This is a genomic window from Paenibacillus sp. CAU 1782, from assembly GCF_054551715.1.
In genome coordinates this window covers 1-57671 of record NZ_JBTOLL010000012.1, presented here as the reverse complement: position 1 = coordinate 57671, position 57671 = coordinate 1, and the positions used below count along the sequence as shown (strand labels likewise).

Genomic DNA, 57671 nt, shown 5'->3' with positions numbered 1-57671 from the left:
AACTATTTGCGTATCTGATTCATCAGCAGGGCAAGCCGGTCTCAGCGGAGCATATTATGGATGCGCTGTGGGGAGATCGGGACGCCGAAAGGGCCCAATCGATTCTCTATACGACCATATACCAGCTTCGCAAGGGACTGGAGAGCATCGGTTTGTTCGATGTCATCGAGCATTTCCGATCCGGTGGCGGACGCTACCGTCTGTCATGGACGCCGTATCAATGGGATTGCGACGAGTTTGAGCGGGTGCATGCCCGGCTGAGCGCCTCTGTTCCTCTGGATGAAGCCAGAAGCGCGGTGAAACTGTACAGGGATGGTTACCTGACGGAGAACGGCTATGATTGGGCGGAGTCCAGAAGGGCTGAATTGGAATTAAAGTATATCGAGCTGCTGGATTATGTCATTGCGGCGGAAGTCCGGATACAGCGCTTTGAGTTTGCTTTGTCCTATTTGCATCAATGGGAAGCGCATCAACCGTTCGCTGAGCGGCTGCACGCCAAAATTATCGCGCTGCATCTGCTGATGGGCAACAAGGAAGCGGCAGTCATGCACGAGCGAGTGGTGAGAGAGCTGTTCATGAGAGAACTGGGCATGCCGGTTAATCTGGACACTGAAGTCCTTGCTTTGAGTCCGATGTCAGTGTTCTGAATACAAAAAATTAACAAAACGGCCCCCCGTAGAACGGTGGGGCTTATTTGCGTTTGCGTCCAGCAGAGCATCATTAACGGGGGCGTTTTATGCGTGACCTGTTCAAATCCTGTTCAGATTCTATCCTTTATAATGTCGAATTAAGCCGTATTTTGGAAAGATTCGGCAATACATTCATACAGACGAAAGAAAGGAAGACGATGCGAGTGAATGTAAGGGAGATGAAAAAATCGCTGTCGCTATGGACAGCAGGGCTGCTCATTTTGTCCAATCTGTTCGCTACAGTAGCCCATGCCGCGCCGGTCACAATCAACAACCAGAGCGCGAGCGGCTACAGTGGAGTAATGGGAGCATCGCCGATTGTTGGCGAAGTGGAAATGACGGGCTACGGAGACTGGCCTGACGGATTTTCGACAGGAACTCCTGGCAATGGAGGAAATCCCCGATTTAACGGCAGTGTGTTTGACGGTGAGAATATCTGGCTGATTCCTTCGATGGCGTCTCAGTTGGTCAAAGTCAATAAGACGACAGGTACGATGGAAGAATACAGCCAGTGGCCGCAAGGCTTTACGAGAAGCGCGACGTATCCTGATTTTGCAGGCGCTGTCTTTGATGGAGAAAATATCTGGCTTATCCCGCTATATGCCGAAAAGGTGATCAAGGTAAATAAGGATAGCGGCGAGATGACAGCGTACAGCAATTGGCCAAGCAGCTTTTTATTGCCAAGCGCGGCTCCTCCCAACCCTAATCCTATATTTTCAAGAAAGTCGAGCAATTTTGCTGGCGGCGTTTTTGACGGTCAACGTATTTGGCTGATCCCGAGTTATGCCAATGCGCTCATCGCGGTAGACAAGGATACCGGGACGATGACCCATTATAATCAGTGGCCGGGGGATGTGAAATTGCCGGGCAGCGGCGTTCAGATCGAGAATGGCGGATTTCTTATTAACAGCAATTTTTCCGGCGGCGTTTTTGACGGGCAGAGCATTTGGCTTATTCCTGTGGGGGTCGACCGTTTGGTTAAAGTGGACAAAGATACGGGCGAGATGGAAAGCTACAATGACTGGCCGAGCGGGTTTGAGAAGGACTACTTCTCGACTACAGGATTTTCCGGCGGTGTTTTTGACGGAGAGAGCATTTGGATGGCACCGAGCGGTATTAATACGGTGATGGACAATACTGTTGATCCTATTCAATTCAGCTTTAATTTGGGGGCTCCGGTCGTCAAGGTCAATACGGCTACCGGAGTGATGACGGATTATCGCAATTGGCCGGGCGGAGAGGCAAAGAGCAATTTTTCCGGTGTTGCGTTTGACGGCCAGAGCATCTGGCTTTACCCTGCAACTACATTGGATCCCAATGACGCCGTGAGCGAGCTTGTCAAAGTGGATATCGCTACCGGGACGATGACGGGGTACAGTAATTGGCCTGTCAGCACAACAATGGGGTCATTTCCATTTGCCGGCGGCGTTTTTGACGGAGAGAGTCTCTGGCTGGCGCCTGCGGGGGCCAATGAGGTCGTCAAAATTGGCGGTACAAAAGTGGACGTAAGCAGCGTAACGCTAAGCCCTGCAACCCTGGCGTTGATCGCAGGCGGGGAGACAGGCGCTGTAACGGCAGATGTAGCGCCGAGCAATGCGACAAATAAAAAGGTGACGTTCACAAGCAGCGATCCGGACGTGGCGACGGTGGATGAAGAAGGAACAGTCACGCCGCTGAAAGCGGGCGAGGCCATCATTACGGCGACAACGGAGGATGGCGGCAAGACGGCGACAAGCACGATCACGGTGAAGGAAGCGGCTGTAGCTGTGACGGGAGTAACGATAAGCCCAGCTTCGCTGACGCTGGTCGCAGGCGGAGATAAGGGTACCGTAACTTCGGAGATAGCGCCGGGCAATGCGACGAACAAAAAGGTGACGTTCACAAGCAGTGATCCGGACGTGGCGACGGTGGATGAAGAAGGAACAGTCACGCCGCTGAAAGCGGGCGAGGCCATCATTACGGCGACAACGGAGGATGGCGGCAAGACGGCGACAAGCACGATCACGGTGAAGGAAGCGGCTGTAGCTGTGACGGGAGTAACGATAAGCCCAGCTTCGCTGACGCTGGTCGCAGGCGGAGATAATAGTACCGTAACTTCGGAGATAGCGCCGGGCAATGCGACGAACAAAAAGGTGACGTTCACAAGCAGCGATCCAAGCGTTGCAACGGTGGATGAAGAAGGAACAGTCACGCCGTTGAAAGCGGGCGAGGCCATCATCACGGCGACAACGGAGGATGGCGGCAAGACGGCAACCGTCTCGGTCACGGTAAAGGAATCTGTGCCTGTGACGGGAGTGACGGTTAGCCCGGCTGCACTGAAGCTGACAGCCGGCGGCAGCAAGGAAAAACTGACGGCAACCGTAGCGCCAAGCAACGCAACGAACAAGAAAGTAACATTTACGAGCAGCGATCCGGCAGTGGCAAGCGTGGATGAAGAAGGAACGGTCACGCCATTGAAAGCCGGGACTGCTACCATTACAGCAACAACGGAGGATGGGAATAAGACAGTCGTTATCGTTGTGACGGTAGATGGATCTGAAGGCCCGACGCCGACTAATCTGGCAGCGGCAGCCGGAAACGGCTCTGTCAATCTGACCTGGACAGTAGTGGATGGAACGGTGTCTTACAGTGTCTATCAGCGGACCGCTTCCGGCGGTTATGGAACAGAACCGGTCGCAACGGTAAGTGGCTCCAGCTACACGGCAACCGGACTTGTGAACGGAACCGAATATTATTTTATCATCAAAGCAAATGGTGCTGAAGGAGCAGGCAATTATTCCAATGAAGCCAAGGCAACGCCGATTTCCGGTTCTCAGAACTCCGGCGGCAATCCCTCCACTGGCAATCCGTCCGGACCAAACTCTGGAACAGGCGCTGGAACTGATGGGCAGGGAGCAGGGCAGCTAGACTTCCGAATCATCGTAAATGGCAAGCAGTATGATCAGATTGCGACAGGCAATACCACGAAGGAAGAAGGCAAATCTGTGCTGACCGCGGCAGTGGATACGGCAAAATTGTTGGCACAGCTTGGCAAGGAAGGAGACAAGTCCACCATTGTTATCCCGGTTTCGACAGTTAATGTAGACAAAGTATCAACTGTGCTGACCGGCGAGGCAGTGAAAGCGATGGAGGGCAACCAAGCTACATTGGAAGTACTGACGTCTAATGGCAACTACAGGCTGCCTGCCGGAGAAATTGCCATTGACAGCTTATCCGCACAGCTTGGCGTACAGGTCAAGCTAAGCGATATAGTTGTACGCATAGACATTGCCAAAAGCAATGATGCCAAGGCGCAGCTTGCTGCAAGCACGGCAGAGAAAGGAATGTTCAGCGTTGTTGTACCGCCGGTGGATTTCACTGTGACCGCTGAATACAATGGCAAAACAGTTGAAGTGGATAAATTCAGCGCTTATGTACAACGTGATATTCCTCTGCCGGACGATGTGGACCCTAACAGGATTACAACGGCAACTGTGCTGATGGAGGATGGAACAGTATATCATGTGCCGACCTATGTGACTGTCCGCGACGGAAAATATTATGCGGTTGTCAGCAGTCTGACAAATAGCACATATACGTTGATTTGGCATCCAATCACATTCTCGGATGTAGACAAGCACTGGTCCAGGAACGCTGTAAATGATATGGGATCGCGCCTGATCGTGAAGGGTGTCGACGAGACGAGATATAACCCGGATGACGATATCTCTCGCGCCGAGTTCGCAGCCATTATTGTGCGCGCACTGGGCTTGGCCGAGAATGGAAAAACAGCTTCCTTCCAGGATGTGAAGCCCGGCGACTGGTACATGGGCGCTGTTGCAAAGGCTGCGGAATACGGACTGGTAGAAGGTTACGAGGATGGCCTGTTCCGTCCGGAGAAGACGATTACCCGCGAAGAAGCTCTGGTCATTGTTGCGAGAGCAATGAAGCTGACGAGTCTGGGTACTGATGTGAGCGATGAGGAAATCGCATCTGTGCTGGCTGAGTTTGCGGACGGATTGGAAGTGGACGGTTGGGCAAAGCAGGCCGTCGCTGCGGCGATCAAAAATGGAGTTATTCAAGGCAGAGATAACGGATTGAAGCCATTAAGCAACATTACAAGAGCAGAAGCTGCAGTTATTGCTCAGCGGCTGCTGATGCAATCCGAATTGATTGATGTAAGAAATTCCAAATAGCAGTAAACAAGGCCGTACACAAGCAACTTGGTTGCTGATGTACGGCCTTGTTATTTTGCATCAGGGTTAATCTCTGGAAGCTGCGGTAGAGGTCCCCTCGTAACGGGCCAATGCCCAGGCGGCTGTTTGGCGCATGCGTTCGATTAGACGATCCCCTGATATGACCCTTACGCGCTTGCCCAGAAATCGCAGCTTGGAGAGCACGTATTCACTTTCGTTTAGCGAAAAATGCAGCTTGATGACGTATTCGTCCTTTTCGGCATCATAACGCACATCGCGCTCAAAACAGGAAAAAGCATAAAGGATGCGCGACAGCTCGCCGTTATAGGCGGGCATGACCGCAACTTCGGCGCTGGTTAAAGCCGCCGCCAATCCGGCTTCCGCTTCGGAGGCGCGAGCGGCGACCGTATCGGGACTCAGCGGCTGCGCATGCAGCTTGACCTCACTTATTTTATTCAAACGGGTGCTCATTACTTTGCGTTTGTTCCGGCTTAGCCAGAGGAGATACCATTCCCGCTTGACCATGGAATACTCCAGCTTGTAGGGAAACGCATGATGCTCTACCCGGGTTTCGCCATTTTTGAGCGCGAAGCTAATCGTGAGCGCGTACCCGCCTCCAATCGCGCGTCTCAACTGGCGGATCAGCGGATGGTAAACCATGACCTCGCGGCTTGCGGCTTTATGAATGAGATGAGGCTCGAAGTGTACCTCGGCTTCGTTTTGCAGAATGGCTTGCAGCTTGGCAAGCGTTCCCGGCAGAAAAGCTTCGCTGGCGGAGGGATGATTCAACATGCTCTTTAGCCAGGCGCGCTCATGGGCGGAAATCAGATAGGTGCCGCGATTCTCAAGACGCGAAAGCAGCTGATAGTTGAATATTTTTTCAAAAGGATTCATAGTAACCAGCCAGCTCCTTCCACTCCTGAATCAGCTCATCACGCAGCTGTTTGGGCTGAAGCACCTCGCAGCTGGAACCAAAGCTGCGCAGCCATGGCTTGATTTCCAGTATGCCGTTTACTTCTATCTCGTAAATAAAGTCCTCGCTGCTTTCCTCGGTAATGACGCCCCACCCGCCCTGATGCTGAACACGCTCCTTCACAAAATCGGGAATACCCGGGCCGGGCTTATAAAATCTTGCGCGCACAAGCATCTTTCTGCCTGTATCCAGCAGCCAGCTGTCCCGAATGCGAAGCTCCAGCAATTGCAGCTTCTCCTCCATAAAAGCAGGGCTTACGGCTTCCTCGTCCTGAAGTCCCGTCACGCCTTCCAGGCGAAATTTTTTGATGCCCTGCCTGCTGCACCAGCACAGCAAGTACCATCTTCCATATTGATGATCGTACACCACTTTAAGAGGAAGCATGGTCTGGCGCTTGACCGCGGCTTCTTTTTCATAGAGCGGATTCGTATTTTGAGAGGCATAGCTGGTATCCCTCTTAGGGGAGAAATAGAGAAAAGATACTCTCTTGCGTTCCTCGATCGCCCGAAAAAGATTAAAGAGATGGGCTTCGTCCAAAATGCGAGAATAATAGTGATATTTGTAGAGCAGCGCACCGTCCGCACCGATTCCGCCAGCAAGATTGCCAGTTGCATTCTTGTCATCGTTTGAGGTATCACCGTCACTGCTTGCGTAATAATCAGTGGTATTGTCGTCATCGCTCGTACCATTGATTGAGGCGTCAATGCCCGTGGCCCCTTGAAGAAGCCTGCCGAGATTGTCTCTGAGCAGATAACCTTGAACGGAGGGAAGCTGCGTATTGGCCATCATATCGGTAAAATCGTATAAATCCAGCAATTCATCATGATCCAGCGTCTCCGAAAAGCCTCTCCAGAGCTTGTAACGGTAGGGACGCGGCCCCGGCTCCTTGACGATGGCGCCAACGTTCTCCAAATATTTCAGATCGCCGCGAATTGTTTTTTCATCGGGCAGGGCAAGCTCCGGCGGCATGCCGGCACTGACGGCATCCAGCAGCTCCATCGCTGTCAGCGGTTTGTCGCCCATGGCCGCAATCAGAACGGAAAGCCTCTCGCTTTCGGTCTCCTTCAACGATTTGGCCCGAAACAGAAACAGCAGCAGAGGATCGGAGGAGTCCAGATAGCTGTAGCGGACCATCTCCGCCATTTCGCGTCCGGTTTCGGAGGTTCGCGAGCTGCGAGGGCCAGCCGTACCGGCAATATCTTTGAGTCTTTTCATCATTTTATCGAAAGTGTGCACTGAAATGCCGAGACGCTGCGCGTATTGCTGCCGGTTATAAGCGGATCCCGTCAAAGCCAGCATGCGCAGAAACTGAATTTCCTTATCAAAGCTCTCTTGAGCCATCGTTGTCCGCCCTCCTTTTAGAGGTTCTTCTAAACTCCTAATTAAACAAACATGTTGAATAGATTCTTTACATTGCTTTCATTGTAGCAGGATTTGCAGAGTAGTAATACTTTTGCCATGTTCACGAGCATTTGGGAGAGTTACCATATGAAGCAAGAAGTGCGCCGGTTCAATAGGCGGCCGGGAAGCTGTCGGCATTGACGCCGAGGCTGAGACGAACCCAACCGCAACAGAGCGGCCGGATCAGGCGCACGCACAAACGGAGGAATAGCAAATGAACAAGAGCAGCAACGTGAATGACCGCGGAATGGTAACAGAAAACCTGCCGTTTAGAGGGAACTATGTGAATCACGGGAAGAACCATCATGAAGCCGGGCTGGAGCATGGAAAGGTGCATGTGTTTGCCAATGATAAGGTATTTGCCTCATTGGAAGCCGGCGTGTATGCAATGGCGGACAATAACTTGACAATCCCGCGCAATCAATATTTCAGCTATACGCCGGACGCTCATATCGGGGTCGGGACTTGCATCGGCACAACGGCGGTATGGCGGATGAGCGACGGCTTCGTGTCGCCCTCCATTGTAGGGTCCGATATCGGCTGCGGAATGCGCGTCCATCTGACGCCGCTTCATAGCAGCGACCTGTCTAACAAAGATACGCTGAGAAAACTTGTTGATGCTATCGAGAGATATGTTCCAACAAATGAGAGAACCAATACAAACTATAGCGATATCGATATTATGGAGGTTGTCCGCCACGGGCTGAAGGGATTGCCGGAAAAATATATGCCGGATGAACAATGGTTAAGCCATGTCGAGACGGCAAACTTCCCATACGATCAATCCTATCTGGAGAAGCTGCCTCCAAAAATCCGCAAGCATGCCCATGGACAATTAGGCTCTCTTGGCGGCGGGAATCATTTTATCGAGCTGCAAAGTCTGGAAATCCCGCTGGACAAAAGGGAGCTGGCGGAGTCATGGGGGATGTTCCACGGTCAAGTGATCGTGATGATCCATTCCGGCTCCAGAGCGTGGGGAGCGATGGTAGGCAGAGAGCATAACAAAGTCATCAAAGCCGCCATGGATTCATGGGGAATCGTCAACCCGGATCCCAATTTGATCTACGCGCCGATTGCCAGCGAGGAAGGGAAGGCGTACCTGAACCTGATGTATTCCGCACTTAATTTTGCGGTTGCTAATCGGCATATGATTGCGTTTGGCGTGCAGGAGGCATTTCGCGAAGTGTTGGGCGAAGAGATTCGGCTTCTGGTTTTGTACGATCTGATGCACAACTATGCGTTAAAAGAATTCCATCGCGGCCAGCCCATGCTGGTGCACCGCAAAGGAACAACCCGCGCGTTGCCGCCGGGGCATTTCCTTAACGTTCCAGCTTACAAGGAGACGGGACATCCCGCTTTGATTCCGGGTTCTATGGGAACGGCCTCCTACATTATGGTCGGAAGAGGGGAAGGGGCAAAAAACTTCCATTCCATCTGTCACGGAGCGGGGCGTCTTCGTTCCCGCAAAGCGACCAAAGCGCTTGTCAACGTCGAGGAGTTTCAGCGTTCCATGAAGGTTGGGCTGGCGGATGAAATTTTGGTCAACCATGACTCTCTGGAAAGTATTCTCGACGAGTGCCCGCAGGCGTACAAGGATGTGGACTCGATTATCGATAGCGTGGTTGGCGCGGAGCTGGCGGATGTTGTAGCCAAATGTTTGCCGCTTGCCGTTGTGAAGGGGCGTTGAGACGCGTTGCGAACGCTAATGAATGTTGGATATGAATTTGAGTAAGAGTAAGAGTATGAGCATTGCTCATCCACTGTTGGCAGTGGATGCTTTTCACAAGCAATACAAGGAAGGGAAAAAAGCGCTCGACGGCGTAAGCTTCGAGCTGGCGGCAGGAGAATGCCTGGGGCTGGTTGGCGAAAGCGGCTGCGGAAAAAGCACGCTTGCGCGAAGCGTGCTTCGGCTTGAGTCCGTAAGCAGTGGCCGTATTTGCTTTAGGGGCGAGGAGATTCAAGGGATGAAGGAGCGGCAATTGTTTCCCTTCCGAAAGAATATGCAAATCGTGTTTCAACATCCTTCGGCCGCCCTGAATCCAAAATTAAAAATCAGGGATTCCTTGCTGGACCCCTACGAGCAATACCACAGGATGGCGGAGCATGTCCATTTTCGCTGCCGGTCCAAAGAAAACTTTGTCCGCGAGCTGCTCGACGCGGTTGAGCTGCCTCAGCGGCTGGCGGAGAGTTATCCCCATGAGCTGAGCGGCGGACAGAAGCAGCGCGCCACGATTGCCCGCACGATCAGCCTGGAGCCCGCCTTCATCGTGCTGGACGAACCAACGGCAAGTCTGGATGTATTGTCGCAAGGCGCTGTGTTGTCCCTATTGAAGCAGCTGCAGTCACGCCTGGGGATGGCCTATCTCTTTATTTCCCATGATCTTGCAGCCGTCAAACAAATGAGCGACAACATAATCGTCATGCGTGAAGGAAAGCTGGTTGACCGCTTCCCAAGCGATCAGATTTATGCCGATGAGCGGCATGAGTATTCGAAGCAGCTGATCTCTCTTTTTTGATCTTGTAGGCGATAAAAGCTGCTGTTAATCGCTTCTGCTAAACGCTGCTACCAAACGCGGTTGCATAACCTTGCGAGTCCTCTAATTCAATAGAGGTTTTCTCTTTAGCTAAGCCGGTAAAAGCCGAAGGGCTCGCCTTTGGCGAACGGTGCGCTTATTTCGTCCAGACGTTCAAGCGCGAAGGACGTCAATTGGACATCCAGGCTTTGCAAGTTAAGACGAAGCTGCTCCGGAGAAGTCGCTCCCGCAATAACCGTGGAGACGGCTGGCCGCGTCATGAGCCAGGCCAGTGACAGCGCGCTTGGCGTACAGTCCAGTTCGCTAGCCAATTCGGACACCTGCTCTGCCAGCTGCAATTGCGCCTCTCCCAGATACCGCTGGAAGCCAGGGTCGGAATCGCCGCGCGAACCGGTTGGCGGCTGTGTACCTTTGCTGTATTTGCCGCTCAGAATCCCGCCCGCCAGCGGAAAATAAGGAATAATGCCGACGCCTTGGTCGAGGCATAGAGGCACCATCTCGCGCTCCGGCGTCCGGTCTGCAAGGGAATAGCTTGTCTGCATGGAGACAAAGCGGTTCAGGCCCAGCCTGTCGCTAATACCGAGCGCCTTCATTAACTCCCAAGCGTAATAGTTGGATGCCCCGACATACCGCACCTTCCCGGAGGTTACCATGTCTTCCAGAGCGCGAAGCGTTTCCTCCAGCGGCGTTTCGGGATCGAAGGTATGGATTTGGTACAAATCCACAAACTCGGTGCGCAGCCGCTTCAAGCTTCCCTCCAGCTCCAGGGTGAGATGTCTGCGGGACGAACCGCGCTCGTAGGGCCCCTGGCCTCGTGGCAAGCCAGCTTTTGTTGTCAGAACCGCTTCATGCCGTCTTCCGGCAAGCGCTTCGCCAATAATGCTTTCCGAAGCCGTGCTGGCGTAGATATTTGCTGTATCGATAAAAGTAACCCCATTATCCAACGCTTCCCCGATGATGCGTTTTGATGTGCCGGCATCGGAACGTTTGCCAAAAGCATTGGTTCCGAGCCCTAATACGGAAACCTTGAGTCCGCTATTGCCCAATCTCCGATATTCCATCATTAATCCCCTCCCGCAAGAATACAAACTATCCCACTATTTTAGCCGCTTTTTCCCGCAATCGCTACACGGCTGGCTCAACGGCTCAACGGCTCAACGGCTCAACGGCTCAACAGCTCAACACCTTTGCCCATCCAGCACTTGCACTGGTTATTTTTTAAAAATTCAACTCATTGAGCCAGCTTATCTCATTTTGGAGGTCATGGACTCATTGAGCCAGATTATCTCATTTTGGAGGTCATGGACTCATTGAGCTAGATTATCTCATTTTGGAGGTCATGGACTCATTGAGCTAGCCTCCCTCGTTTTGAAGGTCGTGGACTCATAGAACGAGCTCCCCTCGATTTAAAGGTCATCCATGACCGTCAGAGCGTAAAATTGCGGGTTTTGCCAATGTAACGGTCACCGATGTCCATTAGCGTGAAAATAAAGCCAAAAAAAGGGGGATAGCGAGCGCTAGTGGCCATCGATGTCCGTTAAAAACGGTTTTTTCTAAAAAAACGCCTCTTACGGTCATGGATGACCGCTACATTCTCATGTCCATAAGACGACCTTCACACGACACTAGAAAGATGCCTAGTTTTGACGCTGTTTCTTGCGTTATGTTAAAATGTGGGGATTAGGGCGGGGCGGGTTTGCATACACGCCCTGTAGGAGAGGGATGAGCATGATGCGTTTTGCGGACAACAAGGGGATTACGGATCCAACGCTGAATCTGGCGCTTGAGGAATACATTTTGAGAACACTGCCGGAAGGCGAGAACTGCCTGCTGTTTTACATAAACGAACCTTCGATTATCATCGGCAAAAACCAAAACACGCTTGAAGAAATCAATGCGGAATATGTAGAAGCGAACAAGCTGCATGTTGTGCGCAGGCTTTCCGGCGGCGGCGCCGTGTACCATGATCTTGGCAATTTGAATTTCAGCTTTATTATGCGGGATGACGGAAGCTCGTTCCACAACTTCCGCAAATTTACGGAGCCGGTAGTTAAGGCGCTGCAAAAGCTGGGCGTAGAAGCGGAATTGACGGGGCGCAACGATCTGCAGGTCGGCGAACGGAAAATTTCCGGCAACGCGCAATTCCATACAAAAGGCAAAATGTTCAGCCATGGCACGCTGCTGTTCGATTCCGAAATCGAAAACGTAGTGTCGGCGCTTAAAGTGAATGCCGAAAAATACGTATCAAAAGCGACCAAATCGATCCGCAGCCGGGTCGCCAATATATCGGAATTTTTGAAGGAGCCGCTAACGATCCAGCAGTTCCGCGAATCGTTGCTGGAATCCATTTTTGAACAGGAAGACGGCGTGCAAAACTACGAGCTGACTGAAGAAGACTGGGCAGCGGTGCGCAAGCTGGCCGACGAGCGCTACCGGAGCTGGGAATGGAATTACGGTCGTTCGCCGAAATTCAACATGCAGCAGCGCAAACGGATTGAGGGCGCGGGAACCTTTGATGTCCGCTTGAACGTGGAGGACGGCCTCATTAAGGAAGCAGCCATTTACGGCGACTTTTTCGGACGCGGAGATAGCAGCGAGGTAGCTGCGAAGCTGGTTGGCGCTCGTTATGACGCGGCAGCGCTGGACGCGATCAGCAGCGAGCTGGACTTGGCGTATTATTTTGGACCGATTACAAAAGAACAATGGCTGGAGCTTTTGCTGTAGAATACTGCGAAAGGAGTATTTATCTTGAAAAAGATTGCTTCTATATTCATGCTGTTGATTATAGGTTTGCTTGCGGCATGTTCGCCAACCCAATCAGACGCTATTAAATCCATGGCTTCCAGCGAAGAGGGCGCTTATAGCATTTATGTCTTTTGGGATGGAGAACAGACGGACCTTCAAACCATGCTGGGAGAAGCGCTGACTGTTATCAGTTCCGACAAAGTGATGAATTCGCTAAAAATCAGCAATATTTCGATAGTGAGCTTAAGCGATGAGTCGCAGCCCTATCCCTATAAAAAGCTATTTGATATAGAGGAATCGCCTACTTTGCTTCTGCTGGATACGGAAAAAGTGCTCTTGCAAACCACCAATGTGGAGGATTTGTACGATTTCTCCGACAATGCAGCTAAATAGCGTTAACTAAAATGAGAACGAGGATGCCCCGCCGCCAATACGGTTTAGGAGCACCCTCGTTTTTTTGCTGCAAATGTAAGGAGCTTTTTTATTACTAGGAAGCATTTTTGTTGTAGGAAACAGGTTTAATGATTTTTTACCATGACGCTTGCAGCTTTAAAACCTATAATCGGGTTATCGCATTAAGGAATAACAGCCGACTAAGGGGGGGATTGCAGGATGACTTCGACTTACATAATGGAAGACAATTATGAACTGACAAGAGTTGATCACAAAACCTTTTCGATTCACTTCAACACATACAGAGAAAATATATTTTTCAGACAGAGCTGGGAGAAGCGGCTGCCCATTTTTGGAGAAGAGGATCGCTGTTACTGGATTACCTATCAACAAAAGAGAATTGGCGGCGTATGCATAGAGCCTAACGCCATGTCCGCGCTGTTCCTTGAGCCGCCGTTTACCGATTTGCACGAGGTTGTGTCCAGATTGAAGAAATTGCTGCTAAAAATCTCTGATTCCAGCAAGCCCATTAATGTCTATGCGATTTTGCCGGACCAGAGAGAGTACTTATTGCGCTTTGGATTCCTCCCCACGGAGGCAAGGAAAGTGATGATCCGGCCAACCGAGAGGTTCGACAGACAGGAGTGGGGCGAAAGATTTGATGTAACCCCGCCTGAGCCGAAGCAAAGCGCAAAGCTTGCTGAACTGTTTTACGATGCCTATTCAGGCAGCGATAGCATCGGAATGCCGGGCGAACATACCATGCAGCAGGTGGAGTCGGACATTCAGTATTATTTTGAACATAACCAATCGGATATTGTAAAAGCGGCGTCCACCGTTGTTTTCGACCGTTCGACCGGCGCGATTGCGGCGGCATGCCTGATTTCCATCTGGGAGGAGCTGCCTTTGATCTATGATATTGCGGTGTCTCCCGCCTATCGGGACGAGGGTATGGCAACCAAGCTGCTGAAGGCGGCTTTAAGCGAGCTTTATGATAAGTTCCATACCCTGCGTTTGTTTGTGACCGTAGGAAACCCCGCCGAGGCGGTTTATTACAATCTTGGCTTTTATTCCGGACTGGCCCAAGAGAACTTTTATTTGCCGCATCGAAAAGCTTAAGTGAATCAGTATGGATAAGCCTAAAAGAATGAGCGTCCGATTGCTTTTAAGCGCGAATTCAAAAGCTCTAGGATGAAACGGGAGCAATCGTTTTTTTCGATCCAAGCGAGCCTTTGAGCCATAGCTTGCGCCATTTGGACTGCATGACCACAACGAGCAGCATGGAAGCGGCGGTAATGAGCGAAAGAATGATAAAGCCGGGCGTGTAAGACTGGTACGAGCTGTAGAGCTGGCCCAGAATCAATGGAAGAGCGTAGCCGCCAAGTCCGCCGGCTGCGCCGACGATACCCGTCATCAGACCAAGCTCGTTGCCGAAGCGCTGCGGCACAAGCTGGAACACGGCGCCGTTTCCTGCGCCAAGACACATCATGCCAAGGAACAGCATGGTGATGACGATAGGCAGCGGAGGCAGGAAGGATACGCCAACAAGCATGAGGGCGGCTCCTGTATAAAGGCAGGTCAACATGCGGGTGCCGCCGATTTTGTCGGCCAGAAATCCGCCTACCGGACGGAAGAAGCTTCCCGCAATGACGCAAAAGGTTGTAAAGTCCGCAGCCCGGATCGCTGACAAACCATATTGGGTGTTAAAAAAGATCGTCAGGTAGTTGGCGAGGCCAACAAAACCGCCAAAGGTTACGCAATAAAACGCGCAGAACACCCAGGCATCGCGCTGTTTCAGCAGGTTGCCGTATTGCGAAAGCTTTTTGGGCGCTGGACGGTTGGGGCTGTTGCGGGCAAACAAGGTGAAAAAGATAAATACGATCACGATCGGAATAAGCGCGAGCGCAAATACCATCTCCCAGCTTCCGAAGTGAGTGGCAAGCCGGTTGGCAAAAAGGGTGGCGAGCACGGTTCCGCTATTGCCGGCGCCGGCAATGCCCATGGCGAGGCCTTGATGCTCCTTGGGATACCATTGTCCGGCAAGCGGCAGCGCGGCGGCGAAGGAAGCGCCCGCTACGCCAAGCAGCAAAGCGACAACGTATAATTGGCCCAGCGAATCTACCCACAGCCAGCCGAGCAGCAGAGGGATGACGGTGATGCCCATCCCGATTTGCGCGGTAAGCTTAGGACCGATGTAATCGGACATAAACCCAAGCACAAGTCTCAGAATGGAGCCGCCGAGAATCGGGAGGGCGACCAAATTGGCTTTTTCCAGGGGAGTCATGGGATAATCCATTGCAATGAGGACCGCAAGCGGGCCAAGCATTCCCCAAATCATAAAGCTGATGTCAAAATACAGGAATGCACCAAACAGAGTCGGCTTATGTCCGCTCTTCCAGAAGCTTTTTTTGTCCAGCATACAACATCTCTCCCCATCACCATAATTTTCTTTTTTTAGCGGTTGTTCAAAATTGTTCAGACAGAAAAGGCCGCAGAAACATTCTCGAATGGAAAAGAGAACGTTCCGCGGCCTCATTGCCGAATCGGAAGCCACGCCATTGTGACTCCCTGTAGTCAATCAAAGTATATGAGACCGTCACACTTATGTCAATATATCTTACACAAAAATTCAAAATTAATTTATGAATCATGATCCTTTAAATGTGCGTCATATATATTGACATACATATGATTTTCGACTACGCTTATTGTAGACATTCGGCACAATGGCGTGCCGTCTTGCGTAGGCAATGCAGCCCATTTTCTTCCTTGCTGGAACCAAGGGAGGAGTGGGCTTTTCGGCGTTTTAAATGAAATATAAGGAGCTGGGGAGCCATGCCGGAGTTGAAAAAAGGCGCAGATCATAACGGGACGGTTCGTGAAGTGAAGGAACCGCTTGTTTCGCATACATCCAGCAAGAATTCCCCAAAGCTGAAGCTCGTCGTTGTAGGCAACGGCATGGCCGGGATTCGTTGCGTGGAGGAAATCCTGAAGCTGGATCGTCATCGTTTTGAGATTACCGTTATTGGCGACGAGCCGCATCCCAACTATAACCGGATTTTGTTGTCCAAAGTGCTGCAAGGCGGAACCACCATGGATGAAATCGTGCTAAACCCGCTGAGCTGGTACGGAGAGAATGGGATAACCCTGATTACAGGTGATCGTGTAACGCGAATTGAACCAACATCCCGATTTGTCGAAACGGCAAGCGGCGGCGTTTATCATTGGGACCGGCTGGTTCTTGCGACAGGCTCCTCCGCTTTTGTGCCGCCGATTATCGGCGTTGATAAAAAAGGCGTCATCGTCTTCCGCAAGCTGGAGGATTGTGAAGCCATGATGCAAGCATCGGAGCAATACCGCAAAGCTGCCGTCATCGGCGGGGGGCTGCTTGGCCTTGAGGCGGCGCGGGGATTGCTGAATCTGGGAATGGAGACAGAGGTGATTCACAACGCATCCTATCTGATGAACCGGCAGCTTGATGCCACATCGGCGGCTATGCTGCGGATTCGCTTGGAGGAGCAGGGCATGCGATTCCGGATGAACGCGCAGACCGCGCGAATTTTGGGCATGGGCAGGGCAAAAGGGCTCCAATTTAGCGATGGCACAAAACTTGACGCGGACTTGATTGTGCTTGCCGTCGGGATTAAGCCCAATCTGGCGCTTGCCGCGGCATGCGGCATCAAGACGAATCGCGCCATTTGCGTGGATGATTATATGCGCACAAGCGCCGCTCATATTTATGCGGTCGGTGAATGCGCGGAGCATCGGGGTATTGCATACGGCCTGGTCGCGCCTCTTTTTGAGCAAGCAACCGTATTGGCGGCGGAATTATGCGGCATCGGCACCGAGCCTTACCGGGGAACAGTGCCTTATGCGCAGCTTAAAGTAGCGGGCGTCGAGGTGTTCTCCGCCGGTTTAATCAACGAAGGCGAAGCGCAGACCGCTATACGCGTCGAGGACGGAATCAATGGCGTATATCGCAAAATAACGATGGATGAAGGCAAGGTTGCCGGCGCTATTTTGTTCGGCGACTCTACGGACGCTCCGGCTCTGCTGAAATTGATAAAGTCGAGCAGTCCCGTTGCGGAGCTTGCAGTTTTCCACGGTTCGGGGAGCGGAGAGGGAGAAGGCGGTTTAAGCGCGGCGGAAAAAGCGGCGGTGGCTATGCCGGGTGGCGAAAACGTGTGCGCGTGCAACGCCGTCAATAAAGCCGCCATCGTTAAAGCGATTCAGGATGGCGGCCTGGAAACGGTGGAGCAGGTCAAGCAGGCGACTCGCGCATCCGGCTCCTGCGGCGGCTGTCAACCGGTTGTGTCCGCCATTTTGTCGGTTGTCCGTTCCGGCAAGGCCGATAATCCAGCTGGCGGGGCGGAAGCGCCGGCAGCAGCGGTCGCGGCTGATGCCGACTTCGCAGTTTGCGGTTGTACGACAATGAACCACGAGACTTTAAAGGCCAAGGTGCAGGAACAAGCCGCGTTTCCATTGGGGGAGCTGCTGGCAAGCCTGGAATGGCGCACGGATGATGGCTGCGACACCTGCTTGCCGGCGATACGGTATTACCGGGAATTAGGCTGCGAAATGGCGGGCAGAGAGAGTAACGCGAGTGTGAAGAGTGACGTGAGTGTAAAGAGTGGCGTGATCGGCAAGAGCGGAGAAAGTGAAGTAAATGAAAAAATTGAAGAAAACGAAAAGAACGAAAAGAACGAAAAGAACGAAGAGTCGCTGCTCGGCGGGGGTTTCTGGAGCAGAGGAGACGAGGATTGCCCTGTTTTGGGCCCGATTCAGCTTGCAGGTCCTTCGCCGCGAATGCCGGGAGGAGCAGAGCTGCGGCAGCTTTTTGACCATTGGACATCGACATGGCAGGGCCGCTTGCTTCCGGCTTCGCTAGCGCCAGCTTTGTCCGCCGGCGCTGGGTATCCGGTTGGCTTGCCGGTGCGGGATATCGCTTTGTCCCAGTGCCCTGCGGGATGGGAGCTTTTTGCCGGCGGTCATGCTGAGCTGCCAGTCAGGCAAAGTGACCTGATCGGCCTGGCGGAGAATCTCGAAGAGGCGCTGGACCTGGCGGATGCCTGTCTCCAGCTTTACCGCGAAGATGCCTATTACGGAGAAATGATGGGAGAATGGATGGAAAGAACCGGGTTAAACGCAGTGCGCCTGCGGCTGCTTGATCCCATCAGCAGAGGGATGTTGGCGGAGCGGCTGAGGAACGGAACAAAGCTGAACGAAATAAAGTTGAACGATATAAAGCTGAACGAAATAAAGCTGGACCAAACCAATGGGACGGCTGTTGGGCAAGCAGGCAGCAAGGACATTTTGGCTGTGCCGCAAGTTTAATCGACCACTCAAGGGGGAATCGCCATGACGGATACATTAACGATCGCAGGCACAGCGGAAAATGGGGCAGTGGCAACGCAATGTCCGTTCTGCAGCGTGCAGTGCAAAATTAGCTTGACCGAGCTCGAAGCTTTGTCGGAAGCCGTGCAAAGCGGCTCCAACACGCCAGGCGCCTCCGTTTTCAAAGCGGAAGGCATGTTCAATCACGCCTCCGAGGGACGCGCATGCGTGAAGGGGCTTAACGCTCATCAGCACATCAACAGCAGGGAGAGAATCCTGTTTCCGATGGTGCGCAAAAATGGCGTTTTGAAGCAGGTTGGCTGGGAGGAGGCCATGAGCGAGGTTGAGCGGCGACTTCGCGAGACGCGGACGCAATACGGCGATGATGCGGTCGGCGTATACGGCGGCGGTTCCTTGACTAATGAAACCGCCTATCTGCTGGGCAAATTCGCCCGCTTGGCGCTTGGCACGCGCTACATTGATTACAACGGCAGGTTCTGCATGTCGGCCGCCGCCTCCGCCGGGGTCAAAAGCTTCGGGCTGGACCGTGGCCTCACGTTTAGGCTGGAGGATATTGCGGCTGCCGAATGTATCATTTTGGCGGGAACTAATGTTGCGGAATGCCAGCCGACGTTAATGCCTTATTTTAACCGGGCTAGAGATAACGGGGCCAAAATAATCGTCATTGATCCTCGCGTCACTCAGACAGCGGCGGCAGCGGCCCTTCATATCCAGAACCGTCCGGGTACCGATGCGGCGCTTGCGGCGGCCATGCTGACTGTATTATTGGAGGAAGAGCTGATCGACAAGGCGTTTATCTCTGCGCGAACAAACGGATTTGAAGAGCTTGCAGCCAGAGTGAAGGAGCAGGCAAGCGTTAGAGAAACTGCGCTGTATTGCGGCGTCGAGGAGTCGTCGATTCGGGAGGCTGCGCTGCTTCTCGGAAGGGCTAAGACGGCCATGATTATGACCGCTCGCGGCGTCGAGCAGCAGACGGACGGGCATTTGGCGGTCAGGGAGTTTATCAACCTGCTGCTTGTTACCGGCAATATCGGGCGGGAAGGCTGCGGCTACGGAGCTATCACCGGTCAAGGCAATGGCCAGGGCGGACGCGAGCACGGGCAAAAGGCGGATCAGCTTCCTGGCTACCGGCTCATCGAAAATGAAGCGGACCGCGCTTACATCGCCTCGGTATGGGATGTAGAGGAGACGCGAATACCGCGTGCGGGCGTGTCGGCTTATGAGATGATGGAGCGGGTTGCAAACGGAGAAATCCGCAATTTGTTTGTTATGGGCTCCAACCCCGTCGTCTCCAATCCCAACGCCGTGCTGGTTGAAGAGGGCATTGCCGGACTTGACCATTTGATTGTGGCAGATATGTTTCTGTCGGAGACGGCGCGGTATGCGGATGTTGTGCTGCCCGTAACCTCCTATATGGAAAACGAGGGTACGCTCACCAACCTTGAAGGCAGAGTGCTCTTGCGGGAAGCGGGGCGTCCTGCTCCCGGCGAGGCGCGCCATGATTGGCGGATATTATGCGATATCGCGGCATTTTTTGGAGAGGATCGGCGGTTCCGCTTTGATAGCGCGGAGCAAATATTCCAGGAGCTGCGTATAGCCAGCCGTGGCGGCCGTGCCGATTATTACGGCATCACGTATGATCGAATTCGCCGCGAGGGTGGCGTGTATTGGCCTTGTCCCGATCCGGAGGGAGACTCGGAAGCATTGATGTTCCGTCAGCGGTTTGCCCATCCCGACGGCAAGGCGATGTTCAGCTCGGCTCCGTTAAGCCGTCCCGCACCAACTGTACCGGTTGCAGCGCAGGAGCGCTCGGCGCAATCCCCATCAGCAGAGCTGTTGATGAGCGGGGGAGGATCGGCGCAATCCCCATCAGCAGAGCTTCGACTGAGCGGGGGAGGATCGGCGCAATCCCCATCAGCAGAGCTGTTGATGAGCGGGGGAGGATCGGCGCAATCCTCATCGGCAGATCTGCGGCTGAGCGGGGGAGGATCGGCGCAATCCCCATCAGCAGAGCTTCGACTGAGCGGGGGAGGAATTGCGCGATCCTCATCGGCAGATCTGCTGGATAGCCTTGAGGTAGCTTCTTCAGCCGGAACTTTGAAGGGTCGGAGCGAGGTTGATTTGGGCCCTCGAGGGGAGCGGGCAAAAGAGTTTCCGCTGATTCTGACGAACGGCAGGATTTTGGCCCATTATTTGACCGGCGTCCAAACCCGGCGAAGCCCTTCGCTGTCGGCCCGCGAAGTCGGCAATTTTCTGGAAATCCATCCTGCGACCGCCCGCCGCCTGCGGATTGCCGAAGGTGAATGGGTCGAAGTGGAGACCGAGACTGGCATGTTCTCTGTCCGCAGCCGTCTGACAGACAAAATCCGCGAGGATACTATCTTTTCGTCCATGCATTGGGGAGGCATTCAAAATGTAAACCGGGCAACCCTGCCAGAGCTCGACCCATTCTGCAAAATGCCCGGCTTCAAATACGCGTTAGCGAATGTCCGACCTCTGAAGGGCAAAAAATCCACCTAGAAAAGCTGCTTTTTGAAAAGGTACCTTTAGAAAAGATGCTTTTAGAAATGCTATCTTTAGAAAAGATGCCTTTAGAAATGCTATCTTCACTCGGGGAACTAATCTGGGAACCAAAGAACCCAGGTTTCGACCGACAACGTTTCTTGGAAGCAAACGTCCGGAAGAACGTCTCACATGGAGGCTCCATCGCTGACGGTCATGTATGACCGTTACAGCCTCAAATTGCTGAATTTCCTTCAGGTAACGGTCACCAATGTCCTTTAGACGCTAAAAAGTGGGGGATAAGGGGCAAAAATGAGCGCTAACGGCCGTTTGTGTCCATTAGAAACGGATTTTCGGTAAAATGAAGGCTCTAACGGTCATAGGTGACCGTAAGCGCGCAGGACCCTTGGGAGATATCCAGACGCCCGCTTCGATTGACTGATTGGAGCAATCGAAGCAGGCGTTTTCTCCAAGCGACTAATATGAGTGAGTGGTCCAACCAAGCTGCTGCTCCGATGGACTGCTTGGTGCAAACTCACCAAGCGACCGCTAAGCTTGACCGCCCGGAGCAAACTCACCAAGCGACCGCTTCGCTTGACCGCCCGGAGCAAACTCACCAAGCGACCGCTTAGCTTGACCGCCCGGAGCAATCTCGCCAGGCGACCGCTCCGCTTGACCGCTACAAGCAATTGCCCCGAGCGATCACTCCAAAAGCAAGCCTCATTTCTTTTTGAAAAGTAATTATTGAATATTTTTTTATAACAAATTATTGTGATTTTGACGGAGAAAGGGGGGCGAGATGGATAAAGGGGACATAGCTAAATTGGAAAAATCCAAAGAACTCAATAAGCTCTCGAAGCACCAAGAGCACCAAGAGCACCAAGAGCACCAAGAGCACCAAGAGTACCAAGAACACCAAAAACACCAAAAACACCAAGAAACCAAAGAACTCAAAAAGCTCACAGAACTAATACAAAACCAATATTCGAATATCGCAGGTATTGTGGTTGTAAAAGACGATGCCATTTCTTATGAATACTATTTTAATGGCCGCGGCGTCGATGATGCGATCCACATTGCTTCGGTAACAAAAAGCATTGCCTCTGCGCTGATCGGCATTGCGATAGATCAGGGCTATATCAAGGACGTGCACCAAAATGTATTGGCCTTTTTTCCCGACTACATTCCAAAACGCGGAGAAAAAACAATACAATGCATAACGATAGGCAATCTGCTGACAATGACCGCGCCTTACAAATATCGCTCTGAGCCGTTTGCGAAGGTTTATTCAAGCTCCGATTGGACAAAGGCTGCATTGGACTTGTTGGGGGGCAAAAGAGGCATTGGCGAAGGGATTGGCGAGTTTAACTATTCCACGGTTGGAACCCAAATTTTATCGGGAATTCTTGCAAACGCAACGGGGCAGCCGGTGCTTGATTTTGCCGTAGAAAATCTGTTTGCGCCGCTTGGAATCAAAGTCCCCCGCAACGTGGGAATTAGGAGCAAAGAAGATTATCTAGCTTTTCTCAAAGGAGAAAATGTTAGCGGCTGGGTAGCTGATCCTGGAGGGGCAAACACGGCAGGATGGGGACTTGCCCTAACACCGCGTGATATGGCCAAAATCGGTCAGCTATACGGGCATAACGGCATGTGGAATGGCGAGCAGCTATTATCCTCAAAATGGGTTCAGGACAGCACGAGGGAGCATAGCCGATGGGGAGAACGGCCGTATGGCTACATGTGGTGGATCGTTGATAACAATAGCGATAGCGATACGGATTCTCGTTGTTACGCGGCTATAGGCGATGGCGGGAATATCATTTACGTAAACTCCGAAAAGAACATAGTCGTTGCTATAGCCTCAAGCTTTATGCCCCGTGCCAAGGACAGAGTCGAGCTCATCAGAGAGCATATCGAACCGCTGTATGTAGAATACGGGTGAAACACAGCTGCCCGTATTCTTCACGTATCCAACTCGTATTCATTCCGTATGCATCCCGTATTCTTCACGTATCCAACTCGTATTCATTCCGTAAACATTCCGCATTCTTCACGTATCCAACCCGTATTCATTCCGTATTCTTCCCATGGTTTTCGCGTACTCTTCCTGAATTGCTTACCTGAAAGAGCACCTGCAGCCTTTATCCAATCAGACTGGCTGCGGCTTGGGAAGCGGCGCAGTGCAATTGCTCCCGCACCTTCACGACCTCTCCGATAATAATCAAGGCGGGATTGTCCAGGCGGGACATCGCTGCGGCGTTATGCATGTCGCCTAGCGTTGTTACGATGGTTCGTTGCTTGGAGGTTGTGCCATTTTCGATCAGGGCAACAGGTGTAGAAGGCGATTTGCCGTGGCCCAGCAGCTCTTCCCGAATATCCGGCAGCTGGCTTACGCCCATGTAGATGGCCAACGTGTCAACGCCATGCGCCAACAGATCCCAGCGGATCGGGGAACGGGCGTTGTGGCAACGGCTGCCCGTGACGCAGGCGAAGGAAGCGGCGCTCCCGCGATGCGTCAATGGAATGCCGGAGGCTGCGGCGGCGCCAACGGCGGAGGTGATCCCGGGAATGATCTCGAAGGGAATATCCTCTTGTGCCAATGCGATGGCTTCTTCGCTGCCTCTGCCGAAGACGAATGGATCTCCGCCTTTTAGACGAATTACGCTTTTGCCTTGCTTGGCATACTGAACCAAAGCCTCGTTAATATGCTCCTGCTGCATGGCATGGGCGCCTGGCACCTTGCCGCAATAAATTCTGACAGCGCTGGAAGGCGCGTAAGATAGCAGTTCTTTGTTCGCGAGCCGATCATACAGAATGATCTCCGATTGCTGCAGCGCCTTCATCGCTTTGACGGTAATCAGGTCCGGATCTCCCGGTCCGGCTCCTACAATAAAGACCTTTCCGTATGTGTTCATTCAGCTCATCTCCTTCCGCTTGCTGTCGCGGTATGATTAGTATTCTCGGTACGAAAGACCGAACTTTTTGAACTTGCGTTCAACTGGGTTTTCCCGGCAGACGCGTTGTCCTGCGCCGTGGCTTTCCTTCGATGCGTCCAATATAACATAAGGCCTGTAAACAGAGCCCCTCCGATAAAATTACCAATCAATACGGGAATCTGGTTCCATAACCACCAGTCGCCCATCGTGACATCCGCCCCCAACAGCATGCCCGCCGGAATGACGAACATATTAACAACCGCATGTTCAAAGCCTTGGGCAAAAAACGTGAGGATGGGCAGCCACATGGCAAGTATTTTGCCGGCGGTTGATTTGGACGTAAAGGCCATGACAACGCCCAAGGTGACCATCCAGTTGCATAAAATCGCTTTGGCGATAACGATGATCAGGCCGTCGAAGCCAAGTGCTTTGTAACCCAGCGTTTTGGTTTCGCTTATGCTAATCAGCGTGGATACAAGCGGGTTGGAGAGATCATGTCCCATTTTGGTAACGGAAATGAGATACAAACCCGCGTAGAGCATGCAGCCGATCAGATGGCCGATAATCGCCCACCCGAAGGTCGAAAGCATGGAACTCAGTTTGATTCTGCGTTCCAGCAGCGCCAGCGGAATTAAGGCAAAACTGCCGGTGACCAGTTCAAGACCAAGCAGGACGATAATGACGAAGCCAACCGGGAAAATCAGCGCGCCGGCCAGTCCGATCGAGGTCTGCTGTACGGCGGTAAAGGCAAGGGTTGTGGCAAAGGCCAGAATGGCCCCGCCCAATATGCCCCTCAGTATCGTTTGAACTGGGGATAAGGAGGCCTTGGCTGTCCCTGTATCCACCATGGCTTGCACCACTTCTTGCGGTTTTACATAGGTCATGTTGTTGGATTCCTTTAATTAGATGTTTAAATAAACGGCGCCGCTTGCGGGATCGATTTCGACTTCGTAGGTGGTAACGCAGCCGTCATCCGGCTCCTCCGCTTTGCCTGTGCGCAAGTTGATTTTCATATCATGCAACGGGCAATGAATATGGGATCCGCATACCATGCCTTCCGAGAGCACGCCACCTTTGTGCGGACATTTGTTGTCTATGGCATGAACGCTGCCGTCCGTTAAACGGAATACGGCAATTTCGTTGCCATCGATTTGAACGGTGCGCGAGCTGCGGATATCGATATCGGATAAATGGGCGACAAGCAGTTTGGTTGTTTTTGTTGTAGTCATGAATGAGGACCTCCTTGATTGTTGGACCGGCCTTCCGCCGGAGCGGTCGGCAAGTCCGTCACAGGGTAAAAATGATAGTAAAAGCGCATTGTAACCATTAGAATGCTTGGCAGTTTAAAAGCTTGTTAGCTGTTTACAGGCTGAGGTTTGGCGAGTGGTTGGAAGTTTTTGCGCAAATCATCGGATTCCACAATTTCTTTCCAAGGATCGGTTGTCAGGCTGAGCGTTTTTTGCAGTCTCTCGACCAAGGCGAGGCGATCCTTCTGTTTCTCCAGCGCTTTTTTGACGTAATCCAGGCCAACCCGTTCCATCCAATGAGCCGTCCGTTCATTCCATGCGGCTTGCTCGCGGTACAGTTGGAGATAAGCCGTGGACCATTCCATCACTTCGTCCTCCGTTTTGACCACGGTCAATACTTCGGTTGCCCGAACCTTGATGCCGCCGTTGCCGCCAACGTGGATTTCCCATCCGCCGTCGATTGCGATAACGCCAACGTCCTTGATGGAAGCCTCCGCGCAGTTCCGGGGACATCCCGAAACGGCCAGCTTGACTTTGGCAGGAGCATTCATTCGTTCAAAAGCTTTCTCCAGCTTCACGCCCATGCCCATGGAGTCCTGCGTTCCGAAACGGCAGAACGTATTGCCGACGCAGGTTTTTACGGTGCGGAGCGTTTTGCCATAGGCATGCCCGGACGGCATATCCAGATCGCTCCATATTTTTGGCAAGTCTTCTTTTTTGATGCCCATTAAGTCCAATCGCTGACCGCCGGTGAATTTCACGAGCGGAACCTCGTATTTTTCCGCGACCTCGGCGATTTTCTTCAGCTCGGTCGGCGATGTGATGCCGCCATAGATCCTTGGTACGACCGTAAAAGTGCCATCCTTCTGGATGTTGGCATGGAAGCGCTCGTTGGTTACGCGGGATTCTTTTTCGTCCACATATTCCTCGGGGAACAGCATGCCCAGGTAGTAGTTGAGCGCCGGACGGCATTTGGAGCAGCCTTCGGCATTATTCCACTCCAGCACGTTCATCACTTCATTTACGCTCATGAGACGCATTTCGGTGATGCTTGCGACGATTTCGTCGCGGCTTAGCGTCGTACAGCCGCAAATGCCTTCTTTGACCGGTTCGCCGATGGAATCGCCGGAATAGATCTGCAGCAATCCTTCCACCAGCGGTTTACAGCCTCCGCAAGAAGCAGATGCTTTGGTGCAGGTTTTGATGGAGCCAACCGTATTGCAGCCTTTATTCAAAATAGCGTCAGCGATGGTGCCTTTGGATACGCCGTTGCAGCCGCAAATAATTTCATCGTCTGCCATTGCTTGCAGTCTGGCATTTCCTGAGCTTGCGCCGCCGCCTGACTGATCCGGAGAAAAGCCGATAAGAAGACTCTTTTCCCGTCCTTCGATGGACTCTTCTTTTTTTATAATGGAGAACAACTCAGCTCCGTCAGAGGTGTCGCCGAACAATACGGCGCCAATGAGCTTGCCGTCCTTGATAACGAGTTTTTTGTAAGTTCCGCCAAGCTCATCCTGAATTTTCAGTGAGCGCGTGCCGGGGCTTTCATCAAAAATACCGCCAGAGAACACATCAACGCCGGATACTTTCAGCTTGGTGGAAGTGACGGAGCCGCCGTAGCCTTCCGTAGTCACGCCGGCCAAATGTTTGGCAAGCACTGCGCCTTGCTCATACAGAGGAGCAACCAGGCCATAAGCGATGCCGCGGTGCTCGGCGCATTCGCCTACCGCATACACATCCGGGACGCTCGTACGCATGAAGTCGTCGATGACGATGCCGCGGTTAATTTCGATGCCGGAAGCGCGAGCCAGGTCCACATTAGGTTTGATGCCGACCGCCATCACGACCAGATCGCCGTCAGCTTCGCTGCCATCGGAGAATACCAGGCCGGTAGCCCGTTTCTTTCCTTTAATAGCGGTTGTGCTTTTCTTGAGCAGGAATTCCATGCCTTGAGCTTCCAGCTCGCGCTGCAGCATCCGGGCAGCCGTCTCGTCCAGCTGGCGCTCCATCAGGTAGTCGTTGATGTGAACGACCTGCACCTTCATGCCCAGATGCAGCAAACCTCTGGCCGCTTCAAGGCCCAGCAATCCGCCGCCGATGACCACCGCTTTTTTGTAGGAGCGAGCAGCCTCGATCATTGTTTCGCAGTCCTTGATGTCGCGGAAAGCGATGACGCCTTCTTTGTCAGCGCCAGGCAGCGGGAGCATAAACGGGTTGGAGCCGGTTGCGATAAGAAGAGAATCGTAGGGAACCGATACGCCTTGCTGGGACGTAACGACTTTGCGGTCCGTATCGATGCGTGTTATGGTATGACCTGTATAAAGCGTGATGTCATTTTCGCTGTACCAATCCCAGTCGTTAATTACGATCTCTTGAAGGCTGGCTCCGCCCGCCAGGACGGAGGACAACATGATCCGGTTATAGTTGGGATGTGGCTCGCTTCCGAAAATCGTAATCTCATACCGCTCGGGAGCAAGTTTCAATAAATGCTCAATGGCTCTGACGCCGGCCATGCCGTTGCCGATCAGGACTAGCTTTTGTTTGGTGGTCATACGGTAATCTCCTCTCCGGTGCTGCTGCATTTGAATAAAAAAAGCCTGCTTCACAGAGGAGTAAACATACGTTACCCTAGGTCTGTGAAAGCAGGCTCCATTGCCGCTTCAAACGAATACGCCATTGTATTCGTGAAAATGTGTTGTGACTAATGTCACTATACATCACATGACGATATAATGTCAATATAATTCACATTAAAAATTTTGACTGATGACAGAGTCGCTTTAAAGTGTTATAAATAGTAACATGAAATTTCTGTTGGGGGGCGAGCCGATTGCGCTCTTTGCTGGTAGTTGAACCGGATGTTGCTGCGGTAAGAAGAGCGGACCTGTCTCCGTCCGTCTCATTGCCCAAGAAAAAAACACCTATTTATGTGTTAGAGGAATACGGTTACGCCGTGCTTCGAGCAAGAGATGTCGGCAAAGCGGAGACGTTGATCGGCGGGGCCGATGCTTTGGTTCTGCATATGCCTCTTAACGATGTCAAGCTTGTGGGCCATAGGTTGACCAGGGCAAAGGCGATGCCCTTGTTCTGGTGGTGCAGCGCGGCTTCCGCCGCGGATTCGCTTCAGTATTGCGAGGAGGATGCTCCGGTTGACGGACTGCTGACAGCCTCCATGAGCGAGCAGGAGCTGCATTGGAGCCTCCATTTTGGAGAAAGGCAGTTTATGGAGCGGCAGCAATGGCTGAGTGAAAAGAAGCAGCTTGAAGGCCGTCTGGAAGAGCGTAAATGGATTGATATGGCAAAGGGGATCCTGTGTAAAATAAAAAATATTTCGGAGGCCGAAGCGTATGAAGTGCTGCGAAAGCAGGCCATGAACGATCGCAAGCGGATGGTGGATGTGGCCACTTCTATCGTAAGAGTGCATCAATTGCTTCAGGATCAAAAATAAGGGGGCCATGTCATGTTTGCAAAGTTATTGAAGGAAGTTGGCAGAGGCAAGCGGGGAGCGCGAGATCTCAGTTATGAGGAAGCCCGTACGGCCGCCGAATTGATTGTTGCAGGAAAGGTTACCCCGGCTCAACTGGGCGCCTTTTTTGTCGCCGAACGGATTAAGATGGAAAGCGTCGAAGAGCTTCAGGCATTTGTTGAAGTATTGCGCGAACATGCCTATAGAGTACCGGTTCAGGAAGGGATCGACTGCACGGGACCATATGACGGACGGAAGAAATCATTTTACGCAACCTTCGCCACGGCGTTTGTAACCGCGTCCGCAGGTTTGCCGGTAACGCTGCACGGCACGGCGCCTATGCCGCCCAAATGGGGGATTACGCTTCAAGATTTGCTGGAGGAGGCTGGCGTTCCCGCTTTGGAGATGTCCAGGGAATCAGCTCTGCATGCCGCTAAGGAGACGGGGGTATTGTACGTTTCCTCGGAGCAGTGGTGTCCTCCGCTTGCCATGCTTCGCTCTGTCAGGCTGGAGCTGGATATGCGCACGATCATCAATACGGCGGAAAAGCTGGTGGATTACAGCCACTCTCCGTATCTGATGTTTGGAGTGTTCCACAACACTGTTTTTGAGCGGATGGCAAAGCTGTCCGAAAAGCTGTCATACCGCAAAGCGCTGATCGTTCAGGGCGTCGAGGGCTCTGAGGATCTCTTTATTGAGCGGCCGACCCGTACGTATGACGTCAGCGGCGGCGAAGCCACGCTCCATGTAATTAATCCTGACGCCTATGGACTGGAGACAGCCGTTCCCGAAATTTCCTGGACAGCCAAGGAGCAATTGAATGCTACGGAGGCGGTTCTGCAGGGCAAGGGACATCTGGCTTTTGTCAATCAGGTGCTGCTGAATGCCGCCGTTCGTTTGCAGCTGGCGGATAAAGTGGAATCGGTGGAGGAAGGTTTGTACACCTGCAAAGCGCTATTGGATGAAGGGACGCCGTTTGAGCGTTACCGGACCTGGCTTTCCCTCATGCAAAAGCAAGGCGCCCACATCGTATAAAACGGATCGCGTTCATTATGGCGCGATCACGCCTATCCAGAACACCTCAAACCGTCAGCAGCGCTGCCAATCCGCAGCCGTAGGCTGGCGGTTTTTTGTTGCGCCCAGCATGCAGGAATAGGTTCTTAATTCTCAGTGGGGCTTCTATTCCGGCATTATGCAGGACATGCCGCCTTTGAAATTGGATCAAGTGTCTGTCAGTTCTGGCAACGATCCGTTATAATGGACACAAATGAATATTTTTACAGGAAGGGATCGATAGCTTGCTGGGACAGGAAATCACATACAGAGAGCTCGCGATTAAGGATTTGCATCCGGAAATGCTTCTGCCGTTTCGCCGATATCAAGAGGTCAACAGAGTATGGCGCATGGTAGACGGCAGGCGGAGGCTGGTGTCGGAGCCTTTTATCGATAATTGGGACCGGGAGACCAAGATCGAAATCGTCGAGCAGGATTTTAAACATTGCCTTATGGGCGGGGGCAGCGTTTTTTGCGGTGTACACGATGGAAAAATAGTGGGCTTTTCCTCTTTGCCGCGCCAGTTGTTTGGAAGCGCCAATCAATATGCGGATTTGATGCAGCTGCATGTTTCCGCCGATTACAGGGGCAAAGGGTTAGGCAAGAAGTTGTTTGCCATGAGCGCGGAGCAGGCAAAGTCCTGGGGAGCGGGCAAGCTTTATATTTCCGCGCATTCCGCCGAAGAAACCGTAGCATTTTATCGGGCCGCGGGCTGCGTGGACGCGTTGGAGATCAATGCGGCTCATGTAGAGCGCGAACCATTCGATTGTCAGTTGGAATATGTCTTGTAGAAGAGCATGAGAAAGCAGGGGGACCGGAGAGATGGCATTGGGGGATTTGGCATTCAGGGAAGACGGCACTTTTAAAATCGTACAATTTACCGATGTTCATCTGGTCAACGAAGATGGAGAAGACAAGGACAAGCGGACACTGGCTTTGATGGCAGACATCTTGGAAAGGGAACAGCCCGACCTCGTTGTTTATACCGGCGATTTGATTTTCAGCGAGCATGCCGGCAATCCCGCCAAAGCTTTTCTCAGCGTTATCGGCGTTGCGGAAGCCGCAGGCACACCGTACGGGGTTGTTTACGGCAATCATGACTCCGAGCATGGCATTACCCGCGCCGAACTGCAGGGGATTTTGGAGGAAAGACAGCTGTCGTTGTCTCAATCCGGCCCAGCCGATATACGCGGCACAGGCAATTATGTGCTGACTATCTCAAGGGCTTCCGGACCGGAGGAAGCGGCAGTGCTTTATTTTGTCGATTCGGGGGAATACGCATGCCCCTCTATCGGAGGGTATGCCTGGCTGCATCCCGATCAGGTGAACTGGTACAGCGCGCAGTCGAGCAGCATTTCCTATCGGAATAACGGTCCGCTTCCCGCATTGGCTTTTCTGCATATCCCGCTGCCTGAATATCATGAAGCCGCGCTGAGCGGGAATATCCAGGGAACAAAAGGCGAAAACGTATGCTGTCCCAAAATCAACAGCGGTATGTTCGCCGCAATGATGGAGGGCAGCGATGTGATGGGCGTATTTGCCGGGCATGACCATGATAACGATTACATCGTTCCTCATCATGGCATCGCGCTTGCATATGGCCGTATCACAGGCTGGAATACGTATGGCTCGCTGCAGCGTGGCGCCCGGGTGATTCAATTGCGTGAAGGAGAGTTTTCTTTTCGTACATGGATCAGGCTGGAGGATGGATCGGTTCACCATGAAGCTGAAATCAATCCCTCGGCTACTGTCGCCAAAGTTTGAGGAGGATAATGATGACGGAGCAGGAGAAGTTTGGCGAAGGATGTACTGCGGAGCGGAAGAAGCTTGGAGAGGAGCGTATGGCAGGGATGGAGAAGCTTGGAGAGGAGCGTATGGCAGAGCTGGAGAAGCTTGGAGAAGGGCGAACGGCTGAGGTTCGCCGTTACGGGGACGGGAAAGTCATCAAGCTGTTTCATCCTGGTTTCCCCAAGGATGCCGCCCAACATGAATTTAATATAAGCAAGCTGGTTTACGAATCCGGCATTTCAACGGCCCGTCCGTTTGAAATGTTGGAGAGCGGAGGCAGAACAGGCATAGTGTACGGTTATATTAGCGATTCGTCCACGCTGCTGTCCAGGTTGATGGAGAAGCCTGAAAAAATGGATGACTACGCGGAGCTGTTGGCGCGCCTTCATTACGAGCTGCACAGCCGGACTGTTGACATCAGGCAGAATGGCGTACGTTCCCTCAATGAAACGCTGCTTCATCACATTTGGCAGGCAGATGGGCTTTCAGATGTTGAAAAAGACGCGGCTGCCCGGTATTTGCAGGAGCTGCCTCAAGGGAACAGCTTGTGCCATGGGGATTATCATCCCGAAAATGTACTGCTGGGTGATGAAGCTTATATTATCGACTGGATGACGGGAATGATCGGGCATCCCGCGGGAGATGTCGCGCGAACAGCCCTGCTGCTGGGTACGGGAAGATTGCCCGAAAGCGCGCCGCCAGCTTTGATCAAAGCTTTGGATCAAGCTCGCAACCGGTTGAAGGAAGGATACGTGAAGCATTATATTTCTCTCTCGGGTATTTCCGAGGATGAAATCAACAGATGGCTGCTTCCGATAGCTGCCGCACGGCTGGTGGAGTGGATATCGGAGGATGAAAAGGAGCAGCTGCGGCAGTTTGTGCGCGAGCAATTGAAGGGCGATTCCAAGTGACTTGTATAATGTTCACCTAGAGCATCCCATCAACCATTCAACCATCCAATGGATCCAGTCTGTACGATCTCGCATTAGTAAATTCGCAGCAATACACACTACAACAAATTCAATAGCATATCAGTAAGTCACTATGCGGATTGACCGGGGAGCGATGACATTGACGATTTCAATGAACGATATCCAGTGGCAGGAGGGCGATGCTGCCATAATTGCCGCTTTGACCGGAGAGCACAGGCTGCTGCCTCTTAAACCAGGCCTTGAAGCAGAGGTCGTTATTGTGGAGACGAACACCGGAAAGTTTGTCTTAAAGTTATGGAACAAGGAGTCGCGGCCCGATATCAGCCGTCAATACAAACTGCTGAATCTGCTTGACCGTCAAGGTATTAACGTGTCAAAGCCCTATGGCTGGGGAGTGGATGGACAAGGGAATCAGGCGCTTCTTACGGAATTTGGCGGAAACCCTCCCGCTAAGCTTGACAAGGTGAAGATCAAAAATCTGGCAAAGCTGTTGACGGACATCCATACTTTCAATACCGAAGAAATAGAGCCGGATTTGATCCCTGCTTATGATTTCGCTTCTTATTTTTTTCCGTCTCTGAACGAGCATGAGGATCTCGCCCAAATATTCCGCCAAGCGCTGGATGTAGCACAAATGACCTCGAATGCGCTGATTCACGGCGATTTCAATTTGGGGAATGTGCTGGAGCAAGGGGACCGTTTAATGGTTATTGATTGGACGAACGGACAGATGGGAGACGCTAGATACGATATGGTGTGGGCTCATTTTCTCATAACCGTTTTTGCTGGAGAACGCATCGGCAACTCTTTTGGAAAAGCCTTGCAAGAGCTTGTGCCGTTAAAACCGGAAACGTATTCAGCATTCCAGGCGCTGGCTTGTCTGAGATGGCTGCTGCTGAGCCGAATAAGCGACCTGCCCAAGGGTGAAGGGATCGAGAAGCGAATTCGATCGATTGTACTCTCCAACGAATGGTTGAGTGAAGATATTATCCGTTAGTTGGCTTTAACATGCCGTTTTTTCCCCTGTTCCGCAGCTTGTAGACCAAAATGGCAAGCAGCGGAATAACCGTGCTGCATGTAATATCCCAATCGACCCAGTAGTACACAATCATGGAGATGTAATAAGTAATATTGGGCGCGATAATAATCGCCATGCCAAACAGCATCATTCCCGATGGCAAAATAAGCGGACGGTAGGTCTTTAGCTTAAACAACTGGGCGAATCCCAGCAGGAAGCAATAGAAATAAATAACCGACTTGAAGTACGTGGAAATGATCCACACGGTCGCCATGATGGCTTCAATACGCTCCAGAAAATTGCCGATGCTGATGCGCTGGGCTAAAGTAAATGAAGCATAAATATTGTGCTGGGTAAAAAAAGAGCCAAGCACCATGATGGAAATCATGACAATGCCGGTTAGCAGCAGCCCGCCTATAAGCGAAGTAAGCATGATGTCCCTGTTGCGGTGGGGAACATTGACCGTATAGGGGAGCAGCATCATAAAGGCTGTCAACTCGCCAAAAGGGTAGGCAATCGTGACAGTCATACCCTTGATCATAGGCAGCCATCCTGAGCCAAGCACAGGTCTAAGTCGATCAATATCCGCTTGGGGCAAAATGCAAATGATCAGAATAACGATAAATAGCGTCACAAGGGGAAAGAGGATCTCTCCTGTGCGAGCCAGGCTTTCAATGCCATGAAATAAGCCCCATAGCAGGACGAGCACAAATACCAGGTGAACGATTCGTATAGGCGTGTTAGGAATAATCTGGGTAGTCAAAAAATCGCCAACCTCGCGCGTCGCGATTACTGTTAAAGTAAAGAAGAAAAACAAATACCAAAGATTGACCAGAGCTCCAATCCATTTGCCCCAAATGCTGCTCATTGCCTCCACTAGCGTCATGCCTGGCTGCAACTGATAAAATTTCAGCATGATCCAAATGGAAACCAGTCCAACGGGAATGCCGAGCAGGGAAGAAAGCCAAGCATCCTGGTGGGCAAAAAACGTAATGACTGCCGGGTAAATCAAAATCATGTCCCCGATTTGCGCCAAAAGCAGCAGCACCAGCAGCTGCCGATTGCTAATTCGTCCTTTTTCCAGCATGATCTTCCCTCCTTTAGGCGAAAATAGTGTGCAGCAAATGGTTGACAGGCGAATAAATCCAGATGAGCATATTAAGCGGACTGGGCACGCTGATCAGCTTGGCCGCTATAATGCTCATCACCGTGCCAGCTGCCAGAAAAATGACGGTAGCTGCGGCCTCTCCCTTCATGCCTTGTCGGATTAATGGGGGCAGCTCCATAATTCCGATGCTTGCGCCGATTCCGATGACGACCACGTATGTAATCAAGTCAGGTCACTCCTTGATATCGATTTGGAAAGAGTCGTCAAGCGAACCCACTCTTTTGATCATATATTTGATCTTGTAATTGACTTTAAGCTTGGGCAGGTAGTTGCTCCAGTTTTCTTGATGGGCCAGCCACCACTTATGGTTTGTGCGGTCGATTTCCTGGCCAAAGCCGAAAATATCAACCTTGTACTTTTTTATGACGTCTTTAACTGTTGTTTCCAATAGCTCGACAAAGGCTTGTTCGGCTTCCTGCTCCAGCTCTTTGATAATAGCCAAATCGGCGATTCTCTTCTTGCATTCTACTGAAGCAATGATACTTACGGCTTCCAGGCTGATGTCGATCTCGGGCTCCGATTGTTCATTGAATTTAGCTTTCATTTTGGTAGAGCTGCGCAACACTTTAAGTGCGATTTTTCCGTTATCTTTACAATCCAGATGACCAACTGTAGATTTGACATTGTCACGGATATAGTTGTAGCCCTTGGACTCGGATTCATTCAGCCAGCCGATGAGCTTGTCTTTTTTGAATATGCCAAGACCAGTGTAATACAGCTTGGCTAAGGGATCGCTCCGGGTCAGGTTGCGCTCCGTCGGCGCCGTTTTTTTATCTCCCCTCAGCTCAACCCCCGTCACGACAGGGGATATGCCGCTGCTTAACATTTCCTCAAACAGGCGGTCCGCGCTAACGGTCGTTGTAGGCGCCCAGGTTCTGGAGGAAACCTCAAGAGCGTTGTACAGCTTTTCAGCAGGAATTCGTTCAAGTGCTGTCAGCGCCGAAAGAATAGTTTCAGCCTTGGCCTTTCGAGCAATCATGACATAATAATCCGGTCGTACCCCGGGATCGCGCATCAAGGCTTCAAGCACATCGCCTATTCCGACCTCAGCCGCATATTGTTCGCTAAATACCAAAACGCGGATATGCGACATAAAAATATTTCGAGGATTGCTTAACGTCAGCTTCTGAATCGCTTCGAATATGGTTGGAGCGGTAGCTTGAAACAGGGTGACCGGCGTACCGCTGTTTTTTCCTGTATTGGACCCAAGGGCGGAGGGAATGGCTACCTGAGCCGTTACCTTGATTTGATCCCCTGCCATATCGATGCCAAGCCCCATCATAATGCCCAAATCGTTCAGCTCTTCCCGGTCCCAGCAGCTGGTGAGAAGCAAGGATGCAGATATTAACAGAACCGGGAGCAGCAATGTTATTCTGCGCATTTTAATCACCTTTTCCATAGCGAGGGCTTGGCATAATTGCTTTTGCCCTGACGATTCAGATCGCGAATCTGATTGCTCATTGGCCGTGTGCGCAGGGAGGGCCAAGGCGCCCGATACAGCGTATCCTTCATATCACTGGCAAAGAATGGACCAAACGGGCTCATATAGGGTACCCCAAACGAACGGAGAGCGGTTAAATGTATAATCAACATGATGAGGCCCATTAAGACACCGAACAGCCCGAAGCTTGCGGCTAGAGCCATCAGGCCAAATCGGATAATGCGCACAGAAATGGATAGCCCATTCTCCGGAATGACATAGCTTGAAATGGCGGTAATGGATACGATGATTACCATGGCGGCGGAGACAACGCCCGCTTCAACTGCGGCTTGCCCGATAACGAGCGTGCCTACGATCGATACTGCCTGACCTACGTTTTTGGGAATACGGACTCCGGCCTCTCGCAATATTTCATAGGTGATCTCCATTAGCATCGCTTCGATAAAAGCAGGAAACGGCACACCCTCTCTCTGGGCCGCAATGCTGATCAGCAATCTTGTCGGCAGCATTTCCTGGTGGAAGGTGGAAATGGCGATGTAAAAGGATGGGGCCAGCATGGTGATGAAAAAGGCTAAATAACGAATCAAGCGCAGCAGTGTACTGATATCGGACCTTTGATAATAGTCCTCTGGCGATTGGAAAAAATGAACGAATAACGCGGGTACAACAAGCACAAATGGCGTTCCGTCCACCAGAATCGCGATACGCCCCTCCAGCAGAGCTGCAGCAATGGTGTCCGGCCGTTCACTGTTGTAGACCGTAGGAAATACCGTTCTGCGTGTGTCTTGAATGAATTCTTCAATATATCCGCTTTCCAATATGCCATCGATATCGATTTTGTCCAGCCGTCTGCCTACCTCGTTGACAATTTCGGGGTCAGCCAGGTCCTTGATGTACATCACGGAAACAGCGGTTTTGCTGATCCGCCCGATTTCACGGGATTCTATCCACAGTTCGGGATCTTTGATGCGTCTGCGAATCAAGGTGATATTGGTTCGCAGATTTTCATTAAAGCCTTCCATGGGGCCGCGTACGACGGATTGGGATTGAGGCTCGCCAATATTCCGGTCCTCTCGTCCTGCGGCAGCAATTCGCCAGGCTGAAGCCCTTCCATCTAGAAGCAGCAGAACATTGCCTGAAAGCAGGTCTGTGAACAGCCGCTCCATGTCGTCAATCCGCTGCACATCGCCGGCGACCAGCACCTCATGCAGCAGATAATGGATAAACTCATCGCCTTCCAGATCCTCGCCAAGCTCTTGATTGGAAATAAGAGAGGGCAGGATGGAACCGTGAAGCAGCTGCTGATCCACCATTCCATCCACATAAAGAAGAGCCGCCGGCCATCTCTTAAGACACTTAAACTCTTTTACAATCAGGTCATGGCAGTTTCCCATTGTTTGCCGAATTGTTTCAATCGTATCGCGCAAAACACCCGAAATGGGCTGCTGTGTCTCCGTTTCAAGGGCTTCCGCCATGGCTGTATACCTCCTGTCGAACAGTTTGCAATGACGTTAGAATACCCTGAAAAGATTGCCATTATGTCATATCAGACCCATTGTTTTTATGTTATAATTTCCGTTATTCATCGAAGAGAGGAACTGCTGCTGTGAACGATCGTCATTATTTTTCCAATGCCAAAATCGTCGCTTTGATCGCGACCTTATGTTGTGCTTTATGGGGGAGCGCGTACCCTTCCATCAAACTGGGGTATGAATGGTTTGCGATAGCCGCTGACGATATCCCCTCCAAATATGTGTTTGCGGGATATCGTTTTATTTTGGCCGGTGTGCTGCTGCTGTTGCTTGCCAGATTGACCGGAAAGCGCATATTCGCCCTTTCCCGCAAGGAAGTTGGGAGCTTGACGGCCTTGGGCCTTCTGCAAACCGCGCTGCAATATCTATTTTTTTATATTGGCGTTTCCAATACAACGGGGGTCAAAGGCTCTATCATGAACTCCACGACCACTTTTTTTAGCGTGGTGCTGGCGCATTATCTTTACAAAAACGATAAATTGGGACGAAACAAGCTGCTGGGCTGCCTGGTTGGGTTTGCGGGCGTGGTGGTTGTTAATTTCCATCAGGATTTGCTGGCGTTTTCCTTCTCGCTGACTGGCGAAGGATTTATCGTGATAGCCGCCTTGGTATTTTCAATAGCGGCAATATACGCCAAAGCGTTAACCAAAAGCGTGGATGTGCTGCTTATTACGGGATACAGCTTATTCATTGGCGGGGTCGTCTTGACCGTGCTTGGTTTGGCCCTTGGAGGAAGTATCACACGGTTTACGCCGGCGTCGATGGGCATTCTTGTTTATTTGGCGCTTTTGTCATCGGCAGCTTTTTGTCTGTGGAATGTGTTGCTGAAGTACAACAAAGTAGGCCAGGTCTCGGTCTACAACTTCCTGATTCCCGTATTCGGCACACTGTTATCGGGGCTGCTGCTGGGTGAAACCGTGCTGGAGCTTAAAAATCTGATTGCGTTGATTTTTGTGTCATTCGGCATATTTTTGGTCTATCGCGAAAAACCTTTTGGCCTATCATAAAATGATACGAAATATGGTAAGCTGTAGAGGCAAGCCGATTTTGTATGCGGCAGAAGCCGTGAGTTCGATTTTGGACAAGCCAAACCGGGACAAAGGGCTAGCGATCTGACCAATAGGAGAGTGAAGCAGTGGCCATCAATACCTATCTCAACTTTAAAGGGAATTGCCGGGAAGCCGTAGAGTTTTATGCCCATGTTTTTGGCGTCGAGGTACCAGACATTATGACGTTTGGCCAGTCGCCCCAACATCCCGACCATCCGCTGCCGGAAGGCATGGAAAATGGGGTCATGCATGCCCGCCTGGATGTTTTGGGCGGCACTCTCATGTTTTCCGATACCTTTCCGAACATGCCGTTGACGTTTGGCGACAATATCAGCCTTGTGCTTAATCTGACTAATCAGGATGAAGTAACCGCTTATTATAACCGCTTGAAGGAAGGCGGCAATGTCCAGATGGAATTGCAGGAGACTTTCTGGAGCAAATCCTACGGCATTGTAAAAGATAAATTCGGCATTACTTGGCAGCTTAGCCTGGAAGCGTAAAGTTCATAAAAACAATAGAGGCCGTTCCGGACAGCGATTGCTGCCGGGACGGCCTCTTCATGTTCCCGCCAAACCTAACGATGCTCCACCAGATCGATGGCTCCCAGAATGACATGAGCCAGGCCAAACCCCAGAACACCCGTACCTACAAGCTTGTACTTGCTTTTCATCAGTGAGGCCCCTCCGGCCGATACTACGGCTCCAAGAACAGTAGGAATCAAACCTTCGCGCATAATCGACACTCCTTACGGTTTTGTTTGGCAAGACAGTTTATTATTCCACCCCCGCATGGTGCTATGCATATTGCCTTGCAGGATCGATTGGGACATCTCTCCAAGCGCCAGTTGGCGCATATCTGAATTGGCGCGCGCCTTAACTGAGCGGCTGGCACCTACCCGAAATGGCAAGCAACTTAACTGAGCAGCTGCCTCATGCCGGTTTATGGTACTGTTCGCCAAACGGCATGTTTGCAGAACGTGCAGGGCATAGTACCAAATGGATCATTCGGACAAAAAGTGCGAAGGAGCGAAACGAAAATGAGTCAAACACCGGAAAAAAAGCAAGTACTGCCGCCGCAAAATCAAAACCGCCAGCCCGGCATTGAATCGCAGATGAATCCACGTCCAGCCTTTCAGTCGCCCGGCTACAAGGCTGCAGGGAAGCTGGCTGGAAAAGTGGCGATTATTACGGGAGGCGACAGCGGCATTGGACGGGCGGTTGCCGTCGCGTTTGCTATGGAAGGGGCTTCAATCTGCATCGCCTACAAGGATGAGCATCAAGATGCGGAGGAGACCAAAAGATTGATTCAGGAGCACGGAGGCTCATGTCACCTCGTCCCGGGCGACATTGGAGACGAAACCTTTGGAGCGCGGCTTGTGCAAGCTGCCATTGATCAATTCGGCAAGCTGGACATTCTCGTTAACAATGCGGCGGAGCAGCACGTCCGAAAAAGCCTGACGGATATTACTCCCCAGCAATTGCAGGCAACTTTCCGGACAAATGTGTACGGCATGTTTTATACGACGATTGCCGCTTTGCCTCGTCTGGCGCGGGGAAGCAGCATCATCAATACGGCTTCCATTACCGCCTACAAGGGCAACCCCGGCTTGATTGATTATTCCGCGACAAAAGGCGCGGTTGTTTCCTTTACCCGGGCGCTGGCGGCCAATCTGGCCGGAGGCGGTATCCGGGTAAATGGCGTTGCACCGGGTCCAATCTGGACGCCGCTTATTCCGGCGAGCTTCGACGCGCAGGCGGTTTCCCAGTTTGGCTCCGATACGCCGATGGGCAGGCCGGGCCAGCCCTATGAACTGGCGGCGGCCTATGTCTATTTGGCCTGCGATGATTCCAGCTACATGTCGGGCCAGATGCTCCACATCAACGGCGGCGAGCCGGTCAACGGATAAACCATGCCGCCAGGCATGATCCGCAATGGGAAGCGGACTTTTTGAACTACCCATCCAATGAAGGTTCAAAAAGTCCGGTTTTCAGTGCCGAGAAGATGGCAAGAAGCTAGAAATAGAGGACTGGAGCGTAGTGGTAGCTACGTGAGGACCTCAAATGTTTCCGGAGGAAACATCCTTCGTAAGCATAAGCTTATTTCGGCTGAATGCCATATTCGACGCTGGCCATGCCGCCAGGCATGATCCGCAATGGGAAGCGGACTTTTTGAACTACCTCATCCAATGAAGGTTCAAAAAGTCCGTTTTTCAGTGCCGAGAAGATGGCAAGAAGCTAGAAATAGAGGACCGGAGCGTAGTGGTAGCTACGTGAGGACCGGATATTTCGGCTGAATGCCATATTCGACGCTGGCCATGCCGCCAGGCATGATCCGCAATGGGAAGCGGACTTTTTGAACTACCTCTTAAAGGAGGTTGTGGGTTTTGGCGTAGTTCCCCCAATGCGGCTGCCCCCCATCGGCATCCTCTACGCCGTACATATCACCAAGACCCCAGCTTGGCAGAACGGTACCATTGTACTTGCTATATTCTGGGTCCGCAGACAACGCCGCGATGCCTCTGCCGATGAAATACGGCGTTTCGGATTCCGCGAAATGCTGGCTGTCCTGTATGCCGCTTGTAACGGCATCCCGCCAATTGTCCTCGGTGACGCCAAAATGCTCCAGCATTTCCTCCGAGCGCAGAAAACCCGGCGTTACGGCAAGCGCGGTAACCCCTGTGTCGGCGAGATCTCGGGACATGCTCTCCGCCAGGTGGATAGGCGATATTTTGGCCAGGCTGTAATAGAGGTTTCCCCGGTACCGGTAGTCGATGCCATCGGTTACCTCGATGATCAGTCCTGTTCCTCGTTCGATCATCAGCGGAGCGGCGTAAAAGGAGGTAATCATATGCGCCTTGACGGCTCTTTCTTGCACTAGCAAACCGTTTCCCAAGGAATGCTCCCAGAAGCGTTTGCCCCACTGGATCAGCTTTTCGCCTCCCCATATGTTATTGACCAGCACATCCAGTTGACCGTTTTGTTCTTCGCGAATACGGGAGATCAACCCCGCTACTTGTTCCGGTATGGTGTGGTCGACGGCAACGGCGATCCCCTTTCCCCCGGCTGCAGTGACCAGCTCTGCTGTTTGCTGGATGGTTTCGGGCCGGTTCAGGTCGGAACGACGTTCCGTCGTGCTTCTGCCGGTGCAATATACTGTAGCTCCAGCAGCTCCCAAGCTGACGGCGATGCCTCTCCCCGCGCCTCTGGTTGCGCCTGCCACCAGAGCTATTTGATTTTGTAACGGTTTTATTGTCATCATTTGCACTCCTTTGCGATTTTTTATGAAATACCGAGATGAAAGACGGCAGCGCTTCCGTTTCAACTTATGTTTTATCTTAAATGATGTAAGATGACATCTACTGTCATCATTGCTTGATATAATAGAAGTAGCTTGTCACTTCGGAATGATGCAAGGGGAGAAGGCTGGATGACGGCGTCACGATTGGTATCCATTGTGTTATGTTTGCAGAATGAAGGGAAGCTATCAGCGCAGCAGCTGTCGGAGCGGCTGGAGGTTTCCAAACGGACGATATTGCGGGATATGGAGGAGTTAAGCTCTGCGGGTATTCCGGTTTATGCGGAGCGGGGGCAAAATGGAGGATGGCGGCTGACCGAGGGTTACCGCACCAGCTTGACCGGCATGCATGCCGGTGAATTGGCGGCATTGCTTCTGTCGAGCCATGCCGGACCGCTTAACGATTTGGGGCGGAGTGACGAGCTGGAGTCCGCCCTGCAAAAGCTGCTTGCCGCATCCTCGGAAGCGGCTCGCTCCAGCGCGGCCGCCGCCAGGGAGAAGCTGCACATCGACGGCGCGGGCTGGCATGACGATAAAGGCTTGCGGCAGGGGCAGGGACAACGTTTTTTGCGAGTCATTCAAGAGGCCGTCTGGGGCGAGCGCCGGCTTCGGATAGCCTCGCTTCGGGATGGCAAGCCGATGGAGCGGGTCGTTCATCCGCTGGGGCTTGTTGTGAAACGAGGCGTATGGTATCTTGTGGCGGCGCTTGATGCCGAGGAGGAAGCCCCGCAGAGGAACGGGGATGCCGTGCTGAGGACATTTCGCATCGAACGCCTGTTGAACGCCGAGCCGGCGAATGGAGCCTGCGAAATCCCGCCAAACTTTTCTTTGGCGGCGTATTGGGAGTCGTCGCTAAAGCAATTCAAGGAGCAGCTGCCGCGAATTCCCGGCAGGGTCAGAGTTGCCAAGGAAACACTTCCCATGCTTGAAGGGGACCGGTATACGGAAATAGGGGAAGCCACTCCCTGTCAGCGGGAAGGCTGGCTGGAGGCGGCATTGATGTTCCAAAGCCTGGAGAGTGCCGGGCGTCTTGCGCTGTCCTGCGGAGCCGGGATTGAAGTGCTGGAACCAGAGGAATTGCGGCGTTTTGTAGCAGATGAAATCAGGAGAGCAACAGTGTTATACTTGTAATGGTATTCGCCATTTCAATTTTCAAGGAGATGTTTGTACATATGACAATAGCGGGAAAAGCAAGAGACCATTTTGAAAAATACGCAGAGCTGATCGTTCGTACGGGCGTGAATATTCAGAAGGGCCAAGAGGTGTTTTTGTCAGGCGCTTCCATTGAAATTGCGGATTTGGTGCGCGTTATCGCAGCCAAGGCGTACGAGGCGGGAGCAAGCAACGTACATGTGGACTGGACCGACGAAACCGTCTCCAGGCTCAAATACGAAAACGCGGACGAAAGCACGCTTTCCAAATTCCCGGCATGGGAAACGTTGAAGCGCAATTCCTTTGTAGAAAACGGCGCCGCCTTTATTTCCATCACGTCCTCCAGCCCGGATTTGCTCAAAGGCATCCCTTCCAGCAAAATTTCGGCCTTCCAAAAAGCGGCAGGGGAAGGACTGAAGGAGTTCCGCAGAGCGGTTCAGTCCGACAAGGTCAGCTGGACGGTTGTTGCCGCTGCCGGCAGCGAGTGGTCGCAGAAGGTATTTCCTAACCTGCCCGCTGAAGAAGCGGTGGAGCGTTTGTGGAATGCCATCTTTGATTCCGTGCGGCTGCATACCGCCGATCCCGTTCAGGCATGGGTGGAGCATAACGAAAACCTGCATAGCAAAGCCGAAATTCTAAACAGCCATCGTTTCAAAAGTCTGCATTACACCGCGCCGGGCACGGATCTGACCGTTGAGCTCCATGAGAAGCATATCTGGGTGGCTGCGGGCAGCACCAACCAGGACGGCTTCAGCTTTATGGCCAATATGCCGACCGAAGAGGTCTTTTCGGTGCCGCTCAAAAACGGCACAAACGGCTATGTATCCAGCACAAAACCGCTCAGCTACGGCGGCAACATCATTGACCGCTTCAAGCTGACGTTTAAGGAAGGCCGAATCGTCAAAGCCGAGGCGGAACAAGGAGAGGAAATTCTCCGGAAGCTGGTTGAGATCGACGAGGGCAGCCACTATCTGGGCGAAGTAGCGCTTGTGCCGCATTATTCTCCTATTTCGGAGTCCGGCGTTCTGTTCTACAACACCCTTTTTGACGAAAATGCGTCCAACCATCTTGCTATCGGCAGCGGTTATGCGTTTAACGTAGAAGGCGGAAAAACAATGACGGCCGAAGAGCTCGAAGCTCATGGCGTCAATTCCAGCATTACGCACAACGACTTCATGATTGGCTCCGCCGAAATGGATATCGACGGCATCCAGCATGACGGCACTGTTGTACCGGTGTTCCGCAAGGGGAATTGGGCCATTTAAGGAGCGGCTGGTTCCTCTGCCGCAGAGCGGCTCATCCCCGCTGCATTTGCCCATATGACATTTGTCATATGGGTTTTTTGACGTTTATGACTGTTTCCGGTTTTGCCTCGCCTCTACAATGAAAGTACATGGTGAGATCGGGAGGAATAGCGATGTCTGAACTGAAACAAACCCATTTGAAAAAAAGCGTTGCCCCTTATGAAAAAACGGATATCTCAATCAGTATCCGTCAGGTGTGCAACACCCTTGTGCCGCTCGTACTGCTGTGGACGGCGGCTTATATGAGCCTGCCGGTATCGTATTGGCTTACGCTATTGTTTGCAGTGCCGGCTTCGGCCTTTGTGGTGCGTACGTTCATTATTTTTCATGATTGCTGCCATGGTTCCTTTTTTCGGAGCAAACGGGCCAATGACATCATGGGGATCATTACCGGTATTTTGACCCTGGTGCCTTATCAGCAGTGGAAAAACGCACACGGCATCCATCATGCAACAAGCAGCAATCTGGATAAACGGGGCGTCGGCGATTTATGGATTCTGACCATTAATGAATATGAGGCTTTAACGCCTATGCGCAAATTTGTATATCGGGCATACCGCCATCCGCTTGTGATGTTTGGTCTTGGGCCGATAGCCGTTTTTATCGTGCAATACCGTTTCAATCGCAAAGGAGCCAAGCGCAAAGAACGCCTGAATACGTATTTGATGAACGTTCTGATCGTAGCGTTTTACGCCTTCATGTGCCTGGCGCTGGGCTGGCAGTCGTTTTTGCTGGTGCAATTCCCGATCTTCTATTTGGCTGGCGTGCTGGGGATCTGGCTGTTTTATGTGCAGCATCAGTTCGAGGAGTCTTATTTTGAACACGAAGATGAGTGGAGTTACGTGATGGCGGCGGTGGAAGGCAGCTCTTACTACAAGCTTCCCAGACTGCTGCAGTGGCTGACCGGGAATATCGGCTATCACCATGTTCACCATCTGGCTCCAAAGGTGCCCAATTATTATTTGGAGGATGCGCATGAATCGACCCCTCCGCTGCAAAAAGCCACAACCATTAATATCCGCCAAAGTCTGGAAAGCTTGCGATTCCGGCTTTGGGATGAAGATAGAAAACGTTTTGTCAGCTTTCGCGACGCCAAGCGCCACCGCATCGCGAAGGAAGGCGAGCGTATAAGAGGCGGCAGCGCTCGTACGGAGCCCAAGGCGGGTTAATTGCGGGGGGCGGCATAAATTTCGCCCGCCTCCGAGTTTGTCATTGCTCCCGTACCCGGGAGCTTCTCTTCTTTCAGTGACGCTTTGTCTTGTCCCGGTATGCTACAATAGAAGCAACGACGAGCAGGGGGGGACTTCCTTGAACAAGTGGTATCAAATTTTCAGCCGCAGCACGGGGCTTAGTCCCTATGTATGGCTTGTCTTTTACATTTTGCCCTTTTACTTTATCTTTCGCTCCTCTTCAACGCCGGAGGTTGTATCCGGCATTGTTATGATTATATTGTTTTTTGCCTGCTACCGTTTTGCCTTTATGTCAAAAGGGTGGTTGGTTTACTTTTGGACCAGCTTGCAAATTGTTCTTTCCATTGCGATGACTCTATTGTTCAGCTATGTGTACTTCTCGATTTTTCTTGCCTTTTTTATAGGCCAGATCAGCAATCGAAAAGGTTTTTTTATTTTGTACGGCATTCATTTGGTCAGTACCTTTGCAACCGTCAATTATGGATTTGTTACGCGCAGCCCGCTTTTTTTTACCCAGTTTCCGTTTATTCTGATCTGTCTGATCGTCATCATTCTTCTTCCGTTCAATACCTACAATCAGAAGAAGCAGGGAGAGCTCGAAGGGCAGTTGAAGGATGCCAACAAACGGATCGACGAATTGGTCAAGCTGGAGGAACGGCAGCGTATCGCGCGGGATTTGCATGATACGCTGGGGCAAAAGCTTTCTCTTATCGGCCTGAAGAGCGATCTGGCGGCAAAGCTGCTGAATAAAAACCCCGTGCAGGCGCTTGGCGAAATCCGCGATGTTCAGCAGACCGCCCGCGCTGCGTTAAAGGAAGTCCGGGAGATGGTTACGGAGATGCGGGGCGCGCGACTGGGCGAGGAGCTGCGGCGCGTCACGCAAATTCTGGAGGCGGCGGGCATAGATTGCGAAATATCGGGAGAGTCGGCGCTGGGGAAAACGACTCTTTTGGCCGAAAACGTGCTGGGCATGTGCTTGAAGGAAGCAGTCAACAATGTGGTCAAGCATAGCGATGCCACGCGTTGCCGGATTGTTATTCATTCCATTGCCCAGGAGCTTGTGCTGACGGTAGAGGATGACGGGATTGGCATGAGAAGCGGTCAAAGCTATATATTTGGCAACGGTTTGCTCGGCATGAAGGAAAGGCTGGAATTTGTTAACGGCAGTCTGGATATCGCTTCTGCCGGGAAATGGAATTCATCATCAGAGCGGGCAAGCGACAGCCGGCTCGGGACCAAGGTTACGATCAAGGTGCCGCATGCGCTTGCCGGATCGGGAAGGAGGAGAGGTAGATGATTTCAATCGTAATTGCCGAGGATCAGCGCATGCTGCTTGGGGCATTGGCCTCGCTTCTGGAGCTGGAACCGGATATGACCGTCGTTGGCCGCGCTTCAAACGGGGAAGAGGCGTTGGAGCTAGTGAGGAAACATAAACCCGATATCTGTATAATGGATATCGAAATGCCTCTGATGACCGGTTTGGAAGCGGCGGAGCAAATGAAGGGAAGCTGCAAGGTCATTATATTAACCACGTTTGCGAGATCGGGTTATTTTGAACGGGCGATCAAGGCGGGCGTCAGCGCGTATATGCTGAAGGATAGTCCCAGCGAAGAATTGGCGGGCACGATTCGCAGCGTTATGGCCGGACGGCGGGTATACGCGCCGGAGCTGATGGATGAAGCTTATGGGGCAGGCGGCGATAATCCGTTGACCGAGAGGGAGACGGAGGTGCTTGGACTTGTTGCCGACGGAAAAAATACAAAACAAATCGCAAGCGAGCTGTATCTGACCACGGGAACGGTTCGCAATTATATTTCTGTCATTCTGGATAAGCTGGGCGTCAGCAACCGGATCGAAGCCATTACGCGGTTTAAGGAAAAAGGCTGGTTTAAATAAGTCGAAAAACTCGTTCCAGTTTTGGGACGTTTTTTTTATGAACTGAATGTAATTTTTTTTGCTATAATTCAACCTTTTCCAATTTAAAGTTGTCAATAATATGGGGGAACTTCGAAACGCAAAGAGAATTGAGTCTGCCGTACAAGCTCATTCTATCACCGGAAAATCAGTCGTCTTATTATTTTAATATAGAAGAGACTGCAACCTTTTCCAATTTTAAAACGTATAGTTAATGGTACATACTGGAGAGTTTGTAAGATCATAAACAGGGGGAGAGCAGAAAATGAATAAAGGATTGAAAAAAGTGGTTCCGGCTGTGCTGCTGACATCGGTGCTTGCCGGCTGCAGCTTCGGGAGCGGCGGCGCTGAGGATCCAAATAAGGAAACCGTACTGAAAGTTATGTATTACGACGAACGGGCGTTTAATCAAACCTACGGCATGTTGTACAGCGCGTTGAATCCCAATGTGACTATCGAGGTTGTTTCGACGCAAGACCTGTATCGCGGCTCCAATAATACGGAGGAAGGCGAAGAGTTTGATTACGATAAGGCGTTCGCCAAGCTGATTGAGGATGAAAAGCCGGACGTATTGATCCTGGAGAGCGAGCAATACGAAAAAATGTCGCAAGATGCCAAACTGCTTGATCTGGATACGATGATTACCAAGGATAAATACGACACCGAGGGACTTCTGACAGGCATGGTTGATTATATGAAGGAGTTCGGAGGCGGACAACTTTATGGGATTCCAACCAGCTTCAGTTCCCAGGTTATGTATTACAACAAGGCCTTGTTCGATAAATACAATATCGCTTATCCAACGGACCAGATGACCTGGGACGAGGTCATCAACTTGGCCAAGCAATTCCCGATTGATGGCGAGCCGGAGGATCGGGTATATGGCTTGAGAGCTGGATACAGCGGAGACCTGTCAGAAATCAGCCAATTGCTGGCATCTTCCGAGGGCATCACTTATATTATTCCTAAGAGCAAGCAATTAACGATCAACACCGACGGCTGGAAGCGTATTTTGGAAACGTCGCTGGATGCCATTAACTCCAAAGCGCTTTATTTTGAAGACCGCAATAATTGGGGCATGTCGGGCGGCATGAGCATGGATGACTATTACATGCAAAATCCGTTTCTGGCAGGCAGACTGGCGATGACTGTTGACCACAATTACCTGATGCAGCAGATCAAGGAAGCTCAGCAATACTCGCAGAACAAGGATCAAATCGTAAGCGATTGGGATGTTGTAACCGTGCCTGTCAGCGCGCAAAATCCGGATCAAAGCCCGAATATGTATTACGGCGGGATCATGGCGATTTCCAAGGACGCAACTAGCCCGGAAGAGGCTTGGAAATTTATTTCATACGTAACGGGCGATGAATACGCAAGGGTAAATGCTAAAAATAGCTACAGTTACAACTTCCCTGTTCGAACCAAATATATTAAAGACGAGGAAGGCCGTAACTTTGAAGCGTTCTACAAGCTGAAACCGACGAAACAAATCATCAACTACCGTGATTATGAACTGCTCCCTACGCAATTCAACGCAATGTTCAACGACTTGATGAGCACAGAATTTAAAGCATTGCAGGAAGGCACCAAATCCGTTACGGAAGTGCTGGAGCTGCTTCAGGTGAAGGGCGAGGAGTTGCTGGCTGAGGATTCCTGGACCGATGAAGAGCTGCAAGAATATTACGAAAAGCAATATGAAAGCCAACGGCAGCAGATGATGGAAGCTGCGGGCGAATCGACTGGAAGCGACTCTTCAGAAGCTGTTTCCGTTGAATAGCGGATTCTTAAGCCGCCATGAGGACTGAGTAACTTTACCAACAAACAAGGCGTTTGCTTTCCCATTGCCGGGAGAGCAAACGCCTTGTTTTTTTCGAAATGAATAACGAATAGAGCAGAAGTCTTATTTTTGCAAGTAATCCATAAAGAGCTGCAATCTTGGCGTGATGGAGCCCGGTACAAGTTCATGTCCATGATAGCGGTAAACGGCGATTTCCTTATCGCATTGGATATGGTTATATACGGCGAATACGGTGGAGGGAGGCGTTACCGTATCCACTAATCCGATTGTGATCCAACTGAAGCACTGGATGCGCGAAGCCAGATTCATCAGATCGAAGTAGCTTAGCGTTTCCATTGCTTTGTCTTCAATTTCGGGACTGCCGGAGTGACGCTTGAAATAATCGTTCAGCTCGCCGTAAGGGCCGCTTGGCGTAAAGTCCACGGCGCGCCTAAAATGCGAAAGATAAGGGTGGTCGGCAACGGCCAGCTTGGGCACGTTTGACAATGCCGCGGCTGCCAGCGTAATAGCTCCGCCTTGGCTGCCGCCCGTAACGGCGATGCGGCTGCCGTCCACTTCCGGCATGGAAGCCAATACATCAATAGCGCGAACGGCATCCATATAGACTGCGCGATAATAATATTCGTCCTTGTCCTGAATGCCCTTGGCCATCCAGCCCGCAACATGTCCATTGGAGGAGATGACATTGTCAACGCTCAATCCATGTTGGCCGCGGCACATCATTTTGAGAACGGCATAGCCTTTAAGCGCTTGATTGACGGTATCGTGGATGTCGTTGTCCATGCACCAGTTATAGCCGTGATAGGAGGCAATGCCAGGCAGCGGCTGGGAGCTCTCCGGCATAGCCAATATGGCTTCGATTCTTGCGTGATTGAAGCCTTGGTAGAGAACGCGATAAACGTTGATCCCTTTTACGGGATAAGGAATTTCAGTACGCTCGTAGGATAAAGGAACCTCTGCCAGCTTGTCCAGCGTATCGTTCCAGAAGGCGTCAAAGTCGGGCCGTTTTGTCAGCTCGGGTTTGTATGTACGGAGTTCCTCTAGCGGCAAATCATAGGGCTGTGCCATTTTCGCAATCATCCTTTGTCGATTAATAGGTATCGTCATTGCCATCTTGCCACAAGAAATGGCATTTCACAATAGCGTTTTCATAGCTTTAATAGATGCGTGTTCTTCAGGTGCCGTTACGAGCGCCTGCGCCATCCAAACACTTTGATGTGTACAAGCAGCTTCGTGATCCAATGCGTCATGACATACAGGAATAAAAAGAGAAAAATAAAAGGTCTGAACAGGATCGCGATCCCGATCCAGATAAGCAAAATCTGCCATGGCTTCATGCTTTTCATCCATTTGACCGGCGCAAGGAATATGCGGTAAAGGGCATAGTTTTTTTGCAGGGCATCCAAATATTCATCGCGGATTTGTTTGTTGGCGGGGTCCAGCTTAATGGCATTGCTCAACATCCGAAGATGCTCGTCGTAGTCGTTGCGATGCTCGGCCGCCCATCCCAGGTAGAGATACACATGATCGGATTCCACCTCAAGCCGCAGCGCTTTACGCGCCAGGTCCCGCGAGCTTTCCGAATTGCCCAGCAGCGCTTCCGTATAGCTCAGTGTAGCCAGAAACAACGGATTGTCGGGATCTAGCGCCAGGGCTTTCAATAACTGCTCCTTGGCTCCCGCGAACTGGCTGCGGCGATTCATTGCATTCGCCCGCAAAAAACCATAAAAGGGCTCTTCCGGGTCGATCCGCTGAGCTTCGTCCAGACAGGCGTCAAGCGACTTCCAGTCGCCCATTTCGTACTTCGTGACCGATCGGACAAACCAGCCGATCCGGCTTTCGGGATCGCGGCGCAGCGCTTCGGTTGACCAATGCTCTGAATCCTTGTATTGCTCCATGCGAAGGGAAACCTGCGCGAGCACTGCATATGCGTTAGGATCATCCGGCGTTTCGCCGATTAATGCACGCGCTTCCGCCAACGCTTCATTGTAACGCTTCCATTCCAGCAGCTTGTATATTTTGGAGTAGCGAAGCTCGGCGTTTTGTTTGTCGACCATCGTTATTTCAGTCCATTCGCCTTTATATAGTCAAGCACATGCTGGTAGTCTTGGTTGACATCGCTGAAGGTTGCGTAGTTTTTAGCGGTAGAGAACCATTCCAGAGTGGTCGCCTTGCGTCCTTTGCTGGACTTGCGCATGTCTTCTTGGGTGATGGGCTGCAGCTCGCCGGTTTCAATGGTGCGTTCCAGCGCATGCTCCACGGCATCCTTGACGATTTGCTCCAGATCGGCGCCGGAAAAATGCCGGGTATCCTTGGCGATACGAGCCAAATCCAGCTTTTCCATCGGTTTTCCCTTTAATTTCAGATCCAGAATGCTTTGGCGTTCGGCCTCCTCCGGAGGAGGCACAAAGATGAGATGATTGAATCGGCCGGGGCGGCGCAGAGCGGAATCCAAATACCATGGCGTATTGGTTGCGCCGATGACGAATATGCCGTCATTAAAAGCTTTTAGCCCGTCAAGCTCCATTAGCAATTGGTTGACCAGCATGCGGTCATGATGCTGTCGCATGTTGTTGCGGCTGCCGCCCATGGCGTCAAGCTCGTCTATAAAAACGACGCAAGGTCTGTTCTCCCTTGCCTTCTGGAATACATCATGCAGATTGGTCTCGCTTTGGCCTACGTACATGGACAAAATAGCCTGCAGCTCAATGTGCAGAAAGTTGGCTTCGATTTCTCCGGCGATTGCGCGGGCGAGGAAGGTTTTGCCGCAGCCGGGAGGTCCGAACAGAAGCAGGCTGCCGCCGGCTTCGCGTCCATAAGCGGCAAACAGCTCGGGCTGCTGCAGGGGCAATATAAAGTTCATGCGGATTTTCTTTTTGACATCTTCCAGCCCACCGACATCTTGAAAGGTTTCACCGGGCTTTTCCGTTTCTACCAAATCTTTACCAGCCTTGTCGAATTGCAGCAGCTTTAGCTTGTTGCGGCGACGTTCCGCCAAATCATCGCGATCATTATGGTCGGACATGGCTTTCACCCATTTCTGCTCAGTTTGGTTTTCTATTATTATACCAGATTTCGGCAGATTTGCAGACGAGAGATGGCTTCGCTTCTGAATGGCAAACAGCGCGGGAAGGTATCCCGCGCTGTCACATAACGTTGTTATTGGTCCGTTTCCGGAACCGGCACCATGTCGATAGCGCCGCCATAATTGTAACCATAGTTGGATGGGATGCCAGGATATAGAAGTGAACCTCGTTGGCTTAAGCTGTTTAGATTATTGGCTTTGAGCATGGCATCGGACAAGGTGTACAGAGTATCCCCCGCGTAGAGAATCCGCCGGACCGCTTTGGAATAGTCATAGCCGTATTGACCGCTTTTCAGCAGATCCTCCGCCGACAAATGGCTGATGGTGCCGCGCAGCGTAAAGCCTTTATCGAGGTCGATTCCATAGACGTATGCGGCCTGGTTAACAAAATCTCCGTAAGCGGTAACGGCTTCGTCGGCCGACAGGTTTTTGTTTTTGACCTCATGCAGCTCAACGGGGAAAGCGAGCAGCCCCTTGGCTTTGGAGAACAACAATGCTTTGTGATTTCTGAGCAGTTCAGATTCCGTTCCTCTGTCGCCAATCAGTTCTTTAAACTTTTCTTTTGGCTGACTTACGTCGCTAACGTCGAACAACGCCATTTTGAGGCCTTGGTAATAAGCCATGACATCGTCGCCATTCCCTGTCTTGACGGGGAGCGTGTCGGTATCTTTGCCAAAGCCGATCAAGTGGTTTTCGTCATAGGGATGCAAATAGTCGCTATAACCCGGAATTTTCAACTGGCCCAATACGACCGGATTGGCTGGTTCGCGAAGGTCGATGGCGAATAGCGGGTCCACATTCCGGAAAGTTACCATATAGGCTCGGGCGCCCATGAAACGAACGGAATAGATGCGCTCGCCTGGAGCCAGCCCTTCAAGCTTGCCGCTAATTTGCAAACCTTCATCAAGCACATACAGATTATTGACCGAGATGTCGCTTCCCGTAGACCACATGTTGCCGTTCGTCAGGGCGACGCGCAGGTAGCCGTCATGTTCATCCATGGAAAACTGGTTTAGCAAGGCGCCCGGGACGGAGCCTTGGCCGCTATAAATGGTTTGGCCGTTGTCCAGCCTGAATTTGTGGAACACGGTTTCCTGCTTGTATTCGCCGCCGTTGCCGGGAACGAATTTGGTTACGGCTACGTACAGGTTGCGCTTCGAGGCGTATACGGTTTGACCGGCCCCCATATAGGCAGATACCTGATATTCTCCGTCCTGCTTGCTCAAGTCGACGGCTCCAACGATCATCATGGAGGCGTCCTCCGGCTCGGGGAAATAGCGGATATCGTCCAGCGTCAACGCCAGCGGCTTTTCGGAGACAGCAGAATCCTTGTACAGGAGCGTCATCGCCTGCTCCAGGTTTTGCGAGTTCGCTGCGGCCTGGCGTTTGTTGCTTGCTTTGGCCGTCATCATATCGTATAAGCCATAAACGTAGTTGTCTTTGTTGGTTACGATATACAGGTCGCTGCCGATTTTGCGGGAAGAAAGGTAGCTTCCTTCCTGAGCCAGCTCCCGGACCAGCTTGGGCTGACCTTGATCGTTTATATCGTAAACAAAGGTTTTAATGGTGCTGCGCGTCTGATACGGCAACGGGAACATCATGCTGGACTTAACGGCAGCATCAGGAGCAACGGAAGGTTCTGCTGAAATGGCCGATGATTCGTTGTCATTTCCTCTCGGCGCCGAACCGGAGGTCCCGCCTCCCGAATTAGCGTTTCCTGTTCCGGAATCCTGGTCTGCTGAACCGGCATCTCCAGTGGAATCGGCCCCGCCGCGTTCTGCTTCATAGACCGACAGACTCTGCTGGCCGATCACGACTAACTGGCCGTTGTCCACGTACAGCTCCTGGGGCATAAAAGCGTCCCTTTCCCCGTAATCCAGGGTTGCCGCCAGCTTAGGGTTTTCCGGTACGGAAATATCGGCGATGATTACCCGATTTCCGCTGATTTGATAAATGAAGGAGCCGTCCGTTTTGGCCCAGTCCGCTTCATCAACTCCCGCTACCTGGACATTGGTAGTGGAATAATTATCACCGCCCGGGACGGGAGCTTCCGCTTCCTGGACGCTGCTTTCGCCCGAGACAGCCCCGCCTTCGGCTGAACCGGCCAAATCGGCTGTCGCGTAAACGCGGCTATACATCTTGGATTGCCTTTTTTCCGCATCGTCTAGAAGCTTCATTAAATGGTCTACGGTTCCTACGCTAGGCAGCTCCTTTGGATCGTCGATCCGAATGCTGTGCTTCGCGCTATCCCAAACCACAATGGAGCCTAGCGCCTCCGAAATCGCGCGTGCCGGCACCAGTGCAACCCCGTTAGCCAGCCGTGGTGCGACTGGGAGGGCGACGCTTCTTCCGTTTGCGTTCATCGTTTTGGAGCCAATGACCAGCTTGGCGCTGCGATTGCCGCGAGTTACATCAATCGCTCGTCCTTCTTTTGCTGCATCGCGAAATGTTACCTTTGCCCCTAGCGCCTCCGCTATTTCTCTGACGGGCACAATTGCGGCGGAGCTTTCGATAAACGGTGGCGTTTGCAGCTCCAGAAGAGTTCCTTCAACGTAAACTCTGATTTCGCCTTGCGCTTCCACTGCCTGGCCGGGGCTTCCCTTCAGAAAAGGGAGAGCGCAAAGCGCAAGCGTGAGCAAGCCTGCGATTGCCGCTTTTTTCCTCATCGTTTTTCCTCCTTTATTTTTGGATGATGCTGACCCCTGACTTCATTTGTAACGGTTATCGAAGCGGCATTAAAAACGCTGGAAGCCGACATGTGCTGCTCTTGGTTGTCATCCATGTTGCTTTAATGCCATAGACGCGCTGTCAAGGTGATAGGTTGCGGCAGGAATTGCCTCCAAATGAAATAATGTCATGTCGTGATATGCTTCACTTCGTTGCCGGGGTGAAGAGTGCTACGATGAGCCATATCGCATGTATCTGCAGGCAGGTTTCAGAATCGAAACGGAGGAATTGCCATGGGAAAAGCGACAGGATTTTTGGACTACGAAAGGGAATTGCCGGGGGAATCGTCTCCGCTTGAGCGGATTGGCCATTGGGGCGAGTTCGCGATGCCGATGGCGGAAGACAGGCTTCAGCAGCAAGGCGCTAGATGCATGGATTGCGGAACGCCATTTTGTCATTACGGCGATATGCTGGCGGGTATGTCGGCAGGTTGCCCGCTGAACAATCTGATTCCCGAATTTAACGATTTGCTTTATCGGGGATGTCTGGAGAAAGCCCTGCAACGGCTGCACAAAACGAATAATTTTCCGGAGTTTACGGGACGGGTTTGTCCCGCTCCTTGCGAAGGCTCCTGCACGGCCGGACTTATCGGATTGCCGGTTACAATCAAATCAATCGAAAAAACGCTGGTGGACAGAGGATTTCAGGAGGGCTGGATCAAGGCTGAACCTCCGCTTGTCCGCACAGGCAAAAAAGTGGCAATCGTTGGCTCGGGACCAGCCGGACTTGCCTGCGCAGCTCAATTGAACAAGGCAGGCCATTCAGTAACGGTATATGAACGCGCTGACCGAATCGGCGGGTTGCTCATGTACGGCATTCCAAATATGAAGCTGGACAAAGCAACCGTTCAGCGAAGAGTGAATTTGCTGGCGGCGGAGGGAGTACGTTTCATCACGAATGTCCATGTCGGAATTGATATTCACGGAGATCAATTAAAAGCAGAAAATGATGCCGTTGTTTTGTGCGGAGGGGCTACCAAAGCACGCGATCTTCAAGTTGAAGGACGACAGCTTAACGGCGTTTTTCAGGCCATGGATTTTTTGACGCAAAATACAAAAAGCCTGCTGGATTCCGGGCTTGGCGACGGGGCGTATATTTCCGCCAAAGACAAGGATGTTATCGTCATCGGCGGCGGCGATACGGGAACCGACTGCGTTGCCACAGCTATTCGTCATGGCTGCCGCAGCGTGATCCAGTTGGAAATTATGCCGCAGGCTCCCCAATTCCGAAGCGCCGACAATCCTTGGCCGCAGTGGCCCAAAGTGCTCAAAACCGACTATGGTCAACAAGAAGCCATCCATCTGTACGGCGAAGATCCCCGGCAGTTTACGATTTCGACTCGACGGATCTTAAGCGATGAGCAGGGGGCGGTCAGTGGTGTGGAAACTGTCGAGATTTTTTGGCAAAGCGATAGTGAAGGCCGCAGAGTGCCGATGGAGGTTGCGGATAGCGCCGTTGTTCGCCCTGCCCAGCTTGTCCTGCTTGCCTTGGGATTTACCGGGCCGGAGGAGGGGCTTCTGGACCAGCTTGACGTACAACGGGATAACCGCTCCAATGTCAAAGCGGAATACGGCGAGCATACGACAAATGTTGAAGGCGTTTTTGCCGCGGGCGATATGCGGCGCGGCCAAAGCCTGGTCGCCTGGGCGATTGCCGAAGGGCGGAAATCGGCCAGAGAAGTCGACCGCTATCTGATGGGGGGCACGCAGCTTCCTTAGGGAGTTTTTTTAGCAAAATTGGCTCCCTTTGAAGGTTTAAGATCGCCTGGTTCCGGACCCGCTTGCTGATGTTTCCTTTATTACTGGCTGTTCGAGATGCTCAGTCTATGTACGGAAAGTCCATTATTGGACAGTTCTCTCGCCAATACAACCCCAGGAATGTCGAGCTTCCGGCATTCTTGGGGGTTCTTTTTTGTTGTCATCGTAAAGAACGGCTACTTTTGACCAATTCGGTTGACCGTACTTGCATACTGACCAATTCACCAACTGACCAGCTAAATGACGAACTGGCCAACCGACCAACCGACGAACTGACCAATGTACTAACTGACCAATCTACTAACTAACGAACTGACCAACTAACTGACGAACTGGCCAACCGACGAATTGACCGACAGACCAGCCGACGAACTGACCAATCTACCAACTGACGAACTGGCCAACCGACAAACCGACGAATTGACCAATCTACTAACTGACGAACTGGCCAACCGACCAACCGACGAATTGACCGACAGACCAACCGACGAACTGACCAATGTACTAACTGACCAATCTACTAACTGACGAACTGACCAACTCGCCAACTGACCAACTAACTGACGAACTGGCCAACCGACCAACCGACGAATTGACCGACAGACCAGCCGACGAACTGACCAATGTACTAACTGACCAATCTACTAACTGACGAACTGACCAACTCGCCAACTGACCAACTAACTGACGAACTGGCCAACCGACCAACCGACGAATTGACCGACAGACCAGCCGACGAACTGACCAATCTACCAACCGACTAACCGACGAACTGACCAATCTACCAACTGACGAATTTGCCACCCCACCTACTTACCTGCTACTTGGTGCGGCTAACGGTCATATTTGGCCATTAGCACACCTTTTTGGTCACTAGCCATGCGTAAAACCTAACATCGAAAATTGTGATCCTAAAAACACGGTAAATGGTATCTTTATCCTGTTCAAACAAAAAAAATTCTCCTAATGTGGAAGTGTGGCCATACGTTATCCATCACTCTCACAAAAGGAGAACACCCATGGATAACTTACCGAATTTACCGACCATTT

At 51.8% G+C, this 57671-nt stretch carries 44 protein-coding genes (1 of these 44 running past the window's edge); 26 read left to right on the top strand and 18 right to left on the bottom strand.

Features of this window, described 5'->3' with window-relative positions; all coding sequences use genetic code 11:
• Positions 1–647, top strand: partial view of a response regulator gene (locus ACX93W_RS19925; RefSeq protein WP_459394131.1) — the 3' portion only. The gene continues 502 nt to the left of window position 1, outside the view; the window shows 647 of its 1149 coding nt (coding positions 503–1149); its start codon lies beyond the left edge, outside the window; its stop codon occupies positions 645–647.
• Between the two features lie 206 nt (positions 648–853).
• Positions 854–4864: an Ig-like domain-containing protein gene (locus tag ACX93W_RS19920; RefSeq protein ID WP_459394130.1), complete on the top strand. Its 4011-nt coding sequence runs from the start codon at positions 854–856 to the stop codon at positions 4862–4864.
• A 66-nt stretch (positions 4865–4930) separates the two neighbouring features.
• Here the strand turns inward: ACX93W_RS19920 and ACX93W_RS19915 are convergent, their stop codons facing one another.
• Both ACX93W_RS19915 and ACX93W_RS19910 read right to left on the bottom strand, forming a co-directional pair.
• A complete protein-coding gene (locus ACX93W_RS19915) occupies positions 4931–5758 on the bottom strand; it encodes a WYL domain-containing protein (RefSeq protein WP_459394129.1) in 828 nt (275 codons plus the stop codon).
• Positions 5745–7178 carry a WYL domain-containing protein gene (locus ACX93W_RS19910; protein ID WP_459394128.1) on the bottom strand — a complete coding sequence of 478 codons (1434 nt, stop codon included), beginning with the start codon at positions 7176–7178 and terminating at the stop codon, positions 5745–5747. The genes ACX93W_RS19915 and ACX93W_RS19910 overlap by 14 nt, the downstream gene beginning before the upstream one ends.
• Before the next feature lie 307 nt (positions 7179–7485).
• Here ACX93W_RS19910 and ACX93W_RS19905 point away from each other — a divergent pair, with 307 nt between their 5' ends.
• The gene (locus ACX93W_RS19905) at positions 7486–8925 is read left to right on the top strand and encodes an RtcB family protein (RefSeq protein WP_459394201.1); all 1440 of its coding nucleotides are present in this window, start codon (positions 7486–7488) and stop codon (positions 8923–8925) included.
• 55 nt (positions 8926–8980) lie between these two features.
• Positions 8981–9754, top strand: coding sequence for an ABC transporter ATP-binding protein (locus tag ACX93W_RS19900; protein ID WP_459394127.1), 774 nt, complete (start codon positions 8981–8983; stop codon positions 9752–9754).
• 104 nt (positions 9755–9858) lie between these two features.
• On the opposite strand, the gene ACX93W_RS19895 is transcribed toward ACX93W_RS19900, so the two are convergent.
• Positions 9859–10833 (bottom strand): aldo/keto reductase, encoded by a 975-nt coding sequence (locus ACX93W_RS19895; RefSeq protein WP_459394200.1) that lies wholly within the window; start codon positions 10831–10833, stop codon positions 9859–9861.
• Between the two features lie 670 nt (positions 10834–11503).
• On the opposite strand from ACX93W_RS19895, the gene ACX93W_RS19890 reads away from it, so the two are divergent.
• From ACX93W_RS19890 to ACX93W_RS19880, 3 genes are all read left to right on the top strand, one after another.
• A complete protein-coding gene (locus ACX93W_RS19890) occupies positions 11504–12496 on the top strand; it encodes a lipoate--protein ligase (protein ID WP_459394199.1) in 993 nt (330 codons plus the stop codon).
• A 24-nt stretch (positions 12497–12520) separates the two neighbouring features.
• Positions 12521–12910, top strand: a complete 390-nt coding sequence (locus ACX93W_RS19885; protein WP_459394126.1) for a hypothetical protein — start codon at positions 12521–12523, stop codon at positions 12908–12910.
• Positions 12911–13129: 219 nt separating this feature from the next.
• Positions 13130–14029, top strand: coding sequence for a GNAT family N-acetyltransferase (locus tag ACX93W_RS19880; protein ID WP_459394125.1), 900 nt, complete (start codon positions 13130–13132; stop codon positions 14027–14029).
• Positions 14030–14096: 67 nt separating this feature from the next.
• Here ACX93W_RS19880 and ACX93W_RS19875 read toward each other — a convergent pair whose 3' ends face one another.
• A complete protein-coding gene (locus tag ACX93W_RS19875; RefSeq protein ID WP_459394198.1) occupies positions 14097–15326 on the bottom strand; it encodes a nitrate/nitrite transporter in 1230 nt (409 codons plus the stop codon).
• A 419-nt stretch (positions 15327–15745) separates the two neighbouring features.
• On the opposite strand from ACX93W_RS19875, the gene ACX93W_RS19870 reads away from it, so the two are divergent.
• The 3 genes from ACX93W_RS19870 to ACX93W_RS19860 all read left to right on the top strand — a co-directional run bounded on the left by ACX93W_RS19870 (position 15746) and on the right by ACX93W_RS19860 (position 22709).
• Positions 15746–18244: an FAD-dependent oxidoreductase gene (locus tag ACX93W_RS19870; protein ID WP_459394124.1), complete on the top strand. Its 2499-nt coding sequence runs from the start codon at positions 15746–15748 to the stop codon at positions 18242–18244.
• A gap of 24 nt (positions 18245–18268) precedes the next feature.
• On the top strand, positions 18269–20785 hold the full coding sequence (locus ACX93W_RS19865) for a molybdopterin oxidoreductase family protein (protein ID WP_459394123.1): 2517 nt from the start codon (positions 18269–18271) through the stop codon (positions 20783–20785).
• A 781-nt stretch (positions 20786–21566) separates the two neighbouring features.
• A complete protein-coding gene (locus tag ACX93W_RS19860) occupies positions 21567–22709 on the top strand; it encodes a serine hydrolase domain-containing protein (RefSeq protein ID WP_459394122.1) in 1143 nt (380 codons plus the stop codon).
• Between the two features lie 199 nt (positions 22710–22908).
• Here ACX93W_RS19860 and cobA read toward each other — a convergent pair whose 3' ends face one another.
• The 4 genes from cobA to nirB all read right to left on the bottom strand — a co-directional run bounded on the left by cobA (position 22909) and on the right by nirB (position 27502).
• Positions 22909–23682, bottom strand: coding sequence for a uroporphyrinogen-III C-methyltransferase (cobA, locus tag ACX93W_RS19855; protein ID WP_459394121.1), 774 nt, complete (start codon positions 23680–23682; stop codon positions 22909–22911).
• A gap of 5 nt (positions 23683–23687) precedes the next feature.
• Positions 23688–24587 carry a formate/nitrite transporter family protein gene (locus ACX93W_RS19850; protein WP_459394120.1) on the bottom strand — a complete coding sequence of 300 codons (900 nt, stop codon included), beginning with the start codon at positions 24585–24587 and terminating at the stop codon, positions 23688–23690.
• 18 nt (positions 24588–24605) lie between these two features.
• Positions 24606–24932, bottom strand: a complete 327-nt coding sequence (gene nirD, locus ACX93W_RS19845; RefSeq protein WP_459394119.1) for a nitrite reductase small subunit NirD — start codon at positions 24930–24932, stop codon at positions 24606–24608.
• Between the two features lie 125 nt (positions 24933–25057).
• Positions 25058–27502 (bottom strand): nitrite reductase large subunit NirB, encoded by a 2445-nt coding sequence (gene nirB, locus ACX93W_RS19840; RefSeq protein ID WP_459394118.1) that lies wholly within the window; start codon positions 27500–27502, stop codon positions 25058–25060.
• A gap of 278 nt (positions 27503–27780) precedes the next feature.
• Here nirB and ACX93W_RS19835 point away from each other — a divergent pair, with 278 nt between their 5' ends.
• The 6 genes from ACX93W_RS19835 (at position 27781) to ACX93W_RS19810 (ending at position 33186) form a co-directional block, all read left to right on the top strand.
• The gene (locus ACX93W_RS19835) at positions 27781–28398 is read left to right on the top strand and encodes an ANTAR domain-containing response regulator (protein ID WP_459394117.1); all 618 of its coding nucleotides are present in this window, start codon (positions 27781–27783) and stop codon (positions 28396–28398) included.
• A gap of 12 nt (positions 28399–28410) precedes the next feature.
• A complete protein-coding gene (locus ACX93W_RS19830) occupies positions 28411–29451 on the top strand; it encodes an anthranilate phosphoribosyltransferase (RefSeq protein ID WP_459394116.1) in 1041 nt (346 codons plus the stop codon).
• 263 nt (positions 29452–29714) lie between these two features.
• The gene (locus ACX93W_RS19825; RefSeq protein ID WP_459394115.1) at positions 29715–30260 is read left to right on the top strand and encodes a GNAT family N-acetyltransferase; all 546 of its coding nucleotides are present in this window, start codon (positions 29715–29717) and stop codon (positions 30258–30260) included.
• Between the two features lie 31 nt (positions 30261–30291).
• Entirely contained in the window at positions 30292–31233 is a 942-nt protein-coding gene (locus ACX93W_RS19820) for a metallophosphoesterase family protein (RefSeq protein WP_459394114.1), read from the top strand.
• An 8-nt stretch (positions 31234–31241) separates the two neighbouring features.
• Positions 31242–32168, top strand: a complete 927-nt coding sequence (locus ACX93W_RS19815; protein WP_459394113.1) for a phosphotransferase family protein — start codon at positions 31242–31244, stop codon at positions 32166–32168.
• A 160-nt stretch (positions 32169–32328) separates the two neighbouring features.
• Positions 32329–33186 carry an aminoglycoside phosphotransferase family protein gene (locus ACX93W_RS19810; RefSeq protein ID WP_459394112.1) on the top strand — a complete coding sequence of 286 codons (858 nt, stop codon included), beginning with the start codon at positions 32329–32331 and terminating at the stop codon, positions 33184–33186.
• On the opposite strand, the gene ACX93W_RS19805 is transcribed toward ACX93W_RS19810, so the two are convergent.
• Genes ACX93W_RS19805 through ACX93W_RS19790 form a run of 4 tightly spaced genes read right to left on the bottom strand, consistent with a single transcriptional unit; the run spans position 33176 to position 37291 of the window.
• The gene (locus ACX93W_RS19805) at positions 33176–34294 is read right to left on the bottom strand and encodes a GerAB/ArcD/ProY family transporter (RefSeq protein ID WP_459394111.1); all 1119 of its coding nucleotides are present in this window, start codon (positions 34292–34294) and stop codon (positions 33176–33178) included. The two genes, ACX93W_RS19810 and ACX93W_RS19805, sit on opposite strands and share 11 nt — an antisense overlap.
• Positions 34295–34307: 13 nt before the next feature.
• Positions 34308–34541, bottom strand: a complete 234-nt coding sequence (locus ACX93W_RS19800; protein WP_459394110.1) for a hypothetical protein — start codon at positions 34539–34541, stop codon at positions 34308–34310.
• Between the two features lie 6 nt (positions 34542–34547).
• On the bottom strand, positions 34548–35756 hold the full coding sequence (locus tag ACX93W_RS19795; protein ID WP_459394109.1) for a Ger(x)C family spore germination protein: 1209 nt from the start codon (positions 35754–35756) through the stop codon (positions 34548–34550).
• 5 nt (positions 35757–35761) lie between these two features.
• Positions 35762–37291 carry a spore germination protein gene (locus tag ACX93W_RS19790; protein ID WP_459394108.1) on the bottom strand — a complete coding sequence of 510 codons (1530 nt, stop codon included), beginning with the start codon at positions 37289–37291 and terminating at the stop codon, positions 35762–35764.
• 131 nt (positions 37292–37422) lie between these two features.
• Between ACX93W_RS19790 and ACX93W_RS19785 the strand changes: the two genes are divergently transcribed.
• On the top strand, positions 37423–38355 hold the full coding sequence (locus ACX93W_RS19785) for a DMT family transporter (protein ID WP_459394107.1): 933 nt from the start codon (positions 37423–37425) through the stop codon (positions 38353–38355).
• A gap of 128 nt (positions 38356–38483) precedes the next feature.
• Positions 38484–38897 (top strand): VOC family protein, encoded by a 414-nt coding sequence (locus ACX93W_RS19780; protein ID WP_459394106.1) that lies wholly within the window; start codon positions 38484–38486, stop codon positions 38895–38897.
• Positions 38898–38971: 74 nt separating this feature from the next.
• Here ACX93W_RS19780 and ACX93W_RS19775 read toward each other — a convergent pair whose 3' ends face one another.
• Positions 38972–39130, bottom strand: coding sequence for an asparagine synthase (locus ACX93W_RS19775; RefSeq protein ID WP_459394105.1), 159 nt, complete (start codon positions 39128–39130; stop codon positions 38972–38974).
• Between the two features lie 303 nt (positions 39131–39433).
• On the opposite strand from ACX93W_RS19775, the gene ACX93W_RS19770 reads away from it, so the two are divergent.
• Positions 39434–40303 carry an SDR family oxidoreductase gene (locus ACX93W_RS19770; RefSeq protein WP_459394104.1) on the top strand — a complete coding sequence of 290 codons (870 nt, stop codon included), beginning with the start codon at positions 39434–39436 and terminating at the stop codon, positions 40301–40303.
• Between the two features lie 458 nt (positions 40304–40761).
• Here ACX93W_RS19770 and ACX93W_RS19765 read toward each other — a convergent pair whose 3' ends face one another.
• On the bottom strand, positions 40762–41646 hold the full coding sequence (locus ACX93W_RS19765; RefSeq protein ID WP_459394197.1) for an SDR family oxidoreductase: 885 nt from the start codon (positions 41644–41646) through the stop codon (positions 40762–40764).
• Between the two features lie 177 nt (positions 41647–41823).
• On the opposite strand from ACX93W_RS19765, the gene ACX93W_RS19760 reads away from it, so the two are divergent.
• The 6 genes from ACX93W_RS19760 (at position 41824) to ACX93W_RS19735 (ending at position 49031) form a co-directional block, all read left to right on the top strand.
• Positions 41824–42822 carry a helix-turn-helix transcriptional regulator gene (locus tag ACX93W_RS19760; protein WP_459394103.1) on the top strand — a complete coding sequence of 333 codons (999 nt, stop codon included), beginning with the start codon at positions 41824–41826 and terminating at the stop codon, positions 42820–42822.
• Positions 42823–42863: 41 nt separating this feature from the next.
• Complete coding sequence (locus tag ACX93W_RS19755) at positions 42864–44108, top strand: aminopeptidase (RefSeq protein WP_459394102.1); 1245 nt, start codon at positions 42864–42866, stop codon at positions 44106–44108.
• 152 nt (positions 44109–44260) lie between these two features.
• Positions 44261–45316 carry a Delta(5) desaturase DesA gene (gene desA, locus ACX93W_RS19750; protein ID WP_459394101.1) on the top strand — a complete coding sequence of 352 codons (1056 nt, stop codon included), beginning with the start codon at positions 44261–44263 and terminating at the stop codon, positions 45314–45316.
• A 139-nt stretch (positions 45317–45455) separates the two neighbouring features.
• Entirely contained in the window at positions 45456–46634 is a 1179-nt protein-coding gene (locus ACX93W_RS19745; protein WP_459394100.1) for a sensor histidine kinase, read from the top strand.
• Positions 46631–47233, top strand: coding sequence for a response regulator (locus ACX93W_RS19740; RefSeq protein ID WP_459394099.1), 603 nt, complete (start codon positions 46631–46633; stop codon positions 47231–47233). Before ACX93W_RS19745 ends, ACX93W_RS19740 begins: the two co-directional genes overlap by 4 nt.
• 283 nt (positions 47234–47516) lie before the next feature.
• Positions 47517–49031 carry an ABC transporter substrate-binding protein gene (locus ACX93W_RS19735; protein WP_459394098.1) on the top strand — a complete coding sequence of 505 codons (1515 nt, stop codon included), beginning with the start codon at positions 47517–47519 and terminating at the stop codon, positions 49029–49031.
• Positions 49032–49154: 123 nt separating this feature from the next.
• Here ACX93W_RS19735 and ACX93W_RS19730 read toward each other — a convergent pair whose 3' ends face one another.
• The 4 genes from ACX93W_RS19730 to ACX93W_RS19715 all read right to left on the bottom strand — a co-directional run bounded on the left by ACX93W_RS19730 (position 49155) and on the right by ACX93W_RS19715 (position 54803).
• Positions 49155–50120, bottom strand: a complete 966-nt coding sequence (locus tag ACX93W_RS19730) for an acetylxylan esterase (protein WP_459394097.1) — start codon at positions 50118–50120, stop codon at positions 49155–49157.
• Between the two features lie 116 nt (positions 50121–50236).
• Positions 50237–51109 (bottom strand): tetratricopeptide repeat protein, encoded by an 873-nt coding sequence (locus tag ACX93W_RS19725; RefSeq protein ID WP_459394096.1) that lies wholly within the window; start codon positions 51107–51109, stop codon positions 50237–50239.
• Positions 51110–51111: 2 nt separating this feature from the next.
• Complete coding sequence (locus ACX93W_RS19720) at positions 51112–52077, bottom strand: ATP-binding protein (RefSeq protein WP_459394095.1); 966 nt, start codon at positions 52075–52077, stop codon at positions 51112–51114.
• Positions 52078–52211: 134 nt separating this feature from the next.
• Positions 52212–54803, bottom strand: coding sequence for a beta-propeller domain-containing protein (locus ACX93W_RS19715; RefSeq protein WP_459394094.1), 2592 nt, complete (start codon positions 54801–54803; stop codon positions 52212–52214).
• 294 nt (positions 54804–55097) lie between these two features.
• Here ACX93W_RS19715 and ACX93W_RS19710 point away from each other — a divergent pair, with 294 nt between their 5' ends.
• Entirely contained in the window at positions 55098–56582 is a 1485-nt protein-coding gene (locus ACX93W_RS19710) for a glutamate synthase subunit beta (protein ID WP_459394093.1), read from the top strand.
• Positions 56583–57671: the final 1089 nt, after the last annotated feature.

Bases quoted from the DNA above. Each gene is read 5' to 3' on its own strand.
- ACX93W_RS19915 (WP_459394129.1), bottom strand. From the start codon at position 5,758: ATGAATCCTTTTGAAAAAATATTCAACTATCAGCTGCTTTCGCGTCTT.
- ACX93W_RS19910 (WP_459394128.1), bottom strand. From the start codon at position 7,178: ATGGCTCAAGAGAGCTTTGATAAGGAAATTCAGTTTCTGCGCATGCTG.
- ACX93W_RS19905 (WP_459394201.1), top strand. From the start codon at position 7,486: ATGGTAACAGAAAACCTGCCGTTTAGAGGGAACTATGTGAATCACGGG.
- ACX93W_RS19900 (WP_459394127.1), top strand. From the start codon at position 8,981: ATGAGCATTGCTCATCCACTGTTGGCAGTGGATGCTTTTCACAAGCAA.
- ACX93W_RS19895 (WP_459394200.1), bottom strand. From the start codon at position 10,833: ATGGAATATCGGAGATTGGGCAATAGCGGACTCAAGGTTTCCGTATTA.
- ACX93W_RS19890 (WP_459394199.1), top strand. From the start codon at position 11,504: ATGCGTTTTGCGGACAACAAGGGGATTACGGATCCAACGCTGAATCTG.
- ACX93W_RS19880 (WP_459394125.1), top strand. From the start codon at position 13,130: ATGACTTCGACTTACATAATGGAAGACAATTATGAACTGACAAGAGTT.
- ACX93W_RS19870 (WP_459394124.1), top strand. From the start codon at position 15,746: ATGCCGGAGTTGAAAAAAGGCGCAGATCATAACGGGACGGTTCGTGAA.
- ACX93W_RS19865 (WP_459394123.1), top strand. From the start codon at position 18,269: ATGACGGATACATTAACGATCGCAGGCACAGCGGAAAATGGGGCAGTG.
- ACX93W_RS19860 (WP_459394122.1), top strand. From the start codon at position 21,567: ATGGATAAAGGGGACATAGCTAAATTGGAAAAATCCAAAGAACTCAAT.
- cobA (WP_459394121.1), bottom strand. From the start codon at position 23,682: ATGAACACATACGGAAAGGTCTTTATTGTAGGAGCCGGACCGGGAGAT.
- ACX93W_RS19850 (WP_459394120.1), bottom strand. From the start codon at position 24,587: ATGACCTATGTAAAACCGCAAGAAGTGGTGCAAGCCATGGTGGATACA.
- nirD (WP_459394119.1), bottom strand. From the start codon at position 24,932: ATGACTACAACAAAAACAACCAAACTGCTTGTCGCCCATTTATCCGAT.
- nirB (WP_459394118.1), bottom strand. From the start codon at position 27,502: ATGACCACCAAACAAAAGCTAGTCCTGATCGGCAACGGCATGGCCGGC.
- ACX93W_RS19830 (WP_459394116.1), top strand. From the start codon at position 28,411: ATGTTTGCAAAGTTATTGAAGGAAGTTGGCAGAGGCAAGCGGGGAGCG.
- ACX93W_RS19820 (WP_459394114.1), top strand. From the start codon at position 30,292: ATGGCATTGGGGGATTTGGCATTCAGGGAAGACGGCACTTTTAAAATC.
- ACX93W_RS19815 (WP_459394113.1), top strand. From the start codon at position 31,242: ATGATGACGGAGCAGGAGAAGTTTGGCGAAGGATGTACTGCGGAGCGG.
- ACX93W_RS19805 (WP_459394111.1), bottom strand. From the start codon at position 34,294: ATGCTGGAAAAAGGACGAATTAGCAATCGGCAGCTGCTGGTGCTGCTG.
- ACX93W_RS19795 (WP_459394109.1), bottom strand. From the start codon at position 35,756: ATGCGCAGAATAACATTGCTGCTCCCGGTTCTGTTAATATCTGCATCC.
- ACX93W_RS19790 (WP_459394108.1), bottom strand. From the start codon at position 37,291: ATGGCGGAAGCCCTTGAAACGGAGACACAGCAGCCCATTTCGGGTGTT.
- ACX93W_RS19775 (WP_459394105.1), bottom strand. From the start codon at position 39,130: ATGCGCGAAGGTTTGATTCCTACTGTTCTTGGAGCCGTAGTATCGGCC.
- ACX93W_RS19770 (WP_459394104.1), top strand. From the start codon at position 39,434: ATGAGTCAAACACCGGAAAAAAAGCAAGTACTGCCGCCGCAAAATCAA.
- ACX93W_RS19760 (WP_459394103.1), top strand. From the start codon at position 41,824: ATGACGGCGTCACGATTGGTATCCATTGTGTTATGTTTGCAGAATGAA.
- ACX93W_RS19755 (WP_459394102.1), top strand. From the start codon at position 42,864: ATGACAATAGCGGGAAAAGCAAGAGACCATTTTGAAAAATACGCAGAG.
- desA (WP_459394101.1), top strand. From the start codon at position 44,261: ATGTCTGAACTGAAACAAACCCATTTGAAAAAAAGCGTTGCCCCTTAT.
- ACX93W_RS19740 (WP_459394099.1), top strand. From the start codon at position 46,631: ATGATTTCAATCGTAATTGCCGAGGATCAGCGCATGCTGCTTGGGGCA.
- ACX93W_RS19735 (WP_459394098.1), top strand. From the start codon at position 47,517: ATGAATAAAGGATTGAAAAAAGTGGTTCCGGCTGTGCTGCTGACATCG.
- ACX93W_RS19730 (WP_459394097.1), bottom strand. From the start codon at position 50,120: ATGGCACAGCCCTATGATTTGCCGCTAGAGGAACTCCGTACATACAAA.
- ACX93W_RS19725 (WP_459394096.1), bottom strand. From the start codon at position 51,109: ATGGTCGACAAACAAAACGCCGAGCTTCGCTACTCCAAAATATACAAG.
- ACX93W_RS19720 (WP_459394095.1), bottom strand. From the start codon at position 52,077: ATGTCCGACCATAATGATCGCGATGATTTGGCGGAACGTCGCCGCAAC.
- ACX93W_RS19715 (WP_459394094.1), bottom strand. From the start codon at position 54,803: ATGAGGAAAAAAGCGGCAATCGCAGGCTTGCTCACGCTTGCGCTTTGC.
- ACX93W_RS19710 (WP_459394093.1), top strand. From the start codon at position 55,098: ATGGGAAAAGCGACAGGATTTTTGGACTACGAAAGGGAATTGCCGGGG.